Source organism: Microbacterium sp. Root322 (assembly GCF_001425645.1).
GTDB classification, from domain to species: domain Bacteria; phylum Actinomycetota; class Actinomycetes; order Actinomycetales; family Microbacteriaceae; genus Microbacterium; species Microbacterium maritypicum.
Map to the genome: position 1 here is coordinate 619,901 of NZ_LMCS01000002.1, position 54,527 is coordinate 674,427.

Sequence of the window (54,527 nt, forward strand, 5' to 3'; positions counted from 1 at the left end):
ATGGAGTACCTGATCGGATCCTCGGCACGGCAGTTCGCCGACGAGGGTGCGCAGATCATGTCGCTCTCGGGAGCCCCACTCGCCCATGACTATCCGCCGGATGCCGGGATGATCGCCGCCCTGAGCGACCGGCTGGCCGATGCCCTGGAACCGGTGTACGGCTTCGGGTCGCTGCATCGGTTCAAGCAGAAGTTCCACCCCCGCTACGAGACCATGTATCTCCTCTTCCGCGACGAGAGCGACCTCACCCGCATCGGTGGAGCACTCACGAGGGCGTTCCTGCCGGATGCGACGCTGCGCCAGTTCGCGGGTGCCGGGCTCGAACTCGTGCGGGGCGGGAAGGACTGAGCGACACCGCTTGTCAACAAGTGGTTGACAATCATCCATGTCAACCATAGATTGACACCATGACGACGACACCTCAGCCCGCCTCGCGACCGGAGCGAATCGCCACCGCGATCGGGATCGCGCTCCTCGCCACGGGAGCGGCGACGCTCCTGCTGTCCATCGGCTTCGACCTCCGCGGGTTCGGCGGAGGGTTCGTGCAGGGCGTCGGCATCGGCGCGATGCTCGTCGGGACCTACCTCTGGGGGTTCGGGAACGGCACCCGGCGTGCCCGACGCCGGCAATGGCTCCCGAGCCGCGGAACCGTGGAGTGAGCGCGCTCAGCGACGCGATCGGTCACGCTGTTCTCGCAGAAGCCGGGGTCGCCGACAAGACGTCTCTCACGACGGAAGACCACATCGCCCTGATCGCGGCGAGCGCCCGAACCGAAGACGAGGTGCGCGGCATTCTGCGGCGCGCCGTGCTCTCCGCACGAGCCGCAGGGGCGAGCTGGGCGACGATCGGCGCCGAGCTCGGCATGTCCCGTCAAGCGGCGCAGCAGCGATTCGGCCACCTCGCCGAGGCACAGGACGACGACGACAGCGAGCGCTGGCTCGGTCCGGTGAGCGTCTTCGACGAGATGGGTGAGCTGGAACTCGCCGGGCGCGAAGGCTGGCACACCGTCGGAGCAGGAGCATCCGCACACCGTATGGTCCGCAGCGACACCCGGTGGGAGCATCGTCGAAGCGTCTGGCGCCCTCTTCGGGCAGCGGAGCGCTCGGAGGGGTGGGAGCTCGGATGCTCGGCGTTCCCCTGGGTGTACTTCGTGCGCGACACCGGCATCCCGGTCTCCGAGACCCCGGGGCCCACAGCGGACTGATCCCCCACGGACAGGGACCCCTGCTCGACGGCAGCGCCTCGTCCCCGCACGCCGGAGGGGGCCGCTGCTTCCTGCGGCCCCCCGTTCCGATCCTCAAACGACGGTCTCGGCGACCTCGGTCGAAATGCCATGCACGACAGGGCCCTCCGGGCGCTTCGCAGAGTTCGCGATGTGCGCACGACTGACCACGATCACGGCCACGATCATGAGCGCGACCCCGAGCCAGTACGGGGCGGCATGGCTGACCAGCGCATAGAGCGCGCCGGCGATGAGCGGGGCGGCCGTACCCATCGCCGCGTTCAGCGACTGGGTCGCGCCTCCGAGCCAACCCTGCTCGTCATCGCCGACGGCGTTCGACATCGCACCGTCCATCGCGGCCTGCGACGCGCCCTGGCCGGCAGCCAGCATGAGAGCGCCGACGATGAAGACCCACGGCTGGGCGAAGATCGAGGCGACGATGGCGAGGGCCGCGAGTCCGAACATCTGCGCCACGATGCCGCTCACGATCACACCTCGCTCGCCGATGCGCGGAAGCAGGATGCCCAGCAGCACGCCCTGTATGAGGATGTCGACGACGCCCACGGCCGCGGTCAGGAGTCCGATCTGCGTCGGCCCCCACTGGATCGAGTCGAGCGCCAGGACGCTGAAGTTGTTCACGAAGAACCCGAACGGCAGGGCGATCAGACCGAAGCCGATCATCAGTCCGCGCAGCTCCTTGCGGCCGAACGCCTCCTTGAAGACGGCGAAGGGCTGCACGTCGCGCAGCTTGATCGTGGCGATGCGGTTCCCTGGCTTCAGGCTCTCCGGGAGCAGGAAGATGCTGAGGATCGCGATCGTGAGGGCGACGGCGGCAGTGAGGAAGACCGGGAGCTGGATGCTCACGGCGGCGAGCAGTCCGCCGATGGCCGGCCCGATCATCGTGCCGATGCCGGAGAGCGCACCGAGGAGGCCGAAGCGCTTCGCGCGCTGCTCCGGCGGGGTGATGTCGGCCAGGTAGGCGAAGAGGGCAGGGAGATCGCCCGCAGTCAGGCCCTGGATGACACGGGCGAGGACGAGGACCCAGATCGCGCCGCCGAAGCCGAACAGCGCCATCGAGAATGCGGCGCCGAACGCGGCGACGATGATGACCGGTCGCCGCCCGAAGCGGTCGGACAGCCTGCCGAGGAAGGGAGCGGCCAGGAAGGCGCAGAGTCCGTTGACCGCTTCGAGCACACCCACCCAGATGGCGAGGTCGCTCTCGTGCGAGACGTATTGCAGGACGACGAAAGGGAGAACGGGGAGGACGACCGTCATGCCGATGACGGTCAGCATCGTGAGCACGATGAGCATGATCCACGCGCGGTTCTGGTCCCGCCGCGTAAGGGAGATAGGTGAAGTCATACCGAAAGTGTATCGATACCACTTTTGGTGTCAAGCCAGTTTCGGAGTCGATCGGTAGGCTGGCTCCATGACGAACCCAGAGCCCCTCGGACGTCGCGAGCGCAAGAAGGCCGCGACCCGCAAGGCGATCTCCGACGTCGCGACGATGATGTTCCTCGAGCGCGGCTTCGACAACGTCAGCATCCGCGAGGTCGCCGATGCCGCCGATGTCTCCCCCACGACGGTGTTCGCGCATTTCCCGCAGAAGGAGGCCCTCGTCTTCGACGAGGATGACGAGCAGCGCGACCGTCTGGTCTCGGCCGTGCGCGACCGGCCCGACGGACGCACGATCAACCGCGCGATCCACGACTTCTTCGCCGCCGAGATCAGGGCGAACGTCGACGAGCACGGCGATGACGTCACCCGTGTCTTCATGCGCTTCCTCAACGAGACACCTGCCCTGCGCGACTACGCCGCGAAGATGTGGCTGCGACACGAGGATGCCCTCGCCGCCGCCATCGCCGAAGAGCTGGGCCTCACGGAGCCCATCGCCGAGATCCGCGTCTACGCCCGTTTCGTGTTGCAGATGCAGCTGCTCATCAACGACAGCACGGACCCGCTCGAAACCGTGGACGCGGGGTTCCGAGTTCTCGAGAGCGGTTGGGCCCCCGTCGAGGAACGCCTCGCCGGGTGATTCGCCGGCGCCGGGTCAGTCGTCGCGAGGGCGTCGTCGCAGACTCTTGACATCGGTGCGTCGCTGCTTGGCCTTCAGTCGGCGCTCCTTCGACCCCCGACTCGGCTTCGTCGGCCGTCGCGGTGGTGCCGGCGGGCGCAGCGCTTCAGCGACGAGGGTGACGAGCCGCTCCCGCGCCGCATCCCTGTTGCGCAGCTGCGCGCGGTGCTCGGATGCGGCGATCGTCAGCACTCCATCGACCAGGCGACCGCTCAGTCGGTCGAGCAGCCTCTCGCGCTGATGCGGCGAGAGCACCGCGGAGTTCGCCGCATCCCAGACGAGTTCCGCGCGGGAATCCGCGGTGTTCACGCCCTGCCCCCCAGGCCCGGAAGACCGCGAGAAACGCCACGACAGCTCGGCCTCGGGGATCGTGAGACCCGACGAGACCCGCAGACCGGGACGATGGGCGGAAGGCATGTGTCCATCATCGGTCCTCACGGGGCCATCCCCGACCTCGCTTCCTCAGTCGTCGGACTCGTCGCCTTCGGCGAGGTACACGGTTGCGTAGACATCAACGCCCAGCTCCCCGATCTGCGCGGCCACCTCGAACGGCAGCATGAAGCCGCCCTGGGAGGAATCGGAGCTGGCGGACCACCAGATGCGCGCCTCGCAGTCTTCCGGGAGGTCGGCGACACGCCCTGCTGCGGCGGTACAGCGGTCAAGGAGCTCGCGCAACGGCCGCGTTCCCGTCTGATCGATCTCGGTGTTGTCGAGAGCACCCACATCGAAGGACCACCCATGATGCGTGCGGACCCGACCCGACCTGAGCATCTCCCCTTTGCGCCACACCTCGCTCGGATCGAGGCCCAACAGCTGTGTGACGACATCCGGATCGGTGGTCTCCGACAGCACGGTGAACGTCGCCCTACCCCACTGGATCATGGGATGCGCATAGACGCGAGCCGGCACGCGAGGAACGCCGATGAGATGCAGCCGACGGATAGCATGGCGAGGCGGCGCTCACTCCCCGACGGTGCCTGCCGCCTCACGCGGAGCACGAATGAACTCATATCGGCAGGACGACTGGGCGGCGAGCCCCACGTATCCGTCGACCGTGAACGAGCCGTACCTGATGGGCACCGGCGTGGTCACCGCCGACGACACCGGCACCCGCCCGCTCTCTCCGCCGCACAGCCACGCCGATCCGATGCTGGCCTGGTGCTACCGCGGCTCGGTGTGGGTGCATCTGCAGGATGCGCGGTGGCGACTCGCCCCCGGACAGGGCGTGTGGATCCCCGCGCGCACCCCGCACACGGCCCATCACGAACCCGACTCCATCGGCTGCTACACCTACATTCCCGACTCGTCGCTGATCGCCCCGATCGATGACATCACCCGGGTGCTGGTACCGCGCGCCGTGCAGGAGATGCTCCTCCATCTCGGCATCAACGACATGCCCACCGACCTGCGTGTGCGCATCCAGTCGGTGCTCATCGAGATGCTGCAGCAGCCGCTGCCCGAGGCCGCCAGCGACTGGGGCGAGGTGCCGATGCCTGCGGATGAGCGGGTCGTCCCGCTGGTTCAGGCCGTGCTCGCCGACCCCGGTGACCCCCGCAGCGCGATCGAGCTCTTCCTCGCGCACGGGCTCCACGAGCGCACGGTGCTGCGCATCTTCCAGCACGACGTGGGCATGAGCTTCGGGCGATGGCGCACCGGCGTACGCATGACCCTCGGCGCGCGACTGATCGTCGACGGCACCCCGATCGGTGCGGCCGCGCACCGCTGCGGGTACGCCACGACGAGCGCCTTCTCCGCGGCGTTCAAGGAGCGCTTCGGCCTCACTCCCCGGCAGCACGTGGCGCGCGTGCAGGCCGACGCGGCGCACCAGCTCTACTGGCGGTGACCCCGCAGCGGTCCTGATCGCGACCGTGCGTGGGCGACTGCGAACCCTCTTTGTCGGTTCAGCGACATAAGTCGTCGATCCCACGACACTGGGCGCCGCATCCGCGTCCTAGCATCGATGTGTTAGGGCATGCTTACCTAACTTCTCGCCGCGTCGACGCGGCAACCCCCTCCCCCCTTCCCGAAGGAGAACCATGTCGCACGCTTCTGCGCGCCCGAAGATCCGCCGAGGCTCGGCCCTCGTCGCCGCGGCCGTCGCCGCCGCCCTCACCCTCGCCGGATGCTCGTCCGCCCCGGAAGAATCCCGCACCGACTCCGCCGCAACGGACGGCGTCGTCATCGAGCACGGCCACGGGAAGACCGTGATCCCCGAGAAGCCGCAGCGCATCGTCACTCTCGGGTGGATGTCGGCGGACATCGTCGCCGCACTCGGCACCAACCCCGTCGGCATGGAAGAGGTCTGGGGCGCGGGCGAGAGCGGCTACCAGCCCTGGTTCGAGGACTACGTCACCGAGGAGTACGGCGAGACCCCCGAGATCATCCCGTTCCTCGAAGACGGCCCCAACTACGAGGCGATCAAGGAGCTCAAGCCCGACCTGATCCTGAGCCTCTACTCGGGAGTCTCCGACATCGAGTACGAGCGCCTCACCGAGATCGCCCCGACCGTCCCCTACATCGAGGGCCCCTGGAACCCGGGCACGTGGGAGGACATGACCCGCACGGTCGGCAAGGCGCTGTCGGAGGAGGACAAGGCCGACGAGCTGATCGCCGAGACCGAGGAGCAGATCACCACCCTCGCCGGCGCGCACCCCGAGTTCGAGGACAAGACGTTCGTGTGGGGTCTGACCCTGAACGAGGGCGGCACCGATCTGGGCGTCTACCTCGAGTACGACCCCCGCGTGCGCATCACCGAAGCACTCGGCTTCACCTCGACCTCGGCGATGGACAGCTTCCTCAAGACCGCCGAGGGCGACAACTGGTACACCGGCGTGAGCCTCGAGAACCTCTACGACGTGGAGGCCGACCTGTTCGCCGCCTGGGGCGGCAGCGCCGACGAAGGGGCCTACACGGTCGAGAACAAGGTGATGTCGCGCTGGAACCCGATCGCCAACGGCTCCTACGTGATCTACGGCGACGCCGCCGAGGCCTCGGCCATCAGCGCGCCCACCGTGCTCTCGCTGAAGTACGTCCTGCCGAAGTACGTCGACGACCTCGCCGCCGCGCTGCAGGGTGAACCGACCATCACCGGCAAGTGACCCCCGAGATGTCCCTGGCGACGCACGACGGCACGGACGTCTCGAACACGGGTGCGGGGAGTCGCACGGACGACTCCCCGCACCGCAACGGGACGCTCGTGACGGGACTGGTCATCTCCGTGGCGGTGCTGGTCATCGCCGCCATCGCCTCGCTCGCGGTCGGCAGCCGTGCGATCGACCCTGCCACCGTGCTGCAGTCCCTCTTCTCGTACGACGACGAGAACCCGCTTCATCTGATGATCCTGGAGCTGCGTGTGCCCCGCACGCTGCTCGGCATCGTCGTGGGTGCTGCTCTCGCCGTGTGCGGTGGCCTGATCCAGGCGTTCACCCGCAACCCGCTAGCCGACCCCGGCATCCTCGGGGTCAACGCCGGTGCATCGTTCGCCGTCACCTTCGCGGTCGGCGTGCTCGGGTTCACCACCCCCGGCGCCTACGTGCCCTTCGCCCTCGGCGGAGCCTTCGTCCTCACCGTCCTCGTCTACATTCTCGGCTCGTTCGGCGCTTCGGGCGCGACCCCCATGAAGCTCACTCTCGCCGGCGTCGCCCTCGGCGCGGCCTTCACCGGATTCACCACCGCGATCGTGCTCCGCGACCACAGCACCCTGCAGGTCATGCGCTTCTGGGGTGTCGGCTCGATCGGCGGACGCACCCTCGACCAGCTCACCTGGGCCGTGCCCCTGATCGTCGCCGGCCTGCTGATCGGACTGCTGTGCGCGCGCTCCCTGAACGCCCTGGCCCTCGGCGACGACCTGGCGCAGGCCCTCGGCGCCCGTGTGCGGGTGACGCGCATCCTCGTCATCATCGCCGTCACCCTGCTGGCCGGAACCAGCGTCGCCGCCGCCGGCCCCATCGCCTTCGTCGGGCTCATGATCCCGCACATCGTGCGCTGGTTCACCGGTCCCGATCAGCGCTGGGTGCTCGCCTACTCCATGATCATCGGCCCCGCCTTCCTGCTGTTCGCCGACATCCTCGGGCGCATCGTGCTCCCCAACGGCGAGATGCGCGTCGGCATCGTCACCGCCCTTCTCGGAGCCCCGATCCTGATCGTGCTCGTGCGCCGCAAGCGGGTGAGCGGGCTGTGAGCATCGACCAGAAGCCGGTCAACGCGCCGAGCTCGCTGACCCCGGCAGCCGTGTTCCCTCCCGTGGATCACGGGCGACGCCTGTTCCGGATCGAGACCTCGCGCATCGCCATGCTCATCCCCGTGCGCGCGGTCGTCGTCAGCGTCGTGCTCGTCGTCGTGATCATCGGAGCAGGTCTCGCCTCCATGACGCTCGGCGCCTACGAGGTCGACTTCGCCGCCGTCATCCGGGCGATCGTCGACCCGGCATCCGATCCCGACATCCGCCAGGTGGTGTTCGAGTGGCGCCTGCCGCGTGTGCTGTTCGCCGTGCTGTGCGGCGCGGCCCTCGCCCTCGCCGGTGGGATCTTCCAATCGCTCACACGCAATCCGCTCGGCTCCCCCGACATCATCGGCTTCGGCATCGGCGCGCAGTTCGGCGTGACGCTCGTGATGATCGTCTTCGAGCTGAACACCTACATGTTCAAGGCGGCGGGTGCGCTGATCGGCGGCCTGTTCACCGCGCTGCTGGTCTACGTGCTCGCCAACAAGAACACGATGTCGTCGTTCCGGCTCATCATCGTCGGCATCGGCGTCTCGGCCGGACTCGGATCTCTCACCTCGTGGATCCTGATCTCGGTCAGCGTCGAGAAGGCGATGATGGCGGCGACCTGGGGTGCGGGTTCGATCGCCTCGCTCGGCTTCGATCAGCTCATCCCGGCGGCGATCGTGTTCGCGATCGTGACCCTGCTATCCCTCCCCCTCGCCCGCACGCTGCCGGTGCTCGAGATGGGCGACGATGCGGCGACCGCCCTCGGGATCAGTCCCGGTCGCACCCGCCTCGCGGCGATGGTGTTCGGGGTGGCCCTGGTGGCGCTCGTGACCGCCGCCGCCGGACCCATCTCGTTCATCGCCCTCGCGGCCCCGCAGATCTCGCAGCGCCTCACCCGCTCGAACACCCCGATGGGCACGGTGCCGGTGATGCTGACCGGCGCCGCTCTCGTGGTGGTGTCGGATGCGGTCGCCCAGCTCGTCGCCGTGCCCGTGGGCGTGGTGACGGTCTCGGTGGGCGGCCTCTACCTCGCCTGGCTGCTCGCCGCCCAGTACGCGCGCCGCACCTGAAAGGAACACCCATGACCGCTTCGCTGCTGGCCCGCGACATCACGCTGGGCTACGGGGAGACCCCGATCATCTCGGACCTCACGCTCGAGGTGCCCGACAACTCGTTCACGATCATCATCGGACCGAACGCGTGCGGCAAGTCGACCCTGCTGCGCGGATTCGCCCGACTGCTGCGCCCGACCACCGGTGCGGTGCTGCTCGACGGCGACGAGCTGCGTGCGCTCAAGCCGAAGGAGGCCGCCCGCAAGCTGGGGCTGCTCCCCCAGTCGTCGATCGCCCCCGACGGCATCACGGTCGCCGACCTCGTCGGTCGCGGGCGCTTCCCGCACCAGAGTGCCCTGCGCACATGGAGCAGCGCCGACGAGCGCGCCGTTTCCGAGGCCATGGCCGCGACCGGGGTCACCGACCTGTCGCGGCGCCTGGTCGACGAACTCTCGGGCGGGCAGCGGCAGCGCGTATGGGTGGCGATGGCCCTCGCGCAGCAGACCAAGCACCTGCTGCTCGACGAGCCGACGACCTTCCTCGACATCGCGCACCAGATCGACCTGATGGAGCTGTTCGCCGACCTCCACCGCGACGGCACGACACTCGTCGCCGTGCTGCACGACCTGAACCACGCCGCCCGCTACGCCACGCACCTGGTGGCGATGCACGACGGAGCCATCGTGGCGCAGGGCGACCCGCGCGAGATCATCACCGCCGAACTCGTGCAGGCCGTGTACGACCTGCCCTGCAGGGTGATCACCGACCCCGTCTCGGGAACCCCACTGGTGCTGCCGCTCGGACGGCGGACGCCGTGACGCCCACCCCGCGGAGGCTCTTCGGGATCGCGCTGAAGTCCGAGGGACGCGGTATCGCGCTCGCCGGGGCGACCGCTCTGCTCATCGTGCATGCACTGGCCGAGGCGACGATCCCCGTCATCATCGGCGCGACGATCGACCGCGCCGTGCTCCCCGCCGACCCCGCCGCCCTCGCGCTCTGGCTCGGCGTGCTGGTGGCCACGTTCCTCGTGCTGACCGCGAGCTACCAGTCGGCTTCCCGTCTCATGGTCTCGATCTACGGCTACGGCGAGCAGGCGCTGCGACACCTCACCCTCTCCCGCATGCTGCGCCCCCGGCTCTCCCGCCGCACGTTGACCCCCGGGGAGGCGCTCACCTTCGTCACCTCCGACACCTACCGCGTCGCGGGTGTCGCCTGGTCGGTGGCGCAGCAGTGCTCCACGATCGCCGCGATCATCGGAGCCGGACTCGCGATGCTGGTGATCTCACCCGTCGCGACCATCGTCGTGTTCGGCTCGACCGTCGCGATGATGTTCGTGATGCAGGTCGTCTCACGTCCCCTCGAACGCCGAGGGTTCGCCGAGCAGCAGGCGGCGACCGAGGCAGGAGCGGTCGCCGCCGACTTCATGAGCGGATTCCGGGTGCTCGTGGGCATCGGTGCCCGTGAAGAGGCCGTGCGCAGGTACGTCGCCGCGAGTGATGCCTCTCGTCGGGCGGCCACGGCGGCCGGTCGTTCACTCGCCTCGTATGAAGCCGTCAGCGGCACGCTGGCTGCGGTCGCCACGACCGCGCTCGCGGGGATGTCGGCGTGGTTCGCCACTGAGGGCCGCATCAGCATCGGTGAGCTGGTCACGGTGCTCGGGCTCGCCCAGTTCATCAGCGGCTACCTGGCGTACGCCGGCTCGTTCCCCTCGAACTGGATCCACAAGCTCGCCTCGGCCAAGAGGCTCGCCGAGGTGATCGACGCCGAAGACCTGCTCGACCCTCTTGCGGCGTCTTCGACCCCGGCGGATGCGGCCGGTGATGTCGTGCTGACCTTCCGCGCGGGGTCCTCCGCGGATCCGGTCGAGGTGCGGGGACGGGAGATGCTCGGCATCCGCCCCGCCGACAGCGACTCGGCACGTGCCCTCTCGCGTCTCCTTGGCCTGCGCACCCGAGTCGATCGCGGCCGGGTCGCGCTCGCGGTCGAGGGAGAGCTCCGCGACCTGACCGACCTCGACCCGGTGGAGTACCGGCGTCGGGTCATCGCCCCTCCCCACGGACAGACGATCGTGAGCGGGTCCCTGCGCGAGGCGGTGCGCGGTCACGGCGTGGAGGAGCCCGCGCACCCGCCCTTCATCGAGATGGCGGCGCTGCACGACACCGTGGTGCAGGTCGGCGGGTGGGAATCACAGGTCGGTGAAGCCGGACGCCGTCTCTCGGGCGGGCAGCGGCAGCGCATCGGCATCGCCCGCGCCCTGCATGTGGATGCCGATGTGCTGGTGCTCGACGAGCCGACCTCGGCCGTCGATGCCATCACCGAGGCGCACATCGCCCGCGCCCTCGCGGAGCACACCGAGACGGTGGTGGTGATCACCACTTCGCCGGTGCTTCTCGCAGCCTGCGATCGGATCATCGATCTCCCCTCCGAACGATCGGATGCGCACCATGCATGAGTCGAGCTCGACCACGGCCCTGCTGCCGATCGCCTCCAGCGCACGGGTGCACGGCGTCGTCGGCGCACTGCTGCGGCAGCACCCCGGTCGCACGGCGGCTGTCGCCGCGCTCTTCCTCGCGGCATCCGCCCTGGGCATCGTGATGCCTACGTGCCTGGGACGCATCGTCGATGCCGTCTCCTCCGATGCCGGTTTCGTGACCATCGCCGCCTGGGTCGCCGGTGCTGGCCTCGGCGCGGTCGGCGCCGCCGTGGTGATGCTGTGGGCGGTGCGGGTGCTGACCGGATTGGTGCAGGACATGCTCGCGACCCTCCGCGAAGACGTGTTCGCCTCGGCGATGCGGCTGCCGGTGAGCGAGGTCGACGACGGCGAGAGCGCCGACCTGCTCTCCCGGGTCACCGGCGATGTCGATGCGGTGGCCGAAGCCGGCGGGAACGTCGCCCCCACACTGCTCTCGGCGGCGTTCGCGATCGGGGTCTCGGTGGTCGCGCTGACCGCACTCGACCCCTGGCTCGCGCTCGCAGGACTCGTCTCCGCTCCGTTCTACGTGCTCGGAACCCGGGCGTTCCTGCGCAGGTCGCGCGTGGTGTTCCGCGAGGTGCGGGTGCGCGAGGCCGCGCGCAGCCAGGCCGTGCTCGACGCGGTCGAGGGCATCGAGACCCTCACCGCCTTCAATGAGCAGGAGCACGCGCTCGAGCGCGTGCGGGAGCGGGCAGAGGCGTCGATCCGGATGCAGATCGAGGGCGTGCGGGTGACGAACCGGCTGTTCCGCTGGATCAACGGCGGCGAGCTCGTCGGCCTGGCTGCGATCCTCGGCACCGGCTTCCTCCTGCAGTCCGCAGGAGCGATCACGGTGGGCGCTGTCACCACGGCGGCCCTGCTGTTCCACCGACTGTTCGGACCGGTCGGGCAGCTGATCTTCGGGCTCGACGACATCCAGCGGGCAGCCATCGGGCTCGCGCGACTCGTCGGGGTCATCGACCTCGCGCCCCCGGCTGTCACGTCGCATCGGCAAGCGGATACCGCGCCACAGTCCTGTGCGGGCATCGAGGTGCGCGACGTCACGTTCCACTACCCGACCACCGGCCGCGGCATAAGCGACGTGAGCCTGCGCGTCGATCCGGGCACCACGGCGGCACTCGTCGGCACCTCGGGGTCGGGCAAGAGCACGCTCGCTCGCGTGATCGCCGGACATCACCCGCCCAGCTCGGGTAGCGTGCACCTCGCATCCGACAGGGAGTCGCCCTACTACCTGTCGCAGGAGCTGCACCATTTCCGGGGCACGATCGCCGACAACCTGCGGCTCGTCGCTCCCGAGGCGGACGACGACGACATGGTGGCGGCGCTGCGGGCGGTCGGCGCACAGTGGGCGATCGAGGCGCTGACCTCCGAGAACGAGGGCGCGGCGTCGGAGGCCGTCGTGCCGTTGGACGAAGGGCGCATCCAGCAGCTCGCGGTCGCCCGGGCCTTCCTCGCCGACCCGGATGTGGTGATCCTCGACGAGGCCACCGCCGATGTCGGACTCCACCACCGGGAGGCCGTGGAAGACGCCATTGCGGCGCTGCGCGAAGGACGCACGGCGCTGCTCATCGCGCATCGGCTGCAACAGGCCGTCTCCGCCGAGCAGATCATCGTGTTCGCCGACGGTCGGACGACGCAGCGCGGTACGCACGAGGAGCTGCTCGCCGCCGACGGGCTGTACCGAGACTCCTGGCTCGCCCAGACCCGCACCACTCCTATCCCCCCTTCCCCCACCCCCACGGGTCAGAACCCCGACCCAGAGACGGAGACACCGTGAGCATCCACCGCGGCATCGTCAGCAGCACGACCACCCTCACCCCGACCCTCGTCCGGGTCACACTCGGCGGCGAGGGGGTCGCCGACTTCCTCAGCACCGGCATCGGCGACGAGTATGTGCGGGTGTTCTTCCCGCATGGCGACAACCCGAAGGACGTGTCGCTGCCCGTGCCGGCAGGTGACTGGTGGGAGACGCCGGAGGGAGCCCCCGAGGCGCCGATGCGCACCTACACGATCAGCGGTGTGCGCCCGGATGCCGGCGAGCTCGACATCGACTTCGTGATCCATGAGGCGGGTGTCGCGGGTCCCTGGGCCGCGCGTGCGGAGCCGGGACACGTGCTCGGACTGAACTCCCCGACCGGCCTGTACTCACCGCCGGAGGGCATCACGTGGCAGGTGCTCGTCGCCGATCTGACCGGGCTTCCGGCCGTGGCGCGCATCATCGCCGAGGCTCCGGAGGGCGTGCGCACCCGGGTCGTGCTCGAGGTGCCGAGCGAGGCGGATCGCGTCGACCTCACGACGGGCGCGGATGTCGAGGTCACCTGGGTGGTCGGCGGCAACGGCCATGGCCCCAGCGCGCTCGGTCCGCTCGTGCGCGGCATCGTCGACGACCGCCTCCCGCTCGACGAGGGTTATGTGTGGGTGGCCGGTGAGACCGTGGCACTGCGCGACGTGCGCAAGTACCTGCGCAAGGAGCTCGGTCTGCCCGCGACCCGCTTCAAGGTCGTCGGCTACTGGACGCCGGTCGCCGCCTGGGACGAGAAGTTCGCTGCGCTCCCCGACTCCGTGCAGAAGGAGCTGGACGCGATCTGGGCCGATGCCGACGGCGATGAGCCCGAAGACGTGCAGGTGCGCTTCGAGGAGCGGCTGGACCAACTGGGGTTGTGAACCGGCGTTCGCCATCGGAGGATGCCAGCGTTGTATACCGCTGGCGCTGTTCCGGTCTGCAGATCGCGGACATGACGGCGCGGCCGATCGGGCTTCACGTGATGCGCCCCGAGCAACCGAATCGCGCATGGGATCTGATCAGCACCAAGCTGGTCCGCTCCAGCAAGGGGCATATAGAGGGATACGGGCTCAAGGTGTACCCGTAAAAAGCGAAAGGCCCCCGAGATTCCCGGAGGCCGAACGCCGATCGAGCATTCCCGATCCATTTGTTCCAACCCTATTCGACTCTCTGCTGTTCCGCCAGGTTGGCCCCACTGCCCTCAGAGGATCGCCTGTCCCTCTTGTTCGTCTGTTCCCTCGATTCCGGTCCGGCTTCACGCACGGTCAGCTCCGTCCCCTGGCGCACGTCGACGATGACTCATGTAGGAGGGAACGGCCTTCGACGTCGCCGAGTTCAGCGCCGACCGTCTCGACGACGAGACGGCCGCGATCATGGCCGACATCTGCCCCACTGTCTGATGCTCGCGAGGGGCGGAGCCTCCGCTGCCGCATCGCGCCCGAAAGCTGGATTCTCGCGCGCGTGAGATATGAGGTCTAGATCCGCGTACTCAATCGGCGATGGTGGGCGCTGGCTTGTCCGTCGCCTTCACAATCATCTCCTGCGGTTCCGTGCGCACTCGTCGGCGAACGCTCGAATTTGCGTAGGTGATCATGTATCCGTGCTTCCAGCCTGCCGATTCTCCGGCGAGCGAGGTGGAGAACCACACCTTGAGCACACCTCCAGGGGCCAGGCTCTGCGGTAGATCCGGGAACGGGACGTCGACCTGCTCATGGCCGCGAGCCATCTTCGCGGTCTTCAGATGCCCGCCCTTGCCGTCGAGAGCGCGCACGTCGTAGATGATCGCGGGGGTGCGGCCGAGGTTGGAGATCACGACCTCGTCGCCGTCCGGGTGCGCGGTCTTGCCGAACTGCAGATAGCTGCGCACCACGAAAGGGTGCACGCGCGGACGTGCGCTCAGCGTGTGCCAGAGCGTGACACCTGACAGCGCGAGCGCCAGGATACTGATCAGCAGGCTCCAGGATCCGTCCGGGAACACGAACAGCGGCGAGTCGATGACCAGCCAAGGTGCTGCGGGCGGCGTCGGCGAGGGTGTCATAGTCGCGATGGTATTGCCTGCCCTGAACACGTTCACCCTGGAATCAGTCGGAGCCTTGCGCTTCGATCCACGCCGCCTCATCCTCGAGCAGATGCGCAGGAGAGGGCGCCCGCTCTTCCCACTGGGTCCACGCTGAGCTCACACTACGCGCTTGTGTGATCGCGATGACGAGCTCGGCGCTCGACGCCTGCCGAGGATCGCTCCGCAGCGACGAACGCGCGGACTCGGACAGCTTGGGCCACCACTCAACGGTCGCAGCATTCATCGGCCGTTCCGCTTCAGCGCATCGATCTCGTCTTCCAGCTCCTCTACGAGTTTGATGAGCTCTGAGATCGCGTTCTGCGCGTGCGCGAGACCGACGGCGAGCAACCGCTCAGGGTGCGGATCACGCCCCATGCTCCCGAGAGTCTGAACCGCTGAGCTGTTCCCGTTAATCGCTGCGCCGATACTGAGTGCCTGGCTCTTCGCCGTGCTGATGCTTGCCATGCCGGTTCCCCGTTCTTCACACCACCGTGGCGCGTGCCGCTGACCGTAGCGCCGGCCGCGGACATTCGAGTTATCGAGATGCCAGCAACGTCGCGCGGAGATCCTTATGCAGGCCGCCAATCTGTTGTCACCGGAGGGCGCCGTAGCGACGAGGAAGCCCGGCAAACCTTGACTTCTCAGGGGCCGACACTGTCGAAGTGGACGCGACGGCGGGAGTCGAACCCGCAACGCCTTCAGGTATGAACTGAGGCCCGGGACCGCCCGGATCGCCGCGATGGGATCGACGTTACCCGGCCGTGATCTTTCCCGCCAGGATCATTGCCTGGGATAACACCATGAGTCCGCGGATGACGGACACCGGACATCCGCGGAGCGCAGGATGCGCGCACCTCGGAGGCTGAGCGCGCCGTCGCCCCGAAGGTTCAGCGCCGGAGGGAGTCGTCGAACGGGTTCGGCTCGAGCGTGTAGTCGGTCGAGGCGTCGGCCCAGGTGCCGCCGCCCGACGACGGCCTGCGCCGACGCAGCGCGGCGAGTGCCCTGGTCGCCGGAGCGCCCACCGCGAGCGCCACGGCCCCCTGTACCGTGCCGTCCTCCGCACCGAGCACACTCGCCCGATGCCAGGCCTCGTGCAGTGAGCCGCCGCGGGCCGCGGGCACACGACGGGCCGGCAGAGCCCCGGAGCGCCGCAGCGCCACGAGCCGTTCGACCCGCTCCCACCACGTCGACTCCCCCTCGGGGTGGAAGTAGTTGTCTCGAAGCCAGTCGGGATGCGGATGCCGGAAGCGCCCGGCCACGACCTCGCTGCGGCCGCCGAGCAGTCCACTGCCCACGAACACCGTGTTCAGCAGGCTCTTGCTCACGCCGAAGGAGTCGAGCGCGATCACGGGCACGCCGAGCGCCGTGGCCTCGATCGCGGCCGTGGAACTCACCGTGACCAGACCCGCCGCCGTCTCCAGCGCGGTGCTCATCGAGTCGTAGGAGTAGACGAGGTTCTTCGGAACACGCGACGGCAGCAGCCCGGCGTACGGGTCACGTTCCCGGTGCGTCTCCGACTCCCCCGGCCGCGACCGCAACTTCACCACCACGCGGCGTCCTGGCTCCGCTTCGGCGGCCCGCACGAGCATGGCCGCGATCTCGGCACGCTCCTCCCTCGCGACGGGCACGAGCGCCTGCGCGGCGAAGACGATGTCCGTCGCCGGCGGCTTGACCGGAGCGGTCTGCGGAGGGCGTTCGGCGACCGCCAGGCCACCGCGCCGCGCGGCCACGGCGTCGATCCTCATGCGTTCGGGGCGCAGCATCCGCTCCCTCCGCCGGGCGAACGGGAGGGTCGCGAGCGCCACCGGCGTCTGCACACCGATCCTGCGGCCGAGGTCCTCGAAGGCCCGCACCTCACGGTGGGAGTGCACCACCAGCAGGTCGGTGTGGCGGCGATAGTCGAGTGCCCCGCGCTGGGCGGGGATCGCCATCCCGGGCAGCCCGGAGACCGTGACCGGCCGATGCTCCAACGTGTCGATCACGCGTCCCATCAGCCGCACGAACGGTCCGCGCCCCGCGAGCAGCACCACGTCGGGCCGCTGTTCCGCCAGCCAGGCCGCCGTCTGCGCGAACCCGATGCGGGTGACGTCCCGCGGCCCGAGCGTCGTACCCGCGAGCGCGGTGCGCTGCTGCTCGACGCTGGCCGTGAGCGGGGTGCGCACGAGCAGCAGGTGCGGACGCAGCCCCGGCACGGAGCCGAGCAGGGCGGCGGCCCACTTCACGAAGGAGTCGGCGTCCGCGATCGCGACGACACGGATGCCGGTGGCACCGCTCATACCGAGATGCGGCGCAGCTTCGCCATCGGCGCGCGCTCGCTGTCGAACACGCGCTTGACCCCGTCTCCGGTCGCACGCTCGATCACGCGGATGTCGCGCACGAGGTGCTCGAGGCCGGTCGGCTCGAGCGAGGCCGCGTGATCGGAGCCCCACATGGTGCGATCGAGCGTGATGTGGCGTTCGACGGCGACGGCGCCGATGGCCACGGCGGCGAGCGAGATCTGGAGTCCGCGCTCGTGCCCCGAGTAGCCCACGGGCACACCGGGGTAACGGTCGCGCAGTGTGGCGATCACCCGCAGGTTCGCCTCCTCAGGCTCCAGCGGGTAGGTCGAGGTGGCGTGCATGAGGACCACGCGATCGGTGCCGAGGGTGTCCAGCGCCCGGTCGATCTGCTCGATGGTCGACATGCCCGTGGAGAGGATGACGGGTTTGCCCGTCTCGCGCAGGGCGACCAGCAGCTCGGTGTCGGTGAGGCTGGCCGAGGCGACCTTGTGCGCCACGACGCCCAGGTCTTCGAGGAAGGCGACGCTGGGCACGTCCCACGGCGAGGCGAACCAGTCCAGGCCGAGCATCGTGGCGTGGTCGCCGATCTCGACGTACTCGTCGCGGCCGAACTCGACCCGGCGGCGGTAGTCGAGGTAGCTCATCACGCCCCACGGCGTCTCGCGAGGGACATCGCGCATGTGCTCAGGAGTGGAGATCTCCGGCGTGCGCTTCTGGAACTTCACGGCGTCGGCACCGGCGCGAGCCGCGACGTCGATGAGCTTCTTGGCGATGTCCACGTCACCGTTGTGGTTCAGGCCGATCTCCGCGATGACGTAGGCAGGACGCCCGCCGCCGATCACTCGTGAGCCGATGCTGACAGTCATGATTCCTCCGGTGTTCGAGCATTGGTGCAACCCCTCCCTCCTGAGTACGGGCCGAGGATGAACACCGGGCGACCACCGGGTTACCGGGATCGGTCAGCTCGACAACACCCGTTCGATGAGCTCGCGGACAGCGCCTTCTCCACCCCGACGGCTCAGCACGACGCGGGCCTCCTCCAGCACCAGCGGATGCGCGTTCGCGACCGCGACCGGCCACCCCACGATCCGCATCGCCGGCAGGTCGTTGACGTCGTTGCCGAGGTAGGCGATGTCGGCGAGTGGCATCTCGTTGTCCCGCGCCCAGTTGCGCAGCGCCTTCTCCTTGTCGTCGATGCCGTGCAGCACTGGCACCCGGAGCTTGTCGGCGCGGGCGCGGACCACCGGGTTGACCTCGGTCGACAGGATCAGCAGCGGCACACCGGCACGGCGCAGCAGAGCCACCCCCATGCCGTCTTCACGGCTCACCCGCACCCGCTCGCCCCCGTCGGCGTCGATGATCGCGGTGTCGTCGGTGTGCACGCCGTCGAAGTCGGTCACGACGGCGCGGACCGGGATGGGGCCGGGAACTTCATGCAGCGAAGCGAGTGCACGGGCGACGCGGAGCTGATCCGCATCATCGATCTCGATCGCTGTCCATTCCGGCACCGCGGCGATGCGGGTCCTGCCGAAGAAGCGATGCCTGCTCTCGCGGAAGCCCGCGGCACGGAACACGTAGAACGCGCCGGTCTCGAGGTGGTGCGGCTCGCGGTCCTGTCGGCGCGGGCGGTGCGCGGCCTCGTGATTGATAGCCACCGCGTCACCGCGGTCATCCTCCCGCCACAGGAACCCGTACGTCTCGTGGGCCGCGAACACGCTGTCGGCCCGGTCTGCGCGGATCTCCTCCACCGCCGCGGCGAGCGCGTCGCTCGGGATGAACGGTGATGTCGCCTGCAGGAACGCCACGATCCCGACGCTGTCTCCGCGTGCCTCGAGCTCGTCCAGCGCGTGCAGGAGCGCGCTCTCCGAGGTCGCCGTGTCTCCAGCGAGCTCGGCAGGGCGGCGGATGACACGGGCGCCCGCAGCCGTCGCCACCTCTGCGATCTCGTCATCGTCGGTGGAGACCACGACCAGGTCGATGCCGGAAGCTGCGGCCGCGGCGCGAACCGCGCGCTCGACCAACGGCACCCCGCCGACGCGCTGCAGGTTCTTGCGCGGCACCTGCTTCGACCCTCCGCGCGCCGGAATGATAGCCACCGTGCGGGGCTTCTGCTCGTCCATCGTCCACATCCTCGTCGTCGTCATCGTCGTCATCGGCCGCGTATCGCCCGCCAGGCGCGCCCGGCACGTCGCCGCGCGCCGAGGGCGTGGAGCCGCCACTCCTCGATCCTGCCCACTCCCCCGGCGGGACGCAGTGCACGACGCACGACGTTCTCGATCGGCGCGCCGGGCAGTCGCAGCTCGGCGAGCCGTCGGGGCGTGAAGTACCGATCGCGCTCATCCGGGTCGAGTCCGCGCAGCAGTTCCTCGGCGCGACCGCGCAGATGCCCGGCGATCTCCGGCTGCATGGCGTAGCCGACGGCGTCGATCAGCAGTTGCAGCCGCGCGGGATCGGCATACGGAGAGCCCTCGCGCGTGAGGGCGTCGACCAGGGTCGCGGGAATCCGGTTGCTGTTCTCGAACGGCGTCAGTGCGGCGAGGACGGTGTCGTTCCCCGCCGAGCCGATCGCCCGTCCGAAGAGGGTGTGCACGGTCGGCAGCGCCGTGGAGAACCCCGCGACGACGGCCACCGCGTCCAGCCGCTCGGCGAGCAGTTCGGCGGCGAGAGGCCCGCTGTACTCGACGAAGTCGATACCGTGCGCGGCTGCGCGCCCTCTGACGGCTGCGGTCACCAGGGGCGGCGCGGCCGGATGCGGCTTGAACACGATGCGCTGCGGTGCGCACTGCGCGGCACGGTCGATCAGGCGCTTCTGCAGATCGATCTCCTCTGCCGCCGTCATCAGCCCGAGGGCCGACAGATACTGGCCGAGCACGAGCACCGTGGAGGCACCGTCGTCGACAGGATCGCACGCGGTGGCATCCGTCTCCCGCAGGGCCGCGGCAAACGACGCCGGAGGCACCGGCACGACCTCTGCACGGGGAGACCCGACGAGGGGTCGCACTCCCGGCACGACGTCGGCGTGCACGACCCGCTCGATGCGTGCGGCGACGGGGTACGGCATCCGCACGCGCATCGGCGAGTAGGTCATGAGGCCGTCGCCGACGATCGTGATCCGCGCGTGGGGGAACAGCGCCATCAGGGTGCGGGCCGGCGCGACCTGCGGGCTCTGCACGAACAGCTCGAGGTCACGGGGGTCGATGTGCCAGGCGCGAGCGAACAGCCGTTCCAGCAGGGGGAGGTCGGCATCGGCCGGTTCCCAGGAGCTCGGATGCAGCGGGCCGAGCAGGTCCGCCAGTGGCTCGATGCGGTCGAAGCGCGCCCGCAGCGAGCGCAACCCCGGGTCCTCCGCGATCCCGACGACGGTCTCGGGCACACGGGAGGAGGTGAAGGGAACCAGGAGGCGCTCGCCTGCGGACACGGAGGACGGGGCATCGAGGAGTCCGGAATCGATCGCGGCGGCGGCGGTCGCGAGGCCGTAGCCGCTGTGCAGGGCGAAGATCTGCGTCATGCCGCCCTGCCCGTCTGCCGGAGGATGCGCGCGAGCACGCGGCGGCGCGGCCCGTCGAAGCGTCCCAGCACCGCGGTCACCTCGTCAGCGGGCAGTCGACCGAGCATGTCGCGGATCGCGGCCCGCATCTCCCTGCGCAGCGGCGGGCTCATCCGGCGGGCCCGCACGAGATGGTGAGAGCTGAGCGCGAGCGCAGTCCAGACGACCTTCGGCAGGAAGCGCTCGGCCTCCGCATCCTGCTCGACCACCGAGATGACCTCGTTCATCGCCCTGGCGAAGTCGAGCTGCCGGCGGTCACGCACCTGTGTGAGCGATGTGGCGACGCCACGGCGGTAGAGGAGGGCGGGCGCATCGACAACGGCGAACGATTCGGCCTGCAGGTGCAGTCGCCAGATCCAGGGCCGGTCCTCCGCCGTGAACAGTCCCTCGGGGAACGCCGCCAAGCCGCTGTCGATGACCCTGCGGTGGAAGAGCCCGGCCCAGGCGTAGGGATAGTCGACCATGGTCGACTCGTTCTCGGGCAGGATCGCGTCTCGCGGCGAGGTCACCCGGTCGCGCCACGGGTGCGGTGCGCGGATGAGCGCCCGCTCGCCGCCGGTGACCGTGACGTGATCGGTGCGCACGAAGTCGCACTCGAGCTCGCGCAACCGCGACACCAGCACCTCGAGCCGTCGCGGCTGCATCCAGTCGTCACCGTCGAGGAAGCAGAAGGCATCGCCCTCGACGTGCACGAGCCCCTGGTTGCGGGCCGTCGCCAGCCCGCGTGCCGTCGGATTCCGCAGAACGGTGGCGTGCGGGAACCGCTGCGCGTACTGCTGCATGAGAGCACCCGTGTCGTCGCGGGATCCGTCGTCGATCGCGACGAGCTTGACGGCTGCGGCATCGTCGAACTGCCGGGTGAGCGTCTCGAGCGTCGTCCCGATGTACTCCCCGGCGTCTTTCGCGGGCAGGATGACGGTGACGAGGGGTGTGCGCACAGGACTCCCGGAGACGGACGGTGTCCGGGAATGGTGCCAGGCGGTCGTTGCCGGGTGGGGACGCGCAGGTGAACGACGAGTGTCCGCGAGACGTGCGCGGGGCCGGCACTGCGGTGTGGTCCCGTACCCGAACGGGACCACACCTTCCAGTGCATCGCACTGCCGAACGTGACACGTTCGGGATGCGGGATCGCGCAGATGCGATCCCGCCTGCCACGCGGCCGCCTGACCCCCATCAGGCGACCCCGAGACCGTTGTGGTCGCCGCGTCGACTCCGAGAAGACGAACGCGGCGCCACGGTAAAATAATACCCGCTGGAATGATGTGGGCGGTTCGGTTCGCACGCGCTCGCCGCATCGGCGACGATGGGGAGCATGCTCTGGCCCTTCGGATCGACCTGGCGCCCCGTGCGTCAGCGGCGTCGCGACACCGTCGATCTGCGATGGCTCAGCGCGAGGACCTGGACCAGACGCTGGTACCCGCAGGGGATCGACGTCGGCGAATGGCGCGGGCGGCGCACCTTGGCCGTCAGCTGGTTCCGACAGGAGCTCTCGGGAGAGCATCTCGCCTCCCGCGTGACCCTCATCGACCTGGCGCGCTCCCGTCATCTCGACATCCTGCTCGCGGTCACCGACGACGATGGCGAACTCCAGCCGGCGCGGATCCACGCCGGCGGGCTCGCCTGGTTCGAGGATCGGCTGTTCGCGGCGGCGACCGGCCGCGGCATCTGGGAGTTCGACCTCTCCGACATCCGCGAGGTGCAGGGAGCACGGGCCCACCGGCTCGCCGGGGCCCGTCGTCGCGGCGGTCGCGGCACCGCGCTCATCGCGGTGCGCACCCGGGTACATCCGATCCCGCTGCGCTGCTCGTACATCGGCCGCGTGTTCGACGACGGCGGCACCCCCCTCCCCCGCGTGCTCATCGGCGAGCACCGCACGGATGAGAGCGGACGGATCGGTGAGTTCTCGATCGCCGAGCACGTCGACGACGCATTCACCGAGGTGGACCGCTTCACCCCCGGCATCAAACGGATGCAGGGCGCGGTCCGCCGGGGGGACCACCACTTCGTCTCGCAGTCCGACCGCCTGCACCCCGGCACACTGTGGAGCGGTCGGCGCGACGCGCTGACCCCGGATCCCGTCCGACTCCCGGTCGGATGCGAGGACCTGGCCCTCGACCTCGAGGCCGGGCTGCTGTGGTCGCTCGGAGAGCACCCGTGGCGGCGCGTGGTGCGCGGTATCCCGCTCCACCGTCTCGGCATCGCCTCCGGCACCGGCGACGGAGCCTCTTCGCGGCGAACGTAGACTGGAGAGGTGAAGAAGCCCGCGCCTTTCCTCGTCTACACCGTGCTGCGGCTGCTGGCGTTCCTCGTCCCGCTCGCCATCCTCTGGATCTTCCCGATCTTCCGAGAGTTCTGGTGGCTGGCCGCGATCTTCGCCGCACTGATCGGCATGAGCATCTCGATGCTGTTCCTGCGCACGCCGCTGACGGATGCCTCCGCCCGGCTGCAGGAGCGCCGCGAGAGCCGTTCCTCCGGCGGCCAGGCCGACGCGGACGCCGAGGACGAGGCGATCGAAGGCTCGACCGACCCCGTCGACGGCGACGCCAAGGCCTGAGGCCGGCTCAGCCCACGAACGCCCAGAACAGGGCGCCTGCGTACAGCAGCGACGTCAGCGACGTGAGTGCGAGTGCGGTGACCAGTTCCTTCGGCTGACGGTAGGACCAGACGATCGCGATCGCCGGGAGCCCCGCCAGCAGAGCCAGCAGCGAGATCCACGCGATCGGGAACAGCAGGGCCAGGAAGGCCGCGATGCCGAACGGCGCGAGCACGAAGAACGTGAACAGCACCTGGGTCGCCCTGCGCCCGATCAGCACCGTCAGGGTGCGCTTGCCGACCTCGCGGTCCTGGTCGATGTCGCGCAGGTTGTTCGCGAGCAGCACCGCACAGGCGAACAGCCCCGCGGCGATCGCACCGAGCCAGGCCTGCTGCGGCAGGGAGAAGATCTGCACCCAGATCGTGCCGAGCGTGGCGACGAGCCCGAAGAAGACGAATACGAAGACCTCGCCGAGTCCGGCGTAGCCGTAGGGGCGCTTGCCGCCGGTGTAGAACCATGCGGCGACGATGCAGGCCGCGCCCACCGCGAGCATCCACCACTGACCGGTGCGCACCACGATCGCCAGACCCACGAGGCCGGCAAGCGCGAAGAACACCAGTCCGATGATCAGGACCGTGCGAGGCTTCACCCGCCCGGAGGCGGTGAGACGCGCGGGACCGACCCGGTGGGCGTCGGTGCCGCGGACGCCGTCGCTGTAGTCGTTCGTGAAGTTCACGCCGATCTGCAGCAGCACCGCGACGGCGAGGCAGGCGAGCGCGATGACCCAGTGGAACTCGGGTCCGGTGCTGCGCGCGGCTCCCGTGCCGATCACGACCGGTGCGATCGCGAGAGGGAGGGTGCGCAGACGAGCCGCCCCGATCCAGTCGGCAGCCGTCACCGGGCCTGCTTCGACGGCAGGACGCTTCGCCGGGTTGCCGCTCGTGCGGACCGGCGTGCGCTTCGCGGTCGGGGTCTTCTTCTTGCGCTGGGAGGATGCTGCCACGCAGGGAATCCTACTGGCCGGGCCCATGCCCGACCTCAGCGGGACGACGGATCAGGCGTTCGGGTTGCTGTCCTTGCCGTCGAGCCACAGGGTGTCGGACGCATCGCCATGGGCGCCACCCTTGCCCACGTGCTTGTCGCTGATCTGCGGCCCCTTGGTGATCACGTGCACGAGTGCCATCGCGTGCCCCTGACCCAGCTGGTAGTCCTCTTTCAGCCAGGCGACGATCGGCGTCGCCTTGGTTGTCTGGTCGAACCCCTTCTCGGTGGCGAGTTCGATGAACTGCCGCGGGGTGAGACCGGTCTTGGTCTCGATGTTGTCGAGGTATGCCTGGAAGGACATGTGTGCTCCTGATGGTCAGTCCTCGTCGAGGAACGTCTGGATGATGGTGGCGGAGGCGTGGACGCCGATGATCGTGAGAACCCCGTCCCCCACGTTGGTGAAGCGGTGCGGGATGAAAGCGGGGCCGGTGGCGGTGTCTCCCGCTCCGGCCACGAGAGTCTCCTCGCCCACTGTGATGGAGGCAACACCCTCGATCACGACCCAGGTCTCAGGATAGGGATGCCAGTGCAGCCCCGGCCCCTCCCCCGGCTGGTTCTCGACGAAGAAGTACGACACCTCGGCACCGTGCTCGGCCCCGACGAACCTGCGGCTGCGCCCCGAGCCGATGCGGATGTCACTCCCGGCGACGATCCCCGAATGAGGTGATGTGCTGTTCATGATTCCAGTCTCGACAGCCTCGCGAGCAACCCCTAAAGTTTCGATGTGGATCGAAACTCCGGCCCGATCGAGGGCGTCGAGCACCCTGACCATCGCGTCGAGTTCCATCTGAGCCCGGGCGACGTCGAGGCGGTGCGGTTCGGCATCTCGCCCGGGCACGAGCTGGCCCACGCCGTTCGGGTGTTGCGGCGCCCCGCCGCGCATCCGCTGCAGTGGGGCTGGCTGCGAGCCGTGCGCGACCGCCTGCCCCGCGAGGACTTCGCGCTGCTCACGACCGTGATCGGCGACGACGGCTATCTGCCCGACTTTCTGACGACCGCACCCCGTTGGGACCTGACGCCCGAGGTAGAGCTCGACGAGCTACGAACCGCCCCTCTCGACCCCATGCGCGTCGATTTCCGGAAGATGGTGGTGCGATCGAGCGGAACTAGGCAACAGGCTCTGCGCGAGATGCAGGATCACCCCGAGCGGGCTCGCGGGATGATCGCCGATGCCTGGGCCGCCGTGTGGGAAGCGGTGCTCTCTCCGGTGTGGCCGCAGCTCGAACGACTGTTGCGTGCTGACATCGCCGTCCGCACGCGCACGATCGCGAGCACGGGCATCGCGGGCATGGCCGGTGATCTGCACCGACAGGTGACCTGGGGGTCGGGTGCGGTCCGCGTCTCGCTGCGACGCCACAGCGAACAGGTCGACTGCCGGGGAGGTGGCCTGGTGCTCGTCCCCTCGGTCATGTCGGCGTGGGGCTGCATGGTGCTCACCGAGCCACCAGCGCAGCCCACCCTGTTCTATCCGGCCCGTGGCGTCACCGCCGGCTGGGCCCGCGACGCCGCCGACATCACCGCCGCTCTCAGCGCCCTGCTGGGTCCGGCACGAGCGGGCATGCTGCTGCGCGCCGGCACCGCCCGCACGACGTCGCAGGTCGCCCGTGATGCCGGCCTCGCGATATCGACCGCCTCGCATCACCTGGCCGTGCTGCGCGGTGCAGGACTGATCGCCAGCGAACGCGACGGCACCAGGATGCTCCATCTGCGCACCCCGCTGGGTGAGGCGATGGTGGGCGCGGTGCTCTGACTCCCGGCGCCTACTCGGTCGAGCCCACCGGGATGATCGGTCGGTGCTCGTAATAGGTCTGCAGCACCACGGTCGTGCGGGTGCTGACGTTCGCCGCGAGTCGCACGTCGCGCACCAGCTCTTCGAGCGCGCGGGGGGACGGCACCCGCACGAACAGCATGTAGCTGGCGTCGCCGGCGATGGAGTGGCAGGCCTCGATCGCGTCGAGGTGCTCGAGCAGCTCGGGGGCGTTGTCCGGCTGGGCGGGGTCGAGCGGCGTGATCTCGATGAACGCCGAGAGCGGGGTGCCCACCTGCTCGGGGTCGAGGATCGCCTGATATCCGGAGATGACCCCCCTCGTCTCCAGTCGGCGCAGGCGCGACTGCACCGCAGAGACCGACAGGCCGACGGCGTCCGAGAGCTGGGAGAGCGTGGCGCGGCCGTCGCGGGAGATGGCGGTCAGGATCGCGCGGTCGACAGAGTCATCCATAGCTGTAAGATTATCGTCAGGATTCCGTTTGCACAGGAATCTTTCCGTCAAAACTCCGATCGGAGGTCCCGATGTCCCTTCTTTCCGCCAACAGTTCCGCTGTCCAGGCCATCGTCGGCGAACCCGAGGTCGTCGAGGACGCATCGATCGCCGAGCAGTCCGCCGCCTGGGCGCAGCTCAAGGACGCCGCGATCGCGATCCGCGAGATGCAGATCAAGGACGGCTCGATCCCGGACGCCGCGCACCACGCCGCGGCCCGTGAGCTCGTCGGTGCGCTCACTGCCGCGATCCGCGCTCTGGCCCCCGCCTTCCCGCACGACGCCGAGTACCTCGCCGCATCCGTGGTCGACTTCGACCGTTGGGCCGCCTCGGACTTCGGGGTGCCCGACTTCCTCGACTCGCTGATGGCCTTCCAGCCGCAGCAGCACCGTGTCGACGGCATCCGCCACCTCGTGGTCTTCCCGATGTACACGCAGAACGGATCGAGCGACCGCCTGGTCGAGGCGCTGATCGTCGAGACGATCTGGCCGGAGTTCATCGCGGCGCTCGAGGCCGGCGACTACGGCAACAAGCTGTTCGTCTCGCTGCGCCTGGTCGACTTCACGCCCGGCTACGACACGAACTCGGCTGTGCTGTTCCCCGAGACCGTCGCGATGCGCGAGATCCCGACATTCACGTGGGGCGCGATCTTCCAGGACCGCGAGGCCGCCCGGTACCGCCGCGTCACGCGCGCCGCTGCCGCGATCACCAACCTCGACCTGCCGGAGCGCGCGAGCGCGATGCTCGACGACCAGCAGGTGGCCGAGAAGACCTTCGTGATGTGGGACATCATCCACGACCGCACCCACATGCGCGGCGACCTGCCTTTCGACCCGTTCATGATCAAGCAGCGGATGCCGTTCTTCCTCTACTCGCTGGAGGAGATGCGCTGCGACATGACGGCGTTCCGGGAATCGGTGAAGATCGAGCGCGCTCTCGCTGCCCGCATCGCCGCCGGTGAAGAGCTCACCGAGACCGAGCAGGAGATGCACGACTACGCGCACCTCGTGCAGTACGCGGTGATCTTCGACCGGATCTTCCGCTTCTCGATCACGGGCACCCGCACGCGCAACTACGATGCGGTCGGCGGACAGCTGCTGTTCGCGTGGCTGCACCAGCGCGGTGTGCTGCACTGGACCGACACCGCTCTCGCGTTCGACTGGGACAACGTGCCCGACGCCGTGGTCGCTCTGGGCGATGCGATCGACGATCTGTACTGGCACTCGATCGACCGTCCCAAGGTCGCGCACTGGCTCGCCGCGTACGAGCTCGTCCGGGGCACGCTCACCCCACACCCCGCATCGCAGTGGGCCCGCGGCCTGTCGGACGAGATCCTCGCCGGCGCACCGAAGGGCTACACGGATGCCGTGATGGACGACGAGTTCCCGCTGTCGATGTTCTTCGAGACACTCGACAAGAAGATGAAGCCGATCATCGAGTCGACCGTGGGCATCCGCGGCACCGACGACTGACGATCACGCGCGCACCGCGCGCGTTCCGAGTGTGACGCTGGGGCGCACCGCACTGCGGCCGGAATCTGTTCTGCGGATACCTCCGCGGGTTCCGGCCGCAGAAGCCCCTCCGACCCGGAAGAGTGGAAGACATGGCTGAACACACCGACTCGACGGCTTCCACGCGCACCGTGGTCCTCGCCGGAGCCACCAGCGCGGCCGGTCTCGCCACCGCGCGTGCGCTGATCGCTGCGAACGCCCGCGTCATCGCCACCGGTCGCTCGGTCGAACGACTGCAGGAGCTCGCCGACGCCGGTGCTCAGATCGAAATCGCGGATGCGACCTCCTTCGAGGACATGACCGCCCTGGCTTCCCGGATCGGGCCCGTGGACGCGGTGGTGCCGCTGGTCGGAGGCTGGCGCGGAGGCGGGGGTCTGGCCGGGCAATCCGATGAGGACTTCGCCGCCCTGCTGCCGGCCCTGCACGCCGTTCGCGCCACGAGCCGGGCTTTCGACGATGCGCTGCGCGCCTCCGATGCCGGACGCTTCGCGATCGTGTCGTCGACGTCTGTCGCACGTCCCTTGGCCGGCGGGGCCAACTATGCCGCCGTCAAGGCCGCGAGTGAGGCTTGGACCAGAGCCGTCGCTCAGGGCTATGCCAAGGCCGCACGCGAGTCCGGAGAACGGCTGCGCGCAGCAGCCGTCGTGTTCCGCGCGAAGGCACTCGATCCCGAGGCCCTGGCCGCACGGATCGTCGCCCTGTGGGCCGAGGACGCCGCCGAGCTCAACGACCGGGTGTTCGATCTGGACTGAGCCGCCGGTGTGATCACGGCCTCATGCGCCTGCTCCGTCACCGGGTTTCGGGCGGCATCCCCGGGACGACGGGCGGAGCGTCGGCGTATCTGGTCGCGGAATGACCGTTCTCGCGGTCGAGCGCGACCGTGGTCTCGCCCGCGCTCTCGTTCCCTGGCGCCTCGACCACCTGCTCCGGAGCCTCGGCATAGAGTTCGGTGAGCCTGCGGTACGACCGGGTGAAGAACGCCAGCGTGGCGGCGACGACCATGATCAGTCCGGCGAACAGGCAGATGAGGGCGATGCCCCGGGCCTCGCCCTCACCGAGCAGCCACCCCCACTGCTGCTGCCCCTCGGCGGTGTTCATGTACGGGATGATCAGGAACTCGGCGATCGGGGCGATCATGAACGCCGTGATCGGCGCGGCGGCGGCCTCCATCGCGGCAGCCACGCCGAAGACGCGGCCCTGCCGCTCGAAGGGCACGACCTTCTGGATCACGGTCTGCTCGGCGGCTTCGACGGGCGGCACCAGAGCCATGTACACCCACATGCCGACCACATACAGCGGCCACCACTCCCGCAGCATGAACACCGACCCGAGCAGCCCCATCGCGATGACCACGAGCAGCATCGTGCGCATGGGTCTGGGCCCCAGACCGAACTTGGCGACCAGCCCGCCGCCGACCAGGAATCCCGTCGAGGCGAACGCCAGCGCGAAGCCCCACGTCTGCGCGTCGAAGAGTGTCAGTCCGTAGGGATCCATCAACGCCATGTAGACGCCGCCGATGAGGTTGTTGAACGTGGAGAAGATGATCAGCGCGAAGAGCCCGGGAGCCAGACGGATGGCGCGCACGCTTCCGCGGAAGTCGAGGGCGCTGGAGGCATTCGGGTCGGGTTCGGGAGTCCCCTCGGGGATGCGCACGAACAGCAGATGGACGAACGTCATCGCCATGGCCGCGATGGCGATCGCGAGCGTCCACCCCATGCCGAGGAAGCCGATCGAGAGCCCCGAGAAGACGCTCGTCACCAGGAAGGCGATGCCCTGCACCGTGCCGACCAGGCCGTTGGCGTTCGCGCGCTTGTCTTCGGGGATGAGCAGGGTGACCGTCGTCGACAGCGCGATGTTGCGCAGCTGCTCGATCACACCGCCGAACAGGATGACACCCGAGAACAGCCAGAACCAGGGCCCTCCCAGATCGAGAAGTGCGGCCTCGGGCTGCCACAGGTAGAGCGCTCCGGCCACGAGGAACGCGCCGGCGGAGATCACGCTCGAGATCACCATGACGGTGTGTTTGCGGTTGCGGTCGACGATCGTGCCGAACGCCATCGCGAAGAACGCGACGAAGAGCATGTAGGCGCCGCCGATGATGCCCGTGGCCAGCACCGACCGCGTCTCGATGTAGACCCAGAACGTGAGCGCGAACCACAGGAAGCTCGTCGTCACGTTCGCGATGAGCGTGTTGACGAGGACGTTGGCGAAAGCCCTCTTCGCTGAGGTGCGCTCCATGGTTTCGAGGGTAGAACCGACCCCCGACATTGGGAAGTCCCCACCGGGTCGGAGGCGCGGTCACCGGACCGAGAGCAGCACCGGGACAATTAGGCTGGGGAGGTGAGCATCCAGCATGACCCCGCGATCCGGGGCTTCGCCAGTGACAACTACTCCGGCATCCACCCCGAGGTCCTCGCGGCGATCGCCGCGGCGAACGGCGGCCACCAGAGCGCCTACGGCGAGGACGCGTACACCGCGCGCCTGCAGGAGGTGTTCCAGGAGCACTTCGGTGACGGCGTGGAGGCGTTCCCGGTGTTCAACGGCACCGGCGCCAACGTGACCGGCCTGCAGTCGATGCTGCCGCGCTGGGGCGCGGTGATCGCCGCCTCCACCGCTCACATCAACGTCGACGAGGCTGCGGCCCCCGAGAAGATCGGCGGCTTCAAGCTGCTCACGGTCCCCACCGACGACGGCAAGCTCACCCCGGAGCTGATCGACCTCGAGGCGTGGGGCTGGGGCGACGAGCACCGCGCACAGCCGCTGGTCGTCTCGATCACCCAGACCACGGAGCTCGGCACGCTGTACACGGCGGAGGAGATCCGCACGATCGCCGACCACGTGCACGAGCGCGGCATGAAGCTGCACCTCGACGGCGCCCGTCTGTCGAACGCCGCCGCCGCCCTCGATCTGCCGCTGCGTGCATTCACCCGCGACGCCGGCGTCGACGTGCTCACCTTCGGCGGAACCAAGAACGGCGCCATGCTCGGCGAGGCGATCGTCGTGCTGAACCCCGAGGCCGCCGACGGTCTCACCTACTCGCGCAAGTTCAACATGCAGCTCTCCTCGAAGATGCGTTTCGTCTCCGCCCAGCTGATCGCGCTGCTGGAGGGCGACCTCTGGCTGCGCAACGCCCGGCATGCCAATGCCATGGCGGCGCGCCTGCGCTCCGAGATCGAGGCCGGGATCGCCGACGGATCCATCCGGGGTGTGGAATTCACCCAGCCGACCCAGTCCAACGGCGTGTTCGCCACGCTCCCCGACGGCGTCGCCGACCGGCTCCGCGACTCGTTCCGCTTCTACGACTGGGACGCGGCGCGCAAGGAGGTGCGCTGGATGTGCGGCTTCGACACCGAGGAAGCCGACGTCGACGCGTTCGTCGCCGAGCTCGCCCGCCTCACCACGGCCTGAGCTTCCGGAGAAGTCAGCGCAGGAGGCCGAGGCTCGCGAGAGCCTGGCGGATGAGCGTGCCGCGACCGTTCTCCATCTCGGCGGCGACCGCATCGGATGCGGCGGCCTCCGGCGAGAACCAGGTGACCTCGAGGGCATCCTGGCGCGGCTCGCACGTACCGGTGACCGGCACGACGAAGGCCAGGGACACGGCGTGCTGCCGGTCGTCATGGAAGGCGCTCACGCCGGGCATCGGGAAGTACTCCGCGACGGTGAAGGGCAGCGGCTGCGGCGGCATCAACGGGAAGGCCATCGGACCGAGGTCGTTCTCGACATGCCGGAACAGGGCGTCGCGCACCGTCTCCCCGAAGCGGACGCGCCCCGACACGATCGTGCGCGTCATCTCCCCCATCGGCGTGGAGCGCAGGAGGATGCCGATCTCGGTCACCTGGCCGGAGCCGTCGGTGCGCACGGGAATCGCCTCGACGTAGAGCATCGGCAGACGGCGTCGCGCCTCTGCGAGCTCGAATTCGCTCAGCCAGCCGGGGTTCGCATCCGGGGAGGGCGGGTTCGACTCCCGGAAAGCGCCGAGACCTTCGTCGTCGGGCTCCGGCTCGGGATCAGGTGTGCGGACCGCCATGTGTCCTTTCTACCAGCCGCCTTCCTGAACCGACACCGTGTGCACGTCGGTCGCCCCTGGCAGGATGACGATGTGAGCGAGAACCTGACGATCGACGACACCGCGACCAGATGGTCATCCCCCGACCGCGGCGGGATGCCGCTGCTGGTCCTGCTCCACGGCTACGGTGCCGACGAGCACGACCTGTTCGGACTCGTCCCCTACCTCCCCGAGGGCATCGCCGTCGCATCCGTCGCTGCGCCCCTCGCACCCCCGTGGCCGATGCCAGGGCGCTCGTGGTATCCGATCGAGGGACTCGACGGGCGCAGCTCCGCGGCCGTCACCCTCGCGGCGGAGTCCTTCCTGCGCTGGCTCGACACGGCGGCGACCGAGGCTCCCTCGATCGCGCTGCTCGGCTTCTCGCAGGGCGCGGCGGTGTCGCTGCAGGCCCTGCGGCTGGCACCCGAGCGGTTCGGCGCGGTGGTGGCGCTGAGCGGCTATGCGTCCCCGGGAGAGCTTCCGAACGACGAGGCCCTGGAAGAGCTGCGCCCACCCGTGTTCTGGGGCCGAGGAACGCACGACGACGTCATCCCACCCGCGCTGATCGATCACACCGCGCAGTGGCTGCCCACGCACTCAGAGCTGTCGGGCCGGGTGTACACCGGGCTCACCCACAGCATCTCCGAGGAGGAGCTCATCGACGTGCACCGGTTCCTCACGAAGTGGCTCGACGGGGTCGCCGCGAGCTAGCCCCATCGTCGTCATCGACGACCGAGCCACGAACCGACACGCCCGGGGTTGCGGGAATGCGACACGCCCGGGTATCGTCGGGGAGTCCTGTCCGCCGTGTCTGGAAGTCCTTTGATCTGATCCGTCGCCTCCGCGCTCTTCTTCCCGCGCGCTGACCCGACGATCGCCGACTCCACGGCAGACCCTCCCCTCCGCATCCTGTGACGCGTGTCACGAGCCGGTAGGGCTCGGTGTCAGTGCACCCATGCACTCGACAGGAGACACTCATGTCAACCCCCACCGCTCTTCACCCATCGGTCGTGCTCGACCGACTCACCTTCACCTGGCCCGACGGCTCGATCGCGCTCGACGGCGTCTCGGGCGCATTCGGCTCGGGACGCACCGGCCTCGTAGGTCGCAACGGCGCGGGCAAATCCACGCTGCTGCGGCTGATGGCAGGCTCGCTCGAAGCCACATCGGGCGCCATCACGGCATCCGGCGAGGTCGCGTACCTTCCGCAGCAGTTGACTCTCGACGTCGACCGCCGCGTCGCCGAGCTCCTCGGCGTGTCCGCGGCACTCGACGCCGTGCGGGCGATCAGCGCGGGCGACGTCGACCCCGTCCACTTCGATGCGGTCGGCGACGACTGGGACATCGAGGCGCGCGCCGAGGCGTCGCTGGCGGAGGCCGGGCTCGCTCCGGAGTTCCTCGACCGCAGGGTCGGGGAGCTGTCCGGCGGCGAGGCCGTGCTCGTCGCGATCGCCGGCATCCGCCTGCGCCGTGCACCGATCACGCTCCTCGACGAGCCGACCAACAACCTCGACCGCGACGCCAGGACCAAGCTCGCGGCGATGGTGCAGGCCTGGAAGGGCACGCTCATCGTCGTCAGTCACGACCTGTCGTTGCTCGAGCTGATGGATGACACCGCCGAGCTGTACGCCCAGACGCTGAGCGTGTTCGGTGGCCCCTATTCGCAGTGGCGCGCCTGGCTGGACGCCGAGCAGGATGCTGCGAGACAGGCCGAGGTCACCGCCGCCCAGGCGTTCCGCAAGGAGAAGCGCCAGCGGATCGAGGCCGAGGTGAAACTCGCCCACCGCACCCGCACCGCGAAGAAGGCGGAGATCGAGAAGCGCGTCCCGAAGATCGTCGCGCACGGCCGCAAGATGGCCGCCGAGGTCTCAGCGGGCAAGCTCCGCACCGAGGTCGGGGCGAAGGAGGATGCCGCACGATCGGTGCTCGACGAGGCCGGGCGACGTGTGCGCTCCGACGCCTCGATGAAGATCGAACTGCCCGACCCGCAGGTGTCGCGCAGCCGCCGTATCGCGACGATCGGCGATCACGAACGGGCCTGGGTGATCCAGGGGCCGGAGCGTGTCGCGTTGATCGGCCGGAACGGTGCCGGGAAGACCACGCTGTTGGAGCGGTTGATCGCCGCCGGTGTTCACGACTCGGAAGGAATGGCTCCCGACGGGCCAGAGGGGGCGGAGCGCGTCGGATCCGGGACGGAAGCCCTGGGTCGTGCGCGGTCGCCTTTGCATGCCGAAGCCCACACCGATCTGATCGGCTACCTGCCGCAACGCGTGGACGGCCTCGACGAGCGGCGGTCGGTGTTCGAGAACATCGCCGCCGCGGCGCCGCACGTGCCGGAGAAGGAGCTGCGCAACCGGCTCGCCCGGTTCCTCATCCGCGGGGCCATCGCGGAGCGTCCGGTCGCCGCCCTCTCCGGCGGCGAGCGCTTCCGCGTCGCGCTGGCGAAGCTGCTGCTCGCCGACCCCGCACCGCACCTCGTGGTGCTCGACGAGCCGACCAACAACCTCGACCTCGACACGGTCGACCAGCTCGTCGAGGCCCTCCGCGCGTACCGGGGCGCGGTGCTCATCGTGAGTCATGACGATGCGTTCCTGCGGCGGCTGGATCTCGACCTGACACTCGAGATCGATGCCGAGGGCGCTCTTCAGGAGGTCTCGCTGGAAGCGTGACGCGCGGGAGAGGCGGGTGTGGAGGAGAGGGATTTCCCCCACCCGCCTTCCCGGGACCCGTGCTGTCAGACCACCCCGGCCTCGTAGGCGAGGATGACGGCCTGCACGCGGTCGCGCAGATCGAGCTTCAACAGGATGCGGCCGACGTGGGTCTTCACGGTCGACTCGGACACGAACAGGCTCTTGCTGATCTCGGTGTTGTTGTAGCCCTTGGCGATCGCGAGGAACACCTCGCGCTCCCGCTCGGTCAGCACCCCCAACCGCGGATCCACCGTCTCGGACTCCCTGGGCAGGCGGGTGGCGAACAGGTCGAGCATCGATCGGGTCACACGCGGCGAGACCAGGGCGTCACCCGCGGCGATCGCTCGGATCGCAGTGGTCAGCTGCCCTGGCGGCGTGTTCTTCAGCAGGAACCCGCTCGCTCCTGCGCGGAGGCTCCCGAACGCATACTCGTCGAGGTCGAAGGTCGTGAGCACCAGCACGCGGCTCGACGGCGTGCCTCTGACGATGCGGCGGGTCGCCTCGATGCCGTCCATCTCCGGCATCCGGATGTCCATCAGGATCACATCGGGTCGCAGATCCGCGGCCATGTGCACGGCCTCCGCACCGGAAACCGCCTCGCCCACCACCTGCATGTCGTCCTCGGCATCGAGCACCATTCGCATACCGCGCCGGATCAGCTCGTGATCGTCGACGATGAGGAGTCGGATTCTTTCCTCGGTCATCGCTGTTCCTCCTGCTCGGGGATCTCCACCCGCACGCGCCATCCGCCGCCGGGTGCGGGCCCCGCCTGCACAGTTCCGCCTGCGAGTCGTGCACGCTCCCGGATTCCGAGGAGGCCGCGTCCCGACCCGACGGATGCCGCCGGTGGGCCCTGCCGTCCGTCATCCGAGACCTCGACCATCAGGACCTCTCCACGGAAGTCGAGGTTCACGAGAACCTCGCGCGGATCCTTCGCGTAGCGCAGCGCGTTCGTGAGCGCCTCCTGCACGATGCGGTGGATCGTGTTCTGCAGAGCCGGTGATGAGGGCGCCGCTCCCTGCGTGCGCACCGTGACCGGCAGCCCGGCCGTGCGGAAGGTCTCGACCAGAACGGTGAGCTCGCTCAGCCCGGGATTGGGGCGCAGCGGACTCTGCTCGTCCGCGTCGACGGTGTCGTCTCCGAGGGCTCCCAGCAGCTGCCGCATCTCGATGAGAGATTGCCGACCGACCTCGCCGATCTCCTGAACGGCACTCCGCGACCGCTGGGGGTCCTTTTCGGCCAGCGCGCTCGCACCGTCCGCGAGAGACACCATGACCGACACGCTGTGCGCCACGACATCGTGGATCTCGCGGGTGATCCTCGCACGCTCGGCCAGTGTCGCGATCCTCGCCTGCTGGTCGCGTTCGCGCGCGAGCTGGTTGGCGCGGTCGAGGATCGCCCCGATGTAGCGGCGCCGGTCACCCACGGTCACTCCGAGGAGCGCGGCGATCAGCATCACGACGAGGAAGAGCAGGCTCACCGCCACGGAGAACGAGCCGCCGAGGTCGCCCCGCCGCAGGCCGTCCAGCAGCGGGAACACGAGGATGCCGCCGAGGACCGTGATCCCGAAGGCGATCCAACCACTGCGGTTCGAGCGATAGACGAACACGGCGTACAGCGCCAGGGCGATGCCGATCGGGTCGGCGGGGGTGTCGATCACGATCGTGATCGCCGCGACGATGACGAACACCGCGAAGGTGATCCAGGGACGATGGCGCCGGACGAGCAGGCCCGCGGCGCCGACGAGCGCGAGGATCAGCGGGATGAGAATCGGTGGGAGCGGCGACCACTTTCCCGACGACAACGGGGTGACCAGCACCCAGAACCCGCTCAGAAGGAGATAGAAGAAGGCGAGCAGCCCGTCGAAGAGCCAGGGGTGACTCCCCCAGAACCGCCGCACCACTCCCGGTGGCCGTGGCAGGTCCACCGCACGGACCCCTCCATCGCCGGCCGGTGCTGACTCTCGCATGTGACGACTCTACGCACCGCACTCGCGGCTCCCTCAGCGGGAGACGGCGACGAGAGAGATCGTTCCCGGGCTGCGCGCGGTGCTCCTGCGGACTTCGACGGCCTGCAGCACCGGCTTCCATGTCTTGCGCCGCACCCGCCGCTGCGCGACCGCGGTGTCCATTCCGAGGATCGCGAGCCACCCCATCCCGATGGTGGTCGCGACGAGTTCGAGGATGCTCCCGATGTCGGTGCGGAACTGCAGGAGCGAGAGGATGCCGCCGGCCGCCGCGATCGCTGCGGTGGAGACACCGGCGCCGAGCGAAAGCACCCGCAGCCGCCGTCGACCCTCCACGAACGAGACCTGGAGCATCGCGAAGGCGGCGAGCGCGAAGGCGAGAACGGCGACGGTCGTGTGCACGAGGTCCTGCCACGTGAACGCGGGCCCGACCGGCAGCGGGCATCCGGTCGTGCACGTGACCTGCGAGGCCACCAGGAACAGCGACGACGCCATCGCCACCGAGAACGACGGCGACCAGACGCTCAGCCACGGCACCGTGGAGCGCAGCCCGCGCGCGGCCCAGGCCACAGCGAAGCCCCCGACGACGAGCAGGAGCAGCGCGAGTTCGAACCATCCGGCGGTCGGCTCGCCGTCTGCGCCGAGACCACTCACGTACAGGACCCGATCGATGCTCAACCTGGCGATCCAGATGATGCTCAGCGCGACGGCGACGAGCACGCTTCCGACGATCGAGGCGATGACGCGCAACGCGGTTCCTGCGGGGTGGGAGACGGTGTTTCCGGTGGGCATAGGGAGACGGTATGAGCGCAGGCCGCCCCGTCGCGTCGGCCCGAAGTGCCCACTGCGCCGGGGCGTCGTACTGCGGTACGACGCCCCGGCGCAGGTGGCCTGCTCTGCCGGACAGACCTCGGCGACCTCGATGAAGGTGTCGAGGTCGCCCTCCGCCGACATCGTCACGACCCCGATGTCCCCGGCCTGCACGAAGATGGAGGGATGAGCGATGTGCTCGACCGCTTCACCCCCGCGACGCAGGACTGGTTCCGGGGTGCCTTTCCCGCGCCCACTCCCGCTCAGGCGGGCGCGTGGGACGCGATCTCCGCAGGCAAGCACGCCCTCGTGGTGGCCCCGACCGGCTCGGGCAAGACGCTCTCGGCCTTCCTGTGGGCGATCGACAGCGTGTTCCGCGAGCGCATGGCGGAGACCTCCGCGCCTGCGAAGGGCGAGCCGCGCACGCGCATCCTCTACATCTCCCCGCTGAAGGCGCTCGGCGTCGACGTCGAGCGCAACCTCCGCTCCCCGCTCATCGGCATCGGGCAGTCGGCGAGACGGCTCGGAGTGCCCTCGCCTGCGGTGACGGTCGGCGTGCGATCGGGCGACACGACCTCGAGCGACCGGCGCAAGCTCGTGTCAGATCCGCCCGACATCCTCATCACGACCCCCGAGTCGCTCTACCTCATGCTCACGAGCCGGGCGGGCGAGACCCTGCGCGGGGTGCACACCGTGATCATCGACGAGGTGCACGCCGTCGCCGCCACCAAGCGCGGCGCACACCTCGCCGTGAGTCTCGAGCGTCTCGACGCCCTGCGCCGCGCGAACGGCATCGAGAAGCCGGCGCAGCGCATCGGGCTCTCGGCCACGGTGCGTCCGATCGACGAGGTCGCGCGGTTCCTCGGCGGGTCGGCTCCGGTCGAGATCGTCGCACCTCCCGCATCCAAGACCTTCGAGCTCGGCGTGGTCGTGCCGATGGACGACATGACCAACCCGCCGCCCCCTCCCGGTGTGCCGGGGGACGCGGCCGATGCCGAATACTCCGAGGTCACCGGATCCGTCTGGCCGCATGTCGAGGAGGCGATCGTCGACCGCATCCTGCAGAACAACTCGACCATCGTGTTCGCGAACTCCCGCCGGCTCGCCGAGCGCCTGACGGGCCGACTGAACGAGATCTACTCCGAGCGCATCGGCATCGAGCTGCCGGCGGCGACCATACCCGCCGCCATGATGGCGCAGGCCGGAGCCACCGCTGGTGCCGATCCCGTGCTCGCGAAGGCGCACCACGGGTCGGTCTCGAAGGAGCAGAGGGCTCAGGTCGAAGAGGAGCTGAAGTCGGGGGTGCTGCGCTGCGTCGTGGCGACGAGCAGTCTCGAACTCGGCATCGACATGGGTGCGGTCGACCTCGTGATCCAGGTCGAGGCGCCCCCGTCCGCGGCTTCGGGCCTGCAGCGCGTCGGCCGCGCCGGGCACCAGGTGGGCGAGATCAGTCGCGCCGCGCTCTTCCCGAAGCATCGCGGCGACGTGCTGCACACCGCGATCGTGACCGAGCGGATGCTGGCGGGCAAGATCGAGGCCATCCAGGTGCCACGCAACCCGCTCGACATCCTGGCCCAGCAGACGGTCGCGGCGAGCGCACTCGGCGCCATCGGCGTGGAGGAGTGGTTCGAGACGGTCCGCCGGTCGGCGCCCTTCCAGGCCCTTCCGCGTTCGGCCTACGAGGCGACTCTCGACCTGCTCGCCGGGCGCTTCCCCTCCGACGAGTTCGCGGAGCTGCGGCCGCGACTGGTGTGGGATCGCGACGCCGGCACCTTGACCGGACGCCCCGGTGCGCAGCGCATCGCGGTGACCAGTGGCGGCACGATCCCCGACCGCGGCCTGTTCGGGGTCTTCGTCGCCGGCGAGACGACCGGAGCACGCGTGGGCGAGCTCGACGAGGAGATGGTCTACGAGTCCCGGGTGGGAGATGTGTTCACGCTCGGCACGACGAGCTGGCGGATCGCCGAGATCACCCACGACCGCGTCAACGTGATCCCCGCCTACGGCCAGCCGGGCAAGGTGCCGTTCTGGCACGGCGACGGCATCGGCCGACCGTTCGAACTCGGCGAGGCGCTGGGCGCGTTCTCCCGCGAGGTGTCGGCGGCCACCCCCGAGAAGGCGGCGCAGCGACTCATCGATGCCGGGCTCGACGAGCAGGCACGGGCGAACCTCATGGCCCACCTGACCGAGCAGCGCGAGGCGACGGGCACGCTGCCCACCGACCGCACCCTGACGGTCGAGCGGGGACGCGACGAGGTCGGCGACTGGCGCGTCATCCTGCATTCCCCGTACGGGATGAAGGTGCATGCCCCCTGGGCGCTGGCGATCAACGCCCGGGTGCGCGAGCGTCTCGGCGTCGAGGGGTCGGCGGTCGCGAGCGACGACGGCATCATCGTGCGCATCCCCGACGCCGAGGCCGAGCCGCCCGGCGCCGAACTGTTCGTGTTCGACCCCGACGAGCTGGAACACCTGGTCACCGAGGAGGTGGGCGGTTCCGCCCTGTTCGCCTCGCGATTCCGCGAGTGCGCGGCGCGCGCGCTGCTCATGCCGCGCATGAACCCGAACAAGCGCACGCCGCTGTGGCAGCAGCGGCAGCGGTCGGCGCAACTGCTCGAGGTGGCCAGACGCCATCCGACGTTCCCGGTGATCCTGGAGACGCTGCGCGAGGTGCTGCAGGACGTCTACGACCTCCCCTCGCTGCGCACACTCGCGACGTCGATCGCGGATCGCCGCATCCGCCTGGTCGAGACCGAGCCCGGGCAGCCGTCGCCCTATGCCCGTGACCTGCTGTTCGGCTACGTGGGCGCGTTCATGTACGAGGGCGACTCCCCTCTCGCCGAGCGCCGAGCGGCCGCACTCTCGGTCGACCCCGCGCTGCTGGGCGAGCTGCTGGGCACGGTCGAGCTGCGCGAACTGCTCGACCCCGATGTGATCGCCCAGTTCGAGCGCGAGGCCCAGCGTCTCGACCCCGATCGCCGGGCACGCGGGCTCGAGGGCGTCGCCGACCTGCTGCGGATGCTCGGGCCGCTCGACGCCGACGAGGTGGCCGCGCGCCTCGACCCCGAGTCGATCGCCGACACCTCGGCCGGAGCGCTGCTCGACGAGCTGATCACCGCGCGCCGGGCGATCCCCGTCACGATCGCCGGCACGAGCCGCGTCGCCGCAATCGAGGATGCGGGGCGTCTGCGCGATGCGCTGGGAGCGGCGCTGCCCACCGGCATCCCTGTGGCGTTCCTCGAACCCGTCGCCGATCCCCTCGGCGACCTTGTCGCCCGCCATGCCCGCACGCACGGCCCGTTCACCACGGATGCCGTCGCGAAGCGATTCGGACTCGGCGCCGCCGTCGCCCGGCACACGCTGCAACGCCTCGAGACCGCAGGGCGGATCACGAGCGGGTACTTCCTGCCCGAGGCGGCCGGCAGCGCCGACGCCATCGAATGGTGCGACACCGAGGTGCTGCGCCGCCTCCGGATGCGCTCGCTCGCCGCGATCCGCGGATCGGTCGAGCCCGTCTCCCCCGAGGCGTATGCCCGATTCCTGCCGGACTGGCAGCACATCGGACGACCGCTCGAAGGCGTCGACGGCGTGCTCACCGTGATCGAGCAGTTCGCGGGCGTGCCGATCCCCGCGAGCGCGTGGGAGTCGCTCGTGCTCCCCTCCCGGGTGCGCGACTACTCGCCCGCGATGCTCGACGAGCTGACGGCCGCCGGAGAGGTCATCTGGTCAGGCCACGGCACGCTGCCGGGGCGCGACGGCTGGGTGTCGCTGCATCCGGCAGACCTCGCGCCCTTCACCCTGCCGGAGCGCGACGCCGAGATCGCGTCCGATTCCCTGGAGTCGCGCATCCTCGTCGCCCTCGACGTGGGCGGTGCCTACTTCGCCGGGCAGTTGAAAGAGATGGCGGCGGCCGAGAACGAGCAGTCCGTGCTCGAGGCGCTGTGGTCGCTGACGTGGTCGGGCCACGTCACCAACGACACGTTCGCCCCGATCCGCTCCCTTCTCGCGGGCGGCTCGCAGGCGCACAAGGTCAAACGCCGGGCTCCCCGTGCCCGCACCTACCGTGGCGTGTCCTTCACGGGTGCCGCAGCTCCCCGGCCGCCCTCGATCGGCGGGCGCTGGTCGCTGCTGCCTGCACTCGAGACCGATCCCGCCCGCCGGGCGACCGTCACCGCCGGGCTCCTGCTCGACCGCTACGGCGTCGTCACCCGCGGCGCCGTGCAGGCCGAGGGCATTCCCGGTGGTTTCGCCCAGGCCTACCGGGTGCTCGCCGGTTTCGAGGAAGCCGGCCACTGCCGCCGCGGCTACGTGATCGAGAAGCTGGGAGCCGCGCAGTTCGCCGCCTCTGGAACGGTCGATCGTCTGCGCACCTACGCCGGACTCGCCGACCCGCCTCCCCGCAAGGCCGTGACCCTCGCGGCGACCGATCCCGCGAACCCCTACGGTGCCGCGCTCGGCTGGCCCAAGCTCGACGGAGTGTCGCACCGCCCCGGGCGCAAGGCGGGCGCTCTGGTCGTGCTCGTCGACGGCACCCTCGTGCTCTCCCTCGAACGCGGCGGCCGCACGGTGCTGTCGTTCAGCGACGACCCCGAGGTGCTGCGCGCCGCAGCCGCCGACCTCGCGACCACCGCGCGCAGTCGCCGCCTCGACACCCTGACCGTCGAGAAGATCAACGGCGAGGGCGTCTATGGCACGGGACTCGCCCTCGCCCTGCAGGAGGCCGGCTTCGTGGCGACTCCGCGCGGGTACACGCTCCGCAAGGCCGTCTGAGCGATGCACCTACGCTGGAAGCCATGATCCGAGAGTTCGCGACCGGCATCCGCACCCTGCTGCGCGGGTTCGGGCTGTGGCGCACCAGGCCCGGTCTCATGATGCTCGGGCTGATCCCCGCGATCATCGCCGTGGTCGTGCTCGCGGCCGCCCTCATCCCGCTGGTGCTCAGCATGCCGTCGCTGTCCGTCTGGCTGACCCCGTTCGCCGAGGGGTGGTTCGAGCCGTGGAGGGGTCTGCTGCGCGCCGCCGTGGGCCTCGTGATCGTGGCGGCCGCACTCGCGCTCGCCAGCGTCGTCTTCAGCGCCCTGACCCTGACCATCGGCGACCCCTTCTACCAGCGCATCTGGCACGCGGTCGAGGTCGACCTGGGCGAGGCGCCTCCGGCGGACGGCGGCAGCTTCTGGACAACGCTCGGCGAGGGGCTCCGGCTGATCCTGCTCGGCATCCTGATCGCGATCCTCGTGCTCCTGATCGGCCTCATCCCGGCGGTCGGCGGGTTCCTCGGCGCCATCTCCGGTGTGGTGCTCACCGGTCGGCTGCTCGCCCGCGAGCTCACGGGGCGCGCCTTCGACGCGCGCGAGCTCAGCCCGGCCGATCGCGCCGCCCTGTTCTCGGGCAGCCGGGCGCGGGTCCTCGGTTTCGGCGTCGCGACCCAGCTCTGCTTCCTGATCCCCGGCGGCGCGGTCGCGATCATGCCCGCCGCCGTCGCCGGCAGCACCATGCTGGCGCGGGACATGCTCGCCCGCACGGGCGCCACCGCACCGAGCCTGCCGGCGACCCCGCCACCACCCGCAGCACCGCAGCAGGCACCGCGCCCGCCCCACGCGCCCCTCGGAGCGCCCTGATGCCCGAGGGCGACACCGTCTTCCGCACCGCACGGCGCCTCGACGAGGCCCTGTCGGGTGCGGAGGTCACCCGATTCGACCTCCGGGTCCCCCGGTTCGCGACCCTCGATCTGACCGGGCAGCCGGTGCACGGTGCACTCGCGCGCGGCAAACACCTGCTGCTGCGCGTGGGCGACAGCACACTGCATTCGCATCTGCGCATGGACGGCGCCTGGTTCGTGTACCGACCGGGCGAGAAGTGGCGCCACCCGGCCTTCAAGGTGCGCGCGATCGTCGGCACGGCGCACCGCGAAGCCGTCGGCGTGGACATCGCCGAGATCGAGGTCGTCCCCACCCGGGATGAAGACCAGCTCGTCGGTCACCTGGGTCCGGATCCCCTCGCCGCCGACTGGGATGCGGCAGGGGCGGTCCGGCGCCTCGGGGCCGACACCCGCAGCATCCATGTCGCCCTCCTCGATCAGCGCAACGTCGCGGGATTCGGAAACGAGTACGCCGCAGAACTCCTGTTCCTGCGGGGAATCCTGCCGACGACGCCGACGCCGGAGGTCGATGTCGCCGCCCTCCTCGACCTCGGTGCACGCACGATCCGTGCCAACCGCGATCGCGCCGACCGCACGTTCACCGGCGTCAATCGCGGCGGCCAGACCACCTGGGTGTACGGCCGCGCCGGGCGCCCGTGCCGACGCTGCGGCACCCTCATCAGGCGCGGTGAGCAGGGCGCAGATCCGACCCGAGAGCGCGTCACCTTCTGGTGCCCTTCCTGTCAACGCTGACAACATCCATCCGCGGGAATGAATCCGACCTCGCCGTGGTTGTTGGTATATCCGGAGAACTCCGGAGCACGGGAGGAATCGTGGGCAAGAACTACGTCGACATCGAGAACGACCAGGGCGCGACGCTGCGGTACCGCAAGCACGCGAACGGCCGGGGTCTCGTCGCGCATGGCGCGAAGGTGCACCCGAAGGCGCATATCGAGGCGGGTGCCTATATCGAACCGGGAGCGCGCGTCGGCGCCGGCGCGACGATCGCGCGCGGTGCCTGGATCGACGAAGACGCAGTGATCGGCGAGGGCGCGTTCGTGGACGCGCACGCGCACGTCGGCCACGGCGCGGCGATCGGCGATCACGCCTACGTGGGCGTGCGCACCGACATCGGCGCCGGGGCGCGCATCGTGCGCGGCGCGAGGATCGGCGACGACGAGACGGTTGCCGCCGGGCTCACCATCGCGACGGATCAGAAGGGTCTGTGGCTCGCCGCCTGAGGCGTCCGACCGCGGAGCCGGCTCACAGCAGGCGCCGCTCCGAGGCCCAGGCCGTGAGTTCGTGACGCGACGACAGCTGCAGCTTCCGCAGCACGGATGACACGTGCGTCTCGACCGTCTTGATCGAGATGAACAGCTCGGATGCGACCTCCTTGTACGCGTAGCCGCGGGCGATGAGGCGCATGACCTCCTGCTCGCGCGCCGAGAGCCGGTCGAGTTCGTCGGTCGCCGTCGCTGTCTCGCCGGCCACCGCACCGAACGCGTCCAGCACGAAGCCGGCGAGCCGCGGAGAGAACACCGCATCCCCGTCGGCCACTGCGCGCACCGCGCTGCTGACCTCCACACCCGACGACCCCTTGGTGATGTAGCCCCTGGCGCCGGCGCGGATCACGCGCACGACATCGGCCGCCGCGTCCGACACGCTCAGGGCGAGGAACCGGGCCACGGTGGGAGACGAGCCGCGGATCACGGCCTCGCCTCCGGCCGCATCGTCTCCGCTACCCCCTGGCAGGTGCACGTCGAGGAGCACGACATCCGGCTGCGTCTCGCCGATCACCGCGATCGCGGACGGCACGTCGGCGGCCTCTCCGACCACGTCGACGCTCGCGTCGAGGTCGGCGCGCAGCCCGGAGCGGAAGATCGAGTGGTCGTCGACGATCACGACCCGGATGCTGTCAGCCATGGTTCTCCTCCCGCGAAGAGGTCGGGCGCGGCGCCGGTCGATCCTGGAGCGCGCTCGTGGTGATGCGAAGGCGCACCTCGGTGCCGTTCCCATCGCTGCGTACCTTTCCGGTGCCGCCCGCACGGCGCATCCGGCCGATGATCGACTCCCGCACTCCCAGGCGATCGCTGGGCACATCGTCGAGTCGGAATCCCGCCCCCCGATCGCGGACGAACACGTCCACCCCCGAGGCGCTTCCCTCGATGTACACGGAGATCTCCCCACCCGCGTGCCGGGCCGCGTTCAGGATCGCCTCCCGCGCCGCCGCGGCGAGCTCCCCGCTCGCCCGCTCGGTCGACAGCCCGGCCGAGACGACGTCGATGCGCACGGGGTAGTCGAGTTCGAGCGCTCCCGCATAGTCGCGCAGATCGGTCGGAAGATCACTGTCGGCGGGGGCATCGCCGTCGTACAACCACGCGCGCAGCTCGCGCTCCTGCGCCCTGGCGAGCCGTGCGGCTTCGCTGGAGGCCCCCGCCCTGTTCTGGATCAGCGCCAGTGTCTGCAGCACCGAGTCGTGCAGGTGGGCGGCCATCTGACTGCGCTGCTCCTCCCGGATGCGGCGCACCCGTTCACCCGACAGCTCCCGCCACCGCGGGATCAGCGTCGACGACACCACGGCGGCGAGCCCGACCAGCGGGAGGAGCACCAGCGCCACACCCGAGCGCGCCACCGGCCAGGACAGCAGAACCGTGACCAGCAGGGCGAGCAGCAGGATCGCGAGGATCCGGATGCTCAGGGTGTGCCGGGGCCCGCGCGCGGTGTCGGTGCGATCTATGAGCGTGGCCCAGAGACCGGCACCCGTCGCGAAGGCCACGGTGCCACCGACGACGACGGCCGCGGTGCCGGGCGGGATCGATCCGCTCAGCCAGTCGCTGCCTCCTCGCCAGACGAGGACGACGAGCATCCCGACCGCGGCAGGGGCGAGCAGCAGCCAGGCCACCGGCATCCGTCTGGTCGGCGCGCTCTCGCCCTCCGCCCAGGGCGTGAACATCCAGCACCATGCATAGAGGAGGATGCCGGCGCCGCCGCACAATGTCAGGGCGATGAACAGCGCCCGCACCAACGACACCCGCACACCGAGATGGCGGGCGAGCCCCGTGCTGACGCCGGCCACCATGCACTCACGATCCCGGGTCAGCGGCGGGCGCGGTGGAGCGGCCACGCGCGGGGGCCGCGCAGGAGCGTGCGCCGAAGAGGACATGGGGCAATCCAATCACCCGCGCGCCCGCTCGGGGTGCTCCCCTGCCCAGAATCAGGGGCCGCTCAGGGGTTCCCCCCATGGCAGGCATCCCCCTGCGGCCGCCAGGATCGAAGCATGACGATTCCGACTGCGCCCCCGCCCCCTGCCGACCCCGCCGCTCCGGCCGGTGGCGCTGAGGGCACCGATATCCCGCGGGGCGCCGATCGCTTCCTGCTCTGGGTCGCCGGTCTCGGCGTCGCCCGCTCCGAGGGCTGGCTGGGCGGGGTCGCCGCTGGCATCGCTGCGCGCCTGCGCATCGACCCGCTGATCGTGCGGGGCGTGCTCGTGGTCGCCGCGCTGTTCGGACTGCCGGTGATCTTCCTCTACGCCGCCGCCTGGGCGCTGCTGCCGGACGTCGACGGACGGGTGCACGTGCGCGATCTGCTGCGCCGCGACTATCAGCCCGTGCAGTGGGGCATCCTGGCGATGGCCGTCATCGGCCTGTTCCCCACGGCTCCACTCGCGGGCCGCCTGTTCGGACTCGGATACGACGGCTGGTCGGCTCTCTCCCTCATCAGCTGGATCCTCGGGCTCGTGCTCGTCGCCAGCCTGCTCTTGCTGATCGTGCGTGCTGCCAGCCGCACCCCGGGCGCTTCCGCGCCGGATCTGCCGATGGCTTCCGCAGATCAGGCGGCCCCGGCCGCATCCGCCCCTCTCGCCGGTTCGGGTACCGCCGAGGGGGCGGATGCCACTCTCCCGACCGAGGCAGACGCCGCGGCCGACACCGTGACGGAGCCTGCGGCACCGGATGCCTCGCTCGCCCTCACCCCGCCCGCCCCGCCGGTTCCGCTGCCGCCCGGTTCTCAAGACCCTGCGGCCCTCGAGGCCTGGCGCGCTCAGCACGCCGCCTGGAAGGAGCAGGATCAGGCATGGCGGCGCCAGCAGCAGGATGTCGAGCGGGCTGCCCGTGACCAGCTGCGCCGCGAGCGCCAGGCCGAGGCCGCGGTGTTCGCCGCGGAGGCAGCCGACCGCCGCCGCATCCGCCGGGCATCGAACCCGCGGGCGGGCTTCGCTTTCGCCGCGACCATGATCGGTCTCGCCATCATCACGGGTGCCGCCGTCGGTCTCGTCACCGGCGGTGAGGCCCTCGGCGGAGCACTGGGACTTCTCGCCGCCGCACTCATCCTCGCGCTCGGCATGGTCGTCGCCGGAGCGTTCCGTCGCCGCAGCGGCTTCCTGGCCTTCGTCACCGTGCTCACGCTGGTGGGAGGTCTCGTGGCCGGCGCATTCTCGACCCTTCAGGGCTTCACGCTCGGCTGGGCGTCGATCTCCAACAACCGGGCGGAGCACATCCGTCAGCCGTTCGGAGACCTCTATCTCTCGCTGAACCAGCATGACGGCGCGCCCCGGCCGATCGTGATCGAGAAGGGTTCGGGCACGACCGAGATCTACGTCGATGCGGGAGTGGAGCTCGAGCTTCGCGCGACGCTCGACACCGGGACGGCGCACTGGACGCGGGTGGAGGGTGAGACCGCGACCATCATCGACAGCGGCGTCTGGTCCTTCGAGGACCGCGGCGGCGAGTCCGTCATCGTCCAGGACATCTCCTCGGACCGTGTGTCTGCGACCACCGTCCAGCCCGTCACCATCGATCAGACCAGTGGTGCCATCAACGTCACCATCTACGAGCCCGTGAAGGAAGACCAGTGATGAGCACGCCCACGATCATCGAACCGGCCACCCCGCCCCGCACCCGCTGGGCCGCCATCATCTGGGGCCTCCTGTTCTCCTCCGTCGCGGCGAGCGCCCTCTGGATGCTCGCCGACGACGACCGACGCGAGACCCTCGCAGACGGGCTGTTGGCCCTGACCCCGACCACCGTCAACATGATCGTCGTGTTGACGATCGGTGTGCTGCTGCTCGTCGGCGGAGCCGTCGGGCTGATCCGCCGCGCCCAGCGCACGCTCGCTGCCACGGCACCGGCGCCGCTGCACGAGGTGCCGGAACCGCTCGCCGAGTAACCTTGACCCCATGGCGAATCAGGGAAGACGGCCCGCGAAGGGCGCAAGCAGGGGCACGCCGGTGCGCCGGAACAAGGCCGCCCCCGCCGAGCGATTCCCCCCACAGAAGCCGAAGAAGCCGACCGCCAAGGTCGTCTTCGACGCTCCTCAGCCCGAACCCGAGGCACCGCGCACCTTCCGGCTGGGCGCGGTGCCAGGGGCGACACCCGGCAAGTGGATCGATGCGTGGAAGCAGCGGATGCCACGAGTGCCGCTCGAGCTCGTTCCGATCGAGGCCGCTACACAGCGGGCCGCGCTCGACGGGGTCGACGCGGCGCTGGTGCGTCTGCCGCTCACCGACGATTCTCTGCACATCATCCCGCTGTACGACGAGCTCCCCGTCGTCGTCGCCGCGGTCGATTCGCACCTGATGGCGGCCGCTGAGCTCACGGGTTCCGACCTCGAGGGCGAAGTCGTGATCGGGCTGACCGACGACGTGCTCGGCCCGCTCGATCTCCCCGGGACTCTCCCGGCGACCTTCGCCGCACTCCCGACCGGCGAGGCAGTCGCGACGGCGGCATCCGGAGTCGGCATCGTGGTCGTCCCGATGTCCCTCGCCCGCCTGCACCACCGCAAGGATGCCGATCACCGCGTCCTCGCGGACGGACCGACATCGACGGTCGCCCTGGTCTGGCCGCGCGAGCGCACCACGCCCGACGTCGAGACCTTCGTCGGCATCGTCCGCGGTCGCACGACCAACTCCTCGCGGTGACCGCGTCGGCCCGGCCTCGCGCGATCGTTAGAATCTCCTGATGGCCTCGCTTCTCTACGTCTGCGTGCGGCCCGAGATCGGGGCGGCGGATGCCGAGCATGCCTCTTTCCGCCGGGCCCTCGGTGTCGACGTGGTCGATCGGCTCGATCTGCTGCAGACGCCGCTGCACATCGAGCGTCTCCGGGGGTACCGCGGCGTCGTGGTCGGGGGCTCGCCGTTCAACGTCTCCGACACGGTGAAGTCCGCGGAGCAGCTGCGGGTCGAAGCCGACCTCCGCACGCTGGCGGACGCGGCGATGGCGGCCGAGATCGCGGTGTTCTTCACCTGCTTCAGCATCGGCGTGGTGACCCGCATGCTCGGGGGCGAGGTCGTCACCGACACCCCTGAACCCGCGAGCGCCACCGTGATCGACACGACCGCAGCCGGTGCAGCCGACCCCGTGTTCGGCCCCAGCGGCTCGGCTCTCACGGTCTTCACGGCGCACAAGGAGAGTGCAGCGAGCACCCCTCCCGGTGCCGTGCTGCTGGCGACGAACGAGACCTGTCCGGTGCAGGCCTACCGCGTGGGCACGCACCTGTACGCGGCGCAGTTCCACCCCGAGCCCACTCCGCGCGACTTCGCCGACCGCATGACGTTCTACCGCACCACCGGCTACTTCGACCCCGACGAGTTCGACGAGGTGCAGCAGCAGGTGCTCGCGGCATCGGTGACCGAGGGCGCAGCGCTCCTGCGCCGCTTCGCCGAGACCTTCGCCTGAGTCGGGGAACCCGCGTCAGCTCGCGGCCGCGTCCCGCAGCAGCGCCACACGCTCGCGCAGATATGCCTCCAACGGCATGAAACCGCCCGCGGTGCTCCAGCGCACGGACGGCACCCCGTCGATCAGGGCGAGCGGCCCGGAGGAGCCTCCGGCATCCACCCCGTCGACGTCGATGACGCTCCACCCCACGTGCACGACCTCACCCTCGCCGAAGCCACCGCGCAGTGCCTCGGCTCGGCGCTCGGCACGCTCCCTGGCCGACTCCGCGGTGTAGCCGCGGCGCCCGGGGTCGGCCGCGCGCAGCACCTCCGCCGTCGCCAGCGCGTGCGTCTCTGTCAGCAGCAGCACGCCCAGGTGCCAGGCGTCTCCGACCCGCACGATGCGACGCCCGCGCCAGCGGGAATCGCGCTGCTCGCCGAGTCCCTCCTTCGGGGCGTCCTGCAGATCCTTCACGGCCTGGGTCAAGAGTGCGGATGCGGTGGTCACAGTTCTCCCTGCGTGGACTCGGCGGCCCGCTCCGGCCCGACGACCTCCGCGCGGTCGCCGCGGAGAGTCATGCCGATGAGCGGATACAGCAGCACCGACAGCATGCCGGCGCCGACCAGCGCCGCGGCCGTGCCGGTGTCGATCATGTCCTGGTCGACACCGATCGCCGTCACGGCGACGATGATCGGCAGACCGGTCGCGGCGAGGAGCCCCAGGGCCGCGCGATCGCGAGCACTCGCTCCGGGCGGGGCCGACAGCTGCGCCGCCGATCCGCGGATCACGAGCAGAGCGATCAGGAAGATCGGCACCAGAGCCAGCGCCGACGGCGATGTGAGCAGCGCCTGCAGGTCGAACGTGACACCCGTGTAGAGGAAGAAGATCGGCACGAGGAATCCGAAGGCGATCGCCTCGATCTTGCTCTCGACTTCTTCCGCATCCTTCTTCGGCGCGCGCGCCATGATGATGCGCCAGATCGCGCCGGCCACGAACGCTCCCAGCAGCATGTCGAGGTCGAGCATGACGCTGAGCCCCACGAGGGCGGCGATGAGGAGGATCACGAAGCGCACGCCGAACTGATCCGAGGTGTGCAGGGTGGCGCGGACGATGCGGTGCAGCCGTCCGTGCGACACGCGCGTGGCCAACAGCACGGCGAGACCGGCGAGCACGACGAAGGTCAGGAGCACAGCGGTGGCGATCGGAGTGGTCCGCGTGCTCAGGAAGATCGAGATCGCGATGAGCGGCAGGAACTCGCCGACCGCACCGATCGCGCTGATCGCACGACCGAAGGGCGAGTCGAGCTCTCGGGCGTCGCGCAGGATCGGCATCAGCGTTCCCAGCGCCGTCGAGCTGAGGGCGATCCCGATCACCACCATCCCCTCACCCGGCGCGAAGAAGAAACCCAGGCCGATGCCCAGCAGCACGCTGAGCAGCCACCCGAGCGATGCCCGGGCGAGCGGCCTGCCCGCGACCTTCGTGAAGTCGATCTCGGTGCCCGCGACGAAGAACAGCAGCGCCAGGCCGAAGTCGCTGAGCTTCTCCAGCAGCGGTCCCGTCTCGACCCAGCCGAGAACCGCGGGACCGATGAGGATGCCGAGAACGAGCTCGAACACCACGATCGGCACCCGGACCACCGGCCGCACGCCACGGGCGAGCAGGGGTGCGGCGACAGCCAGCAGGGGCACCAGCACCAGGCCGAGGTCGCTCGCTTCCATGCTCTCAGGGTAGGTGAGGCGGCCGTCGCGCGGGTGCAGGGCATCGCGCGGTGCTCTCGCGATTCGCCCGCTCGGCGCATCCACGGCAGAATCGATGCACACCCTCGAGGAGTCCCCATGTCTCAGCCCGATACCGCCCGCCTGCTCATCGCCTGCGACGATCAGCCCGGCATCGTCGCCGCCGTCGCCGGCGTGCTCGCTCAGCACGGGGCGAACATCATCTCCCTCGACCAGCACTCGACGGACTCCGAGGGCGGGCGCTTCTTCCAGCGCACCGTCATCCACCTCGACGGGCTCTCGGCCGCGCGCCCCGCGCTCGAAGCCGACATCGCCGGCGTCGCCGAGCGCTTCGGCATGGAGTGGTCGCTGCACGACGTGGCCCGGCGCAAGCGCGTCGCGATCTTCGTCTCGAAGTACGACCACTGCCTGATGGAGCTGCTGTGGCGCACTCAGCGCGGGCAGCTCGACATCGACATCACGATGGTCGTCTCCAACCACCCCGACCTGGCCGAGGCCGTCCGGTCGTTCGGCGTGCCGTTCGTGCACATCCCCTCCGGCGACAAGGCCGCCATGGAGGAGCGCCAGCTGGAGCTGCTGCGCGGCAACGTCGATCTCGTCGTGCTCGCGCGCTACATGCAGATCCTCACCGACGACTTCATCACCCGGCTCGAGGCCCCGGTGATCAACATCCACCACTCGTTCCTGCCCGCGTTCATCGGTGCGAACCCGTATGCGCGGGCCAAGGATCGCGGCGTCAAGCTGATCGGTGCGACCGCGCACTACGCGACGGCCGACCTCGACGAGGGGCCGATCATCGAGCAGGACGTCACGCGCGTGACCCACTCCGAATCGGCCGCCGAGCTACAGAGCCGCGGCGCCGACGTCGAGCGTCTGGTGCTCGCGCGCGCCGTGCAGTGGCATGCCGAGGATCGCGTGATCGTGCACGGCAAGTCCACGGTCATCCTCTAGAGGAGCGAGCGTACCGCCTCGCGAACACAGAGAATCCTCATCGGGGCCGCGTCAGGATCGGGCACCGATCACGTCGACTGCGAGCCCGTGGGAAGCAGCTGCGAGGCGTCTGTCGTTCGTCCACAGTTCGGTGCAGCCCGCGATCTGAGCCGCAGCGAGATGCACGGCATCTGGCGTCTTCAACCCGAAATCCGCCCGGAGTTCCGCGGAACGGACGAAGACCGTCGCGTCCAGCGTCACTTCTTCGAGGTGTTCGAACATCGCGAGGTAGCGGTCGCGCAGCTCGGGATTGCGCCCGCGCAGTGGGCCGACCAAGCACTCCTGAAGCGCCAGAGGACTCGAGGCCACCGCGACGTCCACCTCTCGGAGAGCGTTTCGGACGGCCACACCCCGAGGCCCGTCGTCTTCGATGGCGTAGATCAGGATGCAGGAGTCGAGGTAGATCATTCCCAGGCGTCTCGGCTTTCCGCGATCTGCGCGTCGAGCTCGGCAGCCGAACGGGCCAGCCGCCCGGGCAACGGGTCGCTCTCGAGCCACTCGACGAGGAGCCGCCCGCTGCGGACGAGATCGACCGGCCCGATCGGGACGAGCTTCGCTACCGGCTTCCCTCGCTTGGTGATGACGACGTCTTCGCCCGCCTGAGAGTCCGCGATCAGCCTCGAGAGACTGTTGCGCGCGTCGAGAACATTGTGACTGCTCATATGTCCATGTTAGCCAGAAACCTGGCTATGTTAACACTCAGTGCACCTTCGCCTCCAGGCAGTCCCTTCACGCTCTTGTTCGTCGATGAGCGTCAGGGAGCGACCGGAACCCCCGCGACCAGTTCGGCGAACACGTCCGCGGCGGTCTCGTGGCGCACGAGCGGCGCGCCCTGCCCCATCCACAGCGACTGCAGCGCGCCCAGGTTCTGCTCCCCCGCGGCAGCCCGGAAGCGACCCGTGAGCCAGTTCTGCATCGGGAACGGCGCGATCGTGCCGCTGGCTTCGATGGCGCGCACGACGCGGTTGCGCGCACCACGGGCCAGACGCCCGCTCATCGCCCGCGTGAGCACGGTCTCGTCGGCAGCGGTCGAGCGGATCGCGTCGCGGTGCGCCTGGTTGGTCGCCGACTCCGAGGCGGCGAGGAAGGCCGTCCCGACCTGCACGCCCGCGGCCCCGAGAGCGAACGCCGCGGCCACACCGCGTCGATCGGCGATGCCTCCGGCCGCGATCACGGGCACGTCCACCGCATCGACGACCTGCGGGACCAGGGCGAAGGTCCCGACGAGCGACTCCTCGGCAGGGCGCAGGAACGACACCCGATGCCCGCCGGCCTCCGCCCCGGTCGCGACCACGGCATCCACTCCCGCTGCGGCGAGCGCGACCGCCTCGGCCACGGTGGTCGCCGTGCCGACGATCCGGATACCGCGATGGTGCGCCTCTCGGACCACATCGGCGGACGGCACCCCGAACACCACGCTCAGCACCGTGGGCTCGATCTCCCAGATCGCGTCGAGCTGCTCCTCCAGGGCGGGGGTGTAGCGCTCCGGTCTGCTCGGCACGTCGAGACCCACGGCCTCGTAGAAGGGTTGCAGCGCCTGGGCGAACACCGTGTGCTGCGGGTTGGGTTCGACCTCGTCGCCCGTGGGAAGCCAGATGTTCACCGCGAACGGCCGATCGGTAGCCGCACGCAGCTCGGCTCCGGTCGCGCGGATGCGGTCGCCCTCGTAGCCGTACAGGCCGAATGAGCCCAGTCCGCCGGCGTTGCTCACCGCCGCGGTGAGCGCGGTCGAGGACAGCCCGCCGAACGGGCCGAGGATGATCGGATGCTCGATCCCGAGCAGGGCGCGAAGGTCACTCATGCTTCGACGTTACGCCCGCGCCGCACCCCCGGGGTCGACCGTGACGGGTCCGACCTGCAGACCCCGGTGATACCCTCGCTGCAGGAGGGAGAGCGCACATGAGCGAGTGGTTCGGGCAGATGCTGAGCTTCGTCGCGACCGCGCTCGGGCTCGTCTCGA

Annotated in this window: 56 protein-coding genes and 1 tRNA gene (2 of these 57 running past the window's edge); 30 read left to right on the plus strand and 27 right to left on the minus strand. The window is 69.8% G+C overall.

Annotation, left to right across the window (positions count from 1 at the left end):
- The 3 genes in view from ASC55_RS07840 to ASC55_RS07850 are tightly spaced (at most 59 nt apart) and all read left to right on the plus strand, a layout consistent with a single transcriptional unit that may run on beyond the window.
- Positions 1 to 348, plus strand: partial view of a bifunctional lysylphosphatidylglycerol flippase/synthetase MprF gene (locus ASC55_RS07840; protein ID WP_055865640.1) — the end only. 1,728 nt of this gene lie to the left of the window's left edge; only the last 348 of its 2,076 coding nucleotides appear in the window; its start codon lies beyond the left edge, outside the window; the stop codon is at positions 346 to 348.
- 59 nt (positions 349 to 407) lie between these two features.
- Positions 408 to 659, plus strand: a complete 252-nt coding sequence (locus ASC55_RS07845) for a hypothetical protein (RefSeq protein ID WP_055874181.1) — start codon at positions 408 to 410, stop codon at positions 657 to 659.
- Positions 656 to 1,204 carry a hypothetical protein gene (locus tag ASC55_RS07850; protein ID WP_055874184.1) on the plus strand — a complete coding sequence of 183 codons (549 nt, stop codon included), beginning with the start codon at positions 656 to 658 and terminating at the stop codon, positions 1,202 to 1,204. The genes ASC55_RS07845 and ASC55_RS07850 overlap by 4 nt, the downstream gene beginning before the upstream one ends.
- Before the next feature lie 93 nt (positions 1,205 to 1,297).
- On the opposite strand, the gene tet(42) is transcribed toward ASC55_RS07850, so the two are convergent.
- Positions 1,298 to 2,584 carry a tetracycline efflux MFS transporter Tet(42) gene (gene tet(42) / locus ASC55_RS07855; RefSeq protein ID WP_235563147.1) on the minus strand — a complete coding sequence of 429 codons (1,287 nt, stop codon included), beginning with the start codon at positions 2,582 to 2,584 and terminating at the stop codon, positions 1,298 to 1,300.
- A 67-nt stretch (positions 2,585 to 2,651) separates the two neighbouring features.
- Between tet(42) and ASC55_RS07860 the strand changes: the two genes are divergently transcribed.
- The gene (locus tag ASC55_RS07860; RefSeq protein WP_017829240.1) at positions 2,652 to 3,257 is read left to right on the plus strand and encodes a TetR/AcrR family transcriptional regulator; all 606 of its coding nucleotides are present in this window, start codon (positions 2,652 to 2,654) and stop codon (positions 3,255 to 3,257) included.
- A 15-nt stretch (positions 3,258 to 3,272) separates the two neighbouring features.
- Here ASC55_RS07860 and arfB read toward each other — a convergent pair whose 3' ends face one another.
- On the minus strand, positions 3,273 to 3,713 hold the full coding sequence (gene arfB, locus ASC55_RS07865) for an alternative ribosome rescue aminoacyl-tRNA hydrolase ArfB (RefSeq protein WP_017829241.1): 441 nt from the start codon (positions 3,711 to 3,713) through the stop codon (positions 3,273 to 3,275).
- 45 nt (positions 3,714 to 3,758) lie between these two features.
- The gene (locus tag ASC55_RS07870) at positions 3,759 to 4,178 is read right to left on the minus strand and encodes a DUF4279 domain-containing protein (protein ID WP_082524265.1); all 420 of its coding nucleotides are present in this window, start codon (positions 4,176 to 4,178) and stop codon (positions 3,759 to 3,761) included.
- Between the two features lie 118 nt (positions 4,179 to 4,296).
- Between ASC55_RS07870 and ASC55_RS07875 the strand changes: the two genes are divergently transcribed.
- The 8 genes from ASC55_RS07875 (at position 4,297) to ASC55_RS07910 (ending at position 13,695) form a co-directional block, all read left to right on the plus strand.
- The gene (locus ASC55_RS07875) at positions 4,297 to 5,139 is read left to right on the plus strand and encodes a helix-turn-helix transcriptional regulator (RefSeq protein WP_055865657.1); all 843 of its coding nucleotides are present in this window, start codon (positions 4,297 to 4,299) and stop codon (positions 5,137 to 5,139) included.
- Positions 5,140 to 5,332: 193 nt separating this feature from the next.
- Entirely contained in the window at positions 5,333 to 6,394 is a 1,062-nt protein-coding gene (locus ASC55_RS07880; RefSeq protein WP_055874194.1) for an iron-siderophore ABC transporter substrate-binding protein, read from the plus strand.
- On the plus strand, positions 6,391 to 7,476 hold the full coding sequence (locus tag ASC55_RS07885) for a FecCD family ABC transporter permease (protein ID WP_082524266.1): 1,086 nt from the start codon (positions 6,391 to 6,393) through the stop codon (positions 7,474 to 7,476). Before ASC55_RS07880 ends, ASC55_RS07885 begins: the two co-directional genes overlap by 4 nt.
- Positions 7,473 to 8,576, plus strand: coding sequence for a FecCD family ABC transporter permease (locus ASC55_RS07890; protein WP_082524267.1), 1,104 nt, complete (start codon positions 7,473 to 7,475; stop codon positions 8,574 to 8,576). The genes ASC55_RS07885 and ASC55_RS07890 overlap by 4 nt, the downstream gene beginning before the upstream one ends.
- 11 nt (positions 8,577 to 8,587) lie before the next feature.
- Positions 8,588 to 9,376: an ABC transporter ATP-binding protein gene (locus ASC55_RS07895; RefSeq protein WP_055874197.1), complete on the plus strand. Its 789-nt coding sequence runs from the start codon at positions 8,588 to 8,590 to the stop codon at positions 9,374 to 9,376.
- A complete protein-coding gene (locus ASC55_RS07900) occupies positions 9,373 to 11,010 on the plus strand; it encodes an ABC transporter transmembrane domain-containing protein (RefSeq protein ID WP_055874202.1) in 1,638 nt (545 codons plus the stop codon). Before ASC55_RS07895 ends, ASC55_RS07900 begins: the two co-directional genes overlap by 4 nt.
- A complete protein-coding gene (locus tag ASC55_RS07905) occupies positions 11,003 to 12,808 on the plus strand; it encodes an ABC transporter ATP-binding protein (RefSeq protein ID WP_162243047.1) in 1,806 nt (601 codons plus the stop codon). Before ASC55_RS07900 ends, ASC55_RS07905 begins: the two co-directional genes overlap by 8 nt.
- Positions 12,805 to 13,695, plus strand: coding sequence for a siderophore-interacting protein (locus tag ASC55_RS07910; protein ID WP_055874208.1), 891 nt, complete (start codon positions 12,805 to 12,807; stop codon positions 13,693 to 13,695). Before ASC55_RS07905 ends, ASC55_RS07910 begins: the two co-directional genes overlap by 4 nt.
- A 608-nt stretch (positions 13,696 to 14,303) precedes the next feature.
- Here ASC55_RS07910 and ASC55_RS07920 read toward each other — a convergent pair.
- The 8 genes from ASC55_RS07920 to ASC55_RS07950 all read right to left on the minus strand — a co-directional run bounded on the left by ASC55_RS07920 (position 14,304) and on the right by ASC55_RS07950 (position 21,637).
- A complete protein-coding gene (locus ASC55_RS07920) occupies positions 14,304 to 14,852 on the minus strand; it encodes a hypothetical protein (protein WP_055874214.1) in 549 nt (182 codons plus the stop codon).
- 261 nt (positions 14,853 to 15,113) lie between these two features.
- The gene (locus ASC55_RS17565; protein ID WP_162243048.1) at positions 15,114 to 15,338 is read right to left on the minus strand and encodes a hypothetical protein; all 225 of its coding nucleotides are present in this window, start codon (positions 15,336 to 15,338) and stop codon (positions 15,114 to 15,116) included.
- A gap of 198 nt (positions 15,339 to 15,536) precedes the next feature.
- A tRNA-Met gene (locus ASC55_RS17480) sits at positions 15,537 to 15,612 on the minus strand.
- 148 nt (positions 15,613 to 15,760) lie between these two features.
- Positions 15,761 to 17,149 (minus strand): DUF6716 putative glycosyltransferase, encoded by a 1,389-nt coding sequence (locus tag ASC55_RS07930; RefSeq protein WP_055874219.1) that lies wholly within the window; start codon positions 17,147 to 17,149, stop codon positions 15,761 to 15,763.
- A complete protein-coding gene (locus ASC55_RS07935) occupies positions 17,146 to 18,018 on the minus strand; it encodes an N-acetylneuraminate synthase family protein (protein WP_017829251.1) in 873 nt (290 codons plus the stop codon). Before ASC55_RS07935 ends, ASC55_RS07930 begins: the two co-directional genes overlap by 4 nt.
- A gap of 93 nt (positions 18,019 to 18,111) precedes the next feature.
- Positions 18,112 to 19,272 (minus strand): acylneuraminate cytidylyltransferase, encoded by a 1,161-nt coding sequence (locus ASC55_RS07940; protein WP_055876020.1) that lies wholly within the window; start codon positions 19,270 to 19,272, stop codon positions 18,112 to 18,114.
- A gap of 29 nt (positions 19,273 to 19,301) precedes the next feature.
- Positions 19,302 to 20,660: a polysialyltransferase family glycosyltransferase gene (locus tag ASC55_RS07945; RefSeq protein ID WP_055874222.1), complete on the minus strand. Its 1,359-nt coding sequence runs from the start codon at positions 20,658 to 20,660 to the stop codon at positions 19,302 to 19,304.
- The gene (locus ASC55_RS07950) at positions 20,657 to 21,637 is read right to left on the minus strand and encodes a glycosyltransferase family 2 protein (protein WP_055874225.1); all 981 of its coding nucleotides are present in this window, start codon (positions 21,635 to 21,637) and stop codon (positions 20,657 to 20,659) included. Before ASC55_RS07950 ends, ASC55_RS07945 begins: the two co-directional genes overlap by 4 nt.
- A gap of 374 nt (positions 21,638 to 22,011) precedes the next feature.
- Between ASC55_RS07950 and ASC55_RS07955 the strand changes: the two genes are divergently transcribed.
- A complete protein-coding gene (locus ASC55_RS07955) occupies positions 22,012 to 22,941 on the plus strand; it encodes a hypothetical protein (RefSeq protein ID WP_055874227.1) in 930 nt (309 codons plus the stop codon).
- A 9-nt stretch (positions 22,942 to 22,950) separates the two neighbouring features.
- Positions 22,951 to 23,253 carry a DUF4229 domain-containing protein gene (locus tag ASC55_RS07960; protein ID WP_055865688.1) on the plus strand — a complete coding sequence of 101 codons (303 nt, stop codon included), beginning with the start codon at positions 22,951 to 22,953 and terminating at the stop codon, positions 23,251 to 23,253.
- Between the two features lie 7 nt (positions 23,254 to 23,260).
- Here the strand turns inward: ASC55_RS07960 and ASC55_RS07965 are convergent, their stop codons facing one another.
- Genes ASC55_RS07965 through ASC55_RS07975 form a run of 3 tightly spaced genes read right to left on the minus strand, consistent with a single transcriptional unit; the run spans position 23,261 to position 24,955 of the window.
- Entirely contained in the window at positions 23,261 to 24,235 is a 975-nt protein-coding gene (locus ASC55_RS07965) for a 1,4-dihydroxy-2-naphthoate polyprenyltransferase (RefSeq protein WP_200935156.1), read from the minus strand.
- A 51-nt stretch (positions 24,236 to 24,286) separates the two neighbouring features.
- Positions 24,287 to 24,577 (minus strand): DUF4287 domain-containing protein, encoded by a 291-nt coding sequence (locus tag ASC55_RS07970; protein WP_017829257.1) that lies wholly within the window; start codon positions 24,575 to 24,577, stop codon positions 24,287 to 24,289.
- Between the two features lie 15 nt (positions 24,578 to 24,592).
- A complete protein-coding gene (locus tag ASC55_RS07975; RefSeq protein ID WP_082524269.1) occupies positions 24,593 to 24,955 on the minus strand; it encodes a cupin domain-containing protein in 363 nt (120 codons plus the stop codon).
- Positions 24,956 to 25,000: 45 nt separating this feature from the next.
- On the opposite strand from ASC55_RS07975, the gene ASC55_RS07980 reads away from it, so the two are divergent.
- A complete protein-coding gene (locus tag ASC55_RS07980; protein ID WP_082524270.1) occupies positions 25,001 to 26,026 on the plus strand; it encodes an ArsR/SmtB family transcription factor in 1,026 nt (341 codons plus the stop codon).
- Positions 26,027 to 26,036: 10 nt separating this feature from the next.
- Here ASC55_RS07980 and ASC55_RS07985 read toward each other — a convergent pair whose 3' ends face one another.
- Positions 26,037 to 26,495, minus strand: a complete 459-nt coding sequence (locus ASC55_RS07985) for an Lrp/AsnC family transcriptional regulator (RefSeq protein WP_017829260.1) — start codon at positions 26,493 to 26,495, stop codon at positions 26,037 to 26,039.
- Between the two features lie 71 nt (positions 26,496 to 26,566).
- On the opposite strand from ASC55_RS07985, the gene ASC55_RS07990 reads away from it, so the two are divergent.
- Both ASC55_RS07990 and ASC55_RS07995 read left to right on the plus strand, forming a co-directional pair.
- Positions 26,567 to 28,006, plus strand: coding sequence for a DUF6421 family protein (locus tag ASC55_RS07990; protein WP_055865696.1), 1,440 nt, complete (start codon positions 26,567 to 26,569; stop codon positions 28,004 to 28,006).
- 131 nt (positions 28,007 to 28,137) lie between these two features.
- Complete coding sequence (locus tag ASC55_RS07995) at positions 28,138 to 28,797, plus strand: SDR family oxidoreductase (protein ID WP_055874232.1); 660 nt, start codon at positions 28,138 to 28,140, stop codon at positions 28,795 to 28,797.
- Positions 28,798 to 28,834: 37 nt separating this feature from the next.
- Here ASC55_RS07995 and ASC55_RS08000 read toward each other — a convergent pair whose 3' ends face one another.
- Positions 28,835 to 30,283 carry an MFS transporter gene (locus ASC55_RS08000; RefSeq protein WP_055874235.1) on the minus strand — a complete coding sequence of 483 codons (1,449 nt, stop codon included), beginning with the start codon at positions 30,281 to 30,283 and terminating at the stop codon, positions 28,835 to 28,837.
- Between the two features lie 102 nt (positions 30,284 to 30,385).
- On the opposite strand from ASC55_RS08000, the gene ASC55_RS08005 reads away from it, so the two are divergent.
- A complete protein-coding gene (locus ASC55_RS08005) occupies positions 30,386 to 31,453 on the plus strand; it encodes a threonine aldolase family protein (RefSeq protein WP_017829264.1) in 1,068 nt (355 codons plus the stop codon).
- Positions 31,454 to 31,466: 13 nt separating this feature from the next.
- On the opposite strand, the gene ASC55_RS08010 is transcribed toward ASC55_RS08005, so the two are convergent.
- Entirely contained in the window at positions 31,467 to 32,072 is a 606-nt protein-coding gene (locus ASC55_RS08010; protein ID WP_017829271.1) for an NUDIX hydrolase family protein, read from the minus strand.
- A 72-nt stretch (positions 32,073 to 32,144) separates the two neighbouring features.
- Here ASC55_RS08010 and ASC55_RS08015 point away from each other — a divergent pair, with 72 nt between their 5' ends.
- Together ASC55_RS08015 and ASC55_RS08020 are read left to right on the plus strand one after the other, a co-directional pair.
- Positions 32,145 to 32,801, plus strand: a complete 657-nt coding sequence (locus ASC55_RS08015; RefSeq protein ID WP_200935157.1) for an alpha/beta hydrolase — start codon at positions 32,145 to 32,147, stop codon at positions 32,799 to 32,801.
- A gap of 266 nt (positions 32,802 to 33,067) precedes the next feature.
- Entirely contained in the window at positions 33,068 to 34,759 is a 1,692-nt protein-coding gene (locus ASC55_RS08020; protein WP_055874238.1) for an ABC-F family ATP-binding cassette domain-containing protein, read from the plus strand.
- Positions 34,760 to 34,824: 65 nt separating this feature from the next.
- On the opposite strand, the gene ASC55_RS08025 is transcribed toward ASC55_RS08020, so the two are convergent.
- Genes ASC55_RS08025 through ASC55_RS08035 form a run of 3 tightly spaced genes read right to left on the minus strand, consistent with a single transcriptional unit; the run spans position 34,825 to position 37,538 of the window.
- On the minus strand, positions 34,825 to 35,484 hold the full coding sequence (locus tag ASC55_RS08025; RefSeq protein WP_055865708.1) for a response regulator: 660 nt from the start codon (positions 35,482 to 35,484) through the stop codon (positions 34,825 to 34,827).
- Positions 35,481 to 36,749, minus strand: a complete 1,269-nt coding sequence (locus ASC55_RS08030) for a sensor histidine kinase (protein ID WP_082524271.1) — start codon at positions 36,747 to 36,749, stop codon at positions 35,481 to 35,483. The genes ASC55_RS08025 and ASC55_RS08030 overlap by 4 nt, the downstream gene beginning before the upstream one ends.
- Positions 36,750 to 36,782: 33 nt before the next feature.
- The gene (locus ASC55_RS08035) at positions 36,783 to 37,538 is read right to left on the minus strand and encodes a DUF998 domain-containing protein (protein ID WP_200935158.1); all 756 of its coding nucleotides are present in this window, start codon (positions 37,536 to 37,538) and stop codon (positions 36,783 to 36,785) included.
- 204 nt (positions 37,539 to 37,742) lie between these two features.
- Here ASC55_RS08035 and ASC55_RS08040 point away from each other — a divergent pair, with 204 nt between their 5' ends.
- The 4 genes from ASC55_RS08040 (at position 37,743) to ASC55_RS08055 (ending at position 44,432) form a co-directional block, all read left to right on the plus strand.
- The gene (locus ASC55_RS08040) at positions 37,743 to 42,323 is read left to right on the plus strand and encodes an ATP-dependent helicase (RefSeq protein WP_055874244.1); all 4,581 of its coding nucleotides are present in this window, start codon (positions 37,743 to 37,745) and stop codon (positions 42,321 to 42,323) included.
- 23 nt (positions 42,324 to 42,346) lie between these two features.
- Entirely contained in the window at positions 42,347 to 43,171 is an 825-nt protein-coding gene (locus ASC55_RS08045) for an EI24 domain-containing protein (protein WP_055874247.1), read from the plus strand.
- Positions 43,171 to 43,944 (plus strand): DNA-formamidopyrimidine glycosylase family protein, encoded by a 774-nt coding sequence (locus ASC55_RS08050; protein ID WP_055874249.1) that lies wholly within the window; start codon positions 43,171 to 43,173, stop codon positions 43,942 to 43,944. The genes ASC55_RS08045 and ASC55_RS08050 overlap by 1 nt, the downstream gene beginning before the upstream one ends.
- An 80-nt stretch (positions 43,945 to 44,024) precedes the next feature.
- Positions 44,025 to 44,432: a DapH/DapD/GlmU-related protein gene (locus tag ASC55_RS08055; protein WP_017829277.1), complete on the plus strand. Its 408-nt coding sequence runs from the start codon at positions 44,025 to 44,027 to the stop codon at positions 44,430 to 44,432.
- Positions 44,433 to 44,454: 22 nt separating this feature from the next.
- Here the strand turns inward: ASC55_RS08055 and ASC55_RS08060 are convergent, their stop codons facing one another.
- Together ASC55_RS08060 and ASC55_RS08065 are read right to left on the minus strand one after the other, a co-directional pair.
- Entirely contained in the window at positions 44,455 to 45,114 is a 660-nt protein-coding gene (locus tag ASC55_RS08060) for a LuxR C-terminal-related transcriptional regulator (protein WP_055874252.1), read from the minus strand.
- Positions 45,107 to 46,354 carry an ATP-binding protein gene (locus tag ASC55_RS08065; RefSeq protein ID WP_082524272.1) on the minus strand — a complete coding sequence of 416 codons (1,248 nt, stop codon included), beginning with the start codon at positions 46,352 to 46,354 and terminating at the stop codon, positions 45,107 to 45,109. Before ASC55_RS08065 ends, ASC55_RS08060 begins: the two co-directional genes overlap by 8 nt.
- A gap of 114 nt (positions 46,355 to 46,468) precedes the next feature.
- Between ASC55_RS08065 and ASC55_RS08070 the strand changes: the two genes are divergently transcribed.
- From ASC55_RS08070 to ASC55_RS08085, 4 genes are all read left to right on the plus strand, one after another.
- Positions 46,469 to 48,043 carry a PspC domain-containing protein gene (locus ASC55_RS08070; RefSeq protein ID WP_055874255.1) on the plus strand — a complete coding sequence of 525 codons (1,575 nt, stop codon included), beginning with the start codon at positions 46,469 to 46,471 and terminating at the stop codon, positions 48,041 to 48,043.
- Entirely contained in the window at positions 48,043 to 48,354 is a 312-nt protein-coding gene (locus ASC55_RS08075; protein WP_055874257.1) for a hypothetical protein, read from the plus strand. The genes ASC55_RS08070 and ASC55_RS08075 overlap by 1 nt, the downstream gene beginning before the upstream one ends.
- Positions 48,355 to 48,415: 61 nt before the next feature.
- The gene (locus tag ASC55_RS08080) at positions 48,416 to 49,105 is read left to right on the plus strand and encodes a substrate-binding domain-containing protein (RefSeq protein WP_055874260.1); all 690 of its coding nucleotides are present in this window, start codon (positions 48,416 to 48,418) and stop codon (positions 49,103 to 49,105) included.
- 40 nt (positions 49,106 to 49,145) lie between these two features.
- Positions 49,146 to 49,862, plus strand: a complete 717-nt coding sequence (locus ASC55_RS08085) for a glutamine amidotransferase-related protein (protein ID WP_055874263.1) — start codon at positions 49,146 to 49,148, stop codon at positions 49,860 to 49,862.
- A 15-nt stretch (positions 49,863 to 49,877) separates the two neighbouring features.
- On the opposite strand, the gene ASC55_RS08090 is transcribed toward ASC55_RS08085, so the two are convergent.
- Together ASC55_RS08090 and ASC55_RS08095 are read right to left on the minus strand one after the other, a co-directional pair.
- Positions 49,878 to 50,348 carry a hypothetical protein gene (locus ASC55_RS08090; RefSeq protein ID WP_055874266.1) on the minus strand — a complete coding sequence of 157 codons (471 nt, stop codon included), beginning with the start codon at positions 50,346 to 50,348 and terminating at the stop codon, positions 49,878 to 49,880.
- Positions 50,345 to 51,559: a cation:proton antiporter gene (locus ASC55_RS08095; RefSeq protein ID WP_055876029.1), complete on the minus strand. Its 1,215-nt coding sequence runs from the start codon at positions 51,557 to 51,559 to the stop codon at positions 50,345 to 50,347. Before ASC55_RS08095 ends, ASC55_RS08090 begins: the two co-directional genes overlap by 4 nt.
- A gap of 117 nt (positions 51,560 to 51,676) precedes the next feature.
- On the opposite strand from ASC55_RS08095, the gene purU reads away from it, so the two are divergent.
- Positions 51,677 to 52,528 carry a formyltetrahydrofolate deformylase gene (purU, locus tag ASC55_RS08100; RefSeq protein ID WP_017829285.1) on the plus strand — a complete coding sequence of 284 codons (852 nt, stop codon included), beginning with the start codon at positions 51,677 to 51,679 and terminating at the stop codon, positions 52,526 to 52,528.
- A 51-nt stretch (positions 52,529 to 52,579) separates the two neighbouring features.
- Here the strand turns inward: purU and ASC55_RS08105 are convergent, their stop codons facing one another.
- From ASC55_RS08105 to ASC55_RS08115, 3 genes are all read right to left on the minus strand, one after another.
- The gene (locus ASC55_RS08105; protein ID WP_055874270.1) at positions 52,580 to 52,975 is read right to left on the minus strand and encodes a type II toxin-antitoxin system VapC family toxin; all 396 of its coding nucleotides are present in this window, start codon (positions 52,973 to 52,975) and stop codon (positions 52,580 to 52,582) included.
- Positions 52,972 to 53,229, minus strand: a complete 258-nt coding sequence (locus ASC55_RS08110) for a type II toxin-antitoxin system Phd/YefM family antitoxin (protein WP_055874273.1) — start codon at positions 53,227 to 53,229, stop codon at positions 52,972 to 52,974. Before ASC55_RS08110 ends, ASC55_RS08105 begins: the two co-directional genes overlap by 4 nt.
- 92 nt (positions 53,230 to 53,321) lie before the next feature.
- A complete protein-coding gene (locus ASC55_RS08115) occupies positions 53,322 to 54,368 on the minus strand; it encodes an NAD(P)H-dependent flavin oxidoreductase (protein WP_055874276.1) in 1,047 nt (348 codons plus the stop codon).
- A 98-nt stretch (positions 54,369 to 54,466) separates the two neighbouring features.
- Between ASC55_RS08115 and ASC55_RS08120 the strand changes: the two genes are divergently transcribed.
- On the plus strand, positions 54,467 to 54,527 hold the 5' end (the start) of the coding sequence (locus tag ASC55_RS08120) for a DUF6412 domain-containing protein (RefSeq protein WP_055874279.1). Its footprint extends 212 nt past the window's final position; only the first 61 of its 273 coding nucleotides appear in the window; it begins with the start codon at positions 54,467 to 54,469; the stop codon falls past the right edge of the window.

What these genes read in the sequence shown, in the direction of transcription:
- ASC55_RS07845 (WP_055874181.1), top strand. Translation starts at nt 408, where the DNA reads ATGACGACGACACCTCAGCCCGCCTCGCGACCGGAGCGAATCGCCACC.
- ASC55_RS07860 (WP_017829240.1), top strand. Translation starts at nt 2,652, where the DNA reads ATGACGAACCCAGAGCCCCTCGGACGTCGCGAGCGCAAGAAGGCCGCG.
- arfB (WP_017829241.1), bottom strand. Translation starts at nt 3,713, where the DNA reads ATGCCTTCCGCCCATCGTCCCGGTCTGCGGGTCTCGTCGGGTCTCACG.
- ASC55_RS07870 (WP_082524265.1), bottom strand. Translation starts at nt 4,178, where the DNA reads ATGATCCAGTGGGGTAGGGCGACGTTCACCGTGCTGTCGGAGACCACC.
- ASC55_RS07875 (WP_055865657.1), top strand. Translation starts at nt 4,297, where the DNA reads ATGAACTCATATCGGCAGGACGACTGGGCGGCGAGCCCCACGTATCCG.
- ASC55_RS07880 (WP_055874194.1), top strand. Translation starts at nt 5,333, where the DNA reads ATGTCGCACGCTTCTGCGCGCCCGAAGATCCGCCGAGGCTCGGCCCTC.
- ASC55_RS07895 (WP_055874197.1), top strand. Translation starts at nt 8,588, where the DNA reads ATGACCGCTTCGCTGCTGGCCCGCGACATCACGCTGGGCTACGGGGAG.
- ASC55_RS07905 (WP_162243047.1), top strand. Translation starts at nt 11,003, where the DNA reads ATGCATGAGTCGAGCTCGACCACGGCCCTGCTGCCGATCGCCTCCAGC.
- ASC55_RS07920 (WP_055874214.1), bottom strand. Translation starts at nt 14,852, where the DNA reads ATGACACCCTCGCCGACGCCGCCCGCAGCACCTTGGCTGGTCATCGAC.
- ASC55_RS17565 (WP_162243048.1), bottom strand. Translation starts at nt 15,338, where the DNA reads ATGGCAAGCATCAGCACGGCGAAGAGCCAGGCACTCAGTATCGGCGCA.
- ASC55_RS07930 (WP_055874219.1), bottom strand. Translation starts at nt 17,149, where the DNA reads ATGAGCGGTGCCACCGGCATCCGTGTCGTCGCGATCGCGGACGCCGAC.
- ASC55_RS07935 (WP_017829251.1), bottom strand. Translation starts at nt 18,018, where the DNA reads ATGACTGTCAGCATCGGCTCACGAGTGATCGGCGGCGGGCGTCCTGCC.
- ASC55_RS07940 (WP_055876020.1), bottom strand. Translation starts at nt 19,272, where the DNA reads ATGGACGAGCAGAAGCCCCGCACGGTGGCTATCATTCCGGCGCGCGGA.
- ASC55_RS07945 (WP_055874222.1), bottom strand. Translation starts at nt 20,660, where the DNA reads ATGACGCAGATCTTCGCCCTGCACAGCGGCTACGGCCTCGCGACCGCC.
- ASC55_RS07955 (WP_055874227.1), top strand. Translation starts at nt 22,012, where the DNA reads ATGCTCTGGCCCTTCGGATCGACCTGGCGCCCCGTGCGTCAGCGGCGT.
- ASC55_RS07970 (WP_017829257.1), bottom strand. Translation starts at nt 24,577, where the DNA reads ATGTCCTTCCAGGCATACCTCGACAACATCGAGACCAAGACCGGTCTC.
- ASC55_RS07975 (WP_082524269.1), bottom strand. Translation starts at nt 24,955, where the DNA reads ATGAACAGCACATCACCTCATTCGGGGATCGTCGCCGGGAGTGACATC.
- ASC55_RS07985 (WP_017829260.1), bottom strand. Translation starts at nt 26,495, where the DNA reads ATGGATGACTCTGTCGACCGCGCGATCCTGACCGCCATCTCCCGCGAC.
- ASC55_RS07990 (WP_055865696.1), top strand. Translation starts at nt 26,567, where the DNA reads ATGTCCCTTCTTTCCGCCAACAGTTCCGCTGTCCAGGCCATCGTCGGC.
- ASC55_RS07995 (WP_055874232.1), top strand. Translation starts at nt 28,138, where the DNA reads ATGGCTGAACACACCGACTCGACGGCTTCCACGCGCACCGTGGTCCTC.
- ASC55_RS08000 (WP_055874235.1), bottom strand. Translation starts at nt 30,283, where the DNA reads ATGGAGCGCACCTCAGCGAAGAGGGCTTTCGCCAACGTCCTCGTCAAC.
- ASC55_RS08010 (WP_017829271.1), bottom strand. Translation starts at nt 32,072, where the DNA reads ATGGCGGTCCGCACACCTGATCCCGAGCCGGAGCCCGACGACGAAGGT.
- ASC55_RS08020 (WP_055874238.1), top strand. Translation starts at nt 33,068, where the DNA reads ATGTCAACCCCCACCGCTCTTCACCCATCGGTCGTGCTCGACCGACTC.
- ASC55_RS08025 (WP_055865708.1), bottom strand. Translation starts at nt 35,484, where the DNA reads ATGACCGAGGAAAGAATCCGACTCCTCATCGTCGACGATCACGAGCTG.
- ASC55_RS08030 (WP_082524271.1), bottom strand. Translation starts at nt 36,749, where the DNA reads ATGCGAGAGTCAGCACCGGCCGGCGATGGAGGGGTCCGTGCGGTGGAC.
- ASC55_RS08035 (WP_200935158.1), bottom strand. Translation starts at nt 37,538, where the DNA reads ATGCCCACCGGAAACACCGTCTCCCACCCCGCAGGAACCGCGTTGCGC.
- ASC55_RS08040 (WP_055874244.1), top strand. Translation starts at nt 37,743, where the DNA reads ATGAGCGATGTGCTCGACCGCTTCACCCCCGCGACGCAGGACTGGTTC.
- ASC55_RS08045 (WP_055874247.1), top strand. Translation starts at nt 42,347, where the DNA reads ATGATCCGAGAGTTCGCGACCGGCATCCGCACCCTGCTGCGCGGGTTC.
- ASC55_RS08050 (WP_055874249.1), top strand. Translation starts at nt 43,171, where the DNA reads ATGCCCGAGGGCGACACCGTCTTCCGCACCGCACGGCGCCTCGACGAG.
- ASC55_RS08060 (WP_055874252.1), bottom strand. Translation starts at nt 45,114, where the DNA reads ATGGCTGACAGCATCCGGGTCGTGATCGTCGACGACCACTCGATCTTC.
- ASC55_RS08065 (WP_082524272.1), bottom strand. Translation starts at nt 46,354, where the DNA reads ATGTCCTCTTCGGCGCACGCTCCTGCGCGGCCCCCGCGCGTGGCCGCT.
- ASC55_RS08070 (WP_055874255.1), top strand. Translation starts at nt 46,469, where the DNA reads ATGACGATTCCGACTGCGCCCCCGCCCCCTGCCGACCCCGCCGCTCCG.
- ASC55_RS08075 (WP_055874257.1), top strand. Translation starts at nt 48,043, where the DNA reads ATGAGCACGCCCACGATCATCGAACCGGCCACCCCGCCCCGCACCCGC.
- ASC55_RS08085 (WP_055874263.1), top strand. Translation starts at nt 49,146, where the DNA reads ATGGCCTCGCTTCTCTACGTCTGCGTGCGGCCCGAGATCGGGGCGGCG.
- ASC55_RS08095 (WP_055876029.1), bottom strand. Translation starts at nt 51,559, where the DNA reads ATGGAAGCGAGCGACCTCGGCCTGGTGCTGGTGCCCCTGCTGGCTGTC.
- purU (WP_017829285.1), top strand. Translation starts at nt 51,677, where the DNA reads ATGTCTCAGCCCGATACCGCCCGCCTGCTCATCGCCTGCGACGATCAG.
- ASC55_RS08105 (WP_055874270.1), bottom strand. Translation starts at nt 52,975, where the DNA reads ATGATCTACCTCGACTCCTGCATCCTGATCTACGCCATCGAAGACGAC.
- ASC55_RS08110 (WP_055874273.1), bottom strand. Translation starts at nt 53,229, where the DNA reads ATGAGCAGTCACAATGTTCTCGACGCGCGCAACAGTCTCTCGAGGCTG.
- ASC55_RS08115 (WP_055874276.1), bottom strand. Translation starts at nt 54,368, where the DNA reads ATGAGTGACCTTCGCGCCCTGCTCGGGATCGAGCATCCGATCATCCTC.